The following is a 57,671-nucleotide window of genomic DNA, read 5'->3' as shown; positions in this document are numbered from 1 at the left end:
AGAGTAAAAGGTTGTTCAATGAATCTACACGAATATCAAGCTAAAGCGTTATTAAAAAAATATGGTATGCCAGTCCAAGAAGGCGTATTTGTAACAACCGCAGAAGAAGCAGTCAAAGCTTTTGAGCAACTGGGTGGTAAGTTTGCAGTTTTAAAAGCCCAAGTCCATGCAGGTGGTCGTGGTAAAGCGGGCGGCGTTAAAGTTGTAAAATCTGCGCAAGAAGCCACTGATTATGTGAACCAAATGGTCGGTTCACGCTTAGTCACATATCAAACAGATGCATTAGGTCAGCCCGTCAGCGGTATTTTGGTATCTGAAGATGTTTATCCAGTAAAGCGTGAATTGTACCTAGGTGCTGTGGTTGACCGTTCTAGCCGTCGTGTGACCTTTATGGCATCGACTGAAGGTGGTGTGGAAATTGAGAAAGTTGCAGAAGAAACCCCTGAAAAAATTATTAAAGTTGAGGTTGATCCTTTAGTTGGGTTATTACCATTCCAAGCGCGTGAAGTGGCATTTGCTTTAAACCTAAAAGATGGTCAAGTGAATCAATTTGTCAAAATCATGTCTGCGGCTTATCAAGCATTCATTGAAAATGACTTTGCCTTATTTGAAATTAACCCGTTATCCGTACGTGAAAATGGCGAGATTTTATGTGTGGATGCAAAAATTGGCATCGATTCGAATGCCTTATACCGTTTACCTGAAATCGCAGCGCTACGTGATAAATCGCAAGAAAATGAGCGTGAGCTGAAGGCCTCTGAGTTTGATTTGAACTACGTTGCCTTAGAAGGAAATATTGGCTGTATGGTTAATGGTGCTGGTCTAGCGATGGCAACCATGGATATCATTAAACTCTATGGCGGTCAACCTGCAAACTTCCTAGATGTCGGCGGCGGCGCGACCAAAGAACGCGTGATTGAAGCGTTCAAAATCATTTTGGCAGATAGTTCCGTACAAGGGGTATTAATCAACATTTTTGGCGGGATTGTACGTTGTGACATGATTGCTGAAGCCATTATTGCAGCGGTTCAAGAAGTCAATGTGACTGTGCCTGTAGTTGTCCGTTTAGAGGGGAACAATGCGGAGTTGGGCGCAAAATTACTTGATGAATCAGGTTTGAAATTGATTTCTGCCAGCGGACTAGCTGATGCTGCAGAAAAAATCGTTGCTGCGGTAAAAGGCTAAGGGAGTAGAGATCATGAGCGTATTAGTAAATAAAGACACTAAAGTATTGGTACAAGGTTTTACCGGCAAAAACGGCACATTCCATTCAGAACAGTCGATTGCTTACGGCACAAAAGTCGTTGGCGGCGTGACGCCGGGCAAAGGCGGTCAAAAGCATCTTAATTTGCCGGTATTCAATACCATGAAAGAAGCGGTGCGTGAAACGGGCGCAACAGCAACCTCGATTTATGTGCCTGCGCCGTTTGTTTTAGATTCAATTGTTGAATCGATTGATTCGGGTGTTGAGCTGATTGTGGTGATCACTGAAGGTGTGCCGACACTCGATATGCTAAAAGCTAAACGTTACCTAGAAACCTATGGTAATAATGCACGTTTAATTGGTCCAAACTGTCCAGGGATTATTACTCCAGGTGAATGTAAGATCGGTATTATGCCGGGGCATATTCATCAACCAGGTAAAATCGGCATTATCTCGCGCTCAGGGACTTTGACCTATGAAGCTGTAGCGCAAACCACGAAGCTGGGTCTGGGTCAGTCGACTTGTATCGGTATTGGGGGAGACCCAATTCCGGGCATGAACCAAATTGATTGCTTAAAACTGTTCCAAGACGACCCGCAAACAGAAGCGATCATTATGATTGGTGAGATTGGTGGTACAGCAGAAGAAGAAGCAGCTGAATATATCCAGTCGAATGTTACAAAGCCTGTTGTCGGTTATATCGCGGGTGTGACTGCACCTAAAGGTAAACGTATGGGACATGCAGGAGCAATCATTTCGGGTGGTAAAGGTACGGCAGAAGAGAAATTCGCTGCCTTTGAAAAAGCGGGTATGGCTTATACCCGAAGTCCTGCTGAATTAGGCTCGACGATGTTTGAAGTCTTAAAGTCAAAAGGTCTTGCTTAATTACGGTAAGTTTCTGTTAATAAAAACCCCTCAAATGAGGGGTTTTTTTATTTTTATTTAATAATAGTGGGTGAATAGTAAAGAAAATTTATAAAATCGGCATATTCTCATTCATTATTAACACTTTAGTATGAATAATTAACCAAATTTAATCGGTCAAAATATGATATAATGTGAAACACATCACATTAATTTAATTTGATGAATAATTACTCTTCTAACGTGAATAATCATGATTTATAAATCTTATTTATCTCGTCTATGTTTCTTGTCGATTTTTTCGAGCTTTCCTGCGGTTGTATTTGCAGTTGATAATATTGATCAGCAAAGAGAACAAAGTGTTGCGGATATCCGTGTCGGTAAAGTGGATCAGGGATTTAACCAATTACAAGTTTTATTAGCGCAACATCCTGAAAATCAGAAGCTCATTGCGGATTACACGCTCCTGCGTTATGCAAATGCAACCTTTAGCTCTACAGATGTGGCCTACTTGGCGCAGATTAGTCCAGCGACGTTTCCAGATTATGGCAAAGTCAGTGTCATCAAAGCTTTACGCGATCTTAAACAATATGATCAAGCCTTACAGTGGGCACAAAAATTTTATCAGCAGGATCAATCGGAACAGTGGTTGATTTGGCAGGGTGTGTTGCTGGCAGAATCAGGTCAAAAAGATCAAGCAAAACAAAAACTGGCAAATCTCAACTTACAGTCGCTTGGTGCAGATTATCTTTCGCAATTGGCCTATGCCTATCGACTATTGGATATGCCTGCTGAATCGCTCAATGCAGCGAAATATGCGCTAGAAAAACAGCCAAATGCAGATACCCAAGAACAGTATGTCTTGGCTCTGTTGCAAAATAGCGATTTTGCCACTGCGCAAAACTACATTCAGGCCAATGGACTCAATAGTTCTAAGCCTGTGTTGCAACATTTGCTCAAGATGAATGAGTTCTCACAGCATATCCAACAAGGTATTCAAGCTTCAAAAAATGCGTTTGATATGAAGCGTGGGGCAACGGCATTTGAACCACTAGATCGTGTTCTGGCTGAAATGAGAGCTTATGAAGACTCACTTCCTGCAGATGAAGCGAGTAAGCGTAAATTTTATTATGAATATATCTATGCCTTAAATGCACGTAATGCCTCAAAGCAGGCACTGGTACAAGTAGAAAAAACCGGCCAAACAGCTAAAGAAATGCCGGCTTATGTACGACATGCTTTGGCAGACAGTTATTTAAAATTACGTCAACCTGAAAAAGCTGAGCCTTTATATCAGAGTTTATTTGCTGAAAAAAATTATGCGGACTATAACGTCTATGCTGGTTTGTACTATAGCTTGATCGAACAAGAAAAATTTAAACAAGCCAATCAGTTAATCGACACTATGGACAAACAGTTGCCGACCTTTGTTTATAGTAATGCGAAAGGGGTGGATAAGGCGCCTCACGATGATCGTACTGAATTTATTGCGTTGAAGGGATTGAACTTTGCTTATCGCAATGAGCATGAAAAAGCTGAACGTTACTTTAATGACTTAGCCGCAAAGGCTCCTGGCAATATCGGTTATCAAAATAATTTGGCATTAATTCAACGTTGGCGTGAAAAACCAGAGCAGTCCCAGCACACTTTGGCGCAGCAGAACAGCTTAGAGCCAATTTCACAGGGAACGCAAATTAACCGCATGCAGAATTTTCAAGCTTTAAGTCAAATTCAAGCTTGGCGTGAACTCAATCAATATATGGTCAGCCATGTCGGTGATGATACGGGCGTAAAACAAAGTAAAAAAGAATTAGATGATCGGAATCGTGCGTCAATTCAACATCAAAGTACCTTTGCAAAAAGTGAGTCTGATGATCCTCGTGTACAAAATCGCCTGAAAGGTTCACGTGAACAGGAAAACTGGACGCGTATCAATAGCCCATGGTTTTACGATAATTATCGACTCTTTGCAGACCATAGCAACCGTTGGTCGAAGTATGAGTCTGGCAAATTAAAAGACCAAAGGATTGGCATGGGTTTAGAGTGGGCTTCGGATCGTAAAGCTGCATCTGCATTATTCTCTCAAAGCACCGATGGCGACCGTTTTGGTGTGCAATTGGATTGGTCACATTGGTTAAATGATCATTGGAACTATGCACTGGGTTATGACAGCCAAGCGGATATTCCATTGCAATCTTTGGCACAGGATCATGAAGGGCAGGCTTATCGTTTTGCACTGAACTGGCAACAAAATGAATCACGTAAGGCAGGCGCAAGTTATCAATTGACCGATATTGATGATGGCAATCTACGCCAAGAACTCTCTGGATACTTTAAACAACAATTCCAACAATCCCCGCATCATATTTCTGCGGCAACACTGCGTGGTTATTACGGAAAAAATGATTCGGTTGATGTGCCTTATTTTAACCCTGAACATAGCTATAGCGCTGAAGTGACATTGGAACATGATTGGATGACATGGCGAGATTATGAACGTCATTTTAACCAGCACTTTGCAGCAACTATCGGTACCTTCGGACAAAAAGGCTACTCAAGTCGTCCGATTTATAATTTGTATTATCAACATGATTGGCAGCTCTCGCGCACGTGGAAATTGAACTACGGCATAGGTTGGGGTTCACATCCGTATGACGGAAAAGATGAAGATCGTAGTTATGCAGTTGTTGGATTTGAGGGGCGCTTCTAATGAAAAATACATTAATACACCGCATGTTGAAGCAAAGCTTAGTTCTAGCTGTGACTTTGCCCATCAGTACGACATATCTGTTTGCTGACAATAATGTGCCAAAAACTGCAAATTTGGCGATGCCTGAACTTGATGAAAGTACCGCACATAACCAATTTGTAACGCTGACCTTTCATGATGTTCGGGATGATGTTGCCAAACGTGGTGATCGAGATGTCTATGCGATAAGTACGCAAAATCTTGGGCAATATTTTGCGTGGATTAAACGAGAAGGTTGGCAACCCATTCGTTTAGAAGATGTCATGCAGGCTCGCTTACAAAAGAAAAAGTTACCTGAAAAGGCACTGTTATTAACCTTTGATGATGGTGCGCTAAGTAGTTATAGCAAAGTTTTTCCATTGTTAAAGCAATATCAATTTCCTGCAGTTTTTGCTATTCCAACCAGTTGGATTAATGGTAATACCAAAGATGCTTATGAAGCTTATGGTGTAGGTAATTTGATGAATTGGGATCAAATGCGGGAAATGCAAAAGTCGGGATATGCCGAATTTGTATCGCATTCGGATGATCTGCATCATGGTATTTTGGCAAACCCACAAAAAAATATGGAACCTGCTGCGATTACGCGTCAGTATTTTCCAGCTCAAAACCGCTATGAAACCGATGCTGAGTTCGAGCAGCGTATTGTGCAAGATTTGAAGAAATCTAAACAAGAACTTGATCGTCAATTGGGCATTCATAGTATGGCAATCTTCTGGCCATACGGTGCAGTTACACCAGAAATTGAGGGATATGCACGTAAAGCGGGACTGCCCATGTCGTTTAGCTTAGGTAATGTGGTCAGTCAGGCAGATTCGGTGCATACCTATCAGCGTGCCCTGATTATGGATAACCCAACGCCAGAGTTTATCCATCAAAATATGGAAGACTTTATTGTTGAAGCTCGTGCGCCCTATAAACAGCGTAAAACATTCCTGAATTTTAATTTGGCTGAATTACAAGCGCCAACGGCTGAGCAATCAGATCAGAAATTGGGGAAATTATTAGATCAGGTCAATGCGTTAAAAACCAATACTTTGCTTTTAAATGCCGCTGTTGATCATGATGGTGACGGCAAAATTGATGCCTTATTTTTCCCAAATTCAAAACTGCCGATGCAACAAGATTTACTGAATCGCACCGTATGGCAAGCCCGTACACGAATTGGAAATCGAGTGTATGCACAGCTCCCAATCAGTTTGGAGTTACAGCAGGGGATTAATTTAGCAGACCTAACGGCAGATCTATTGAAAAACAATAGTTCGCTTGAAGGTTTAATTATTAACACCGGTAACAGCTTGGATTGTGCAATTCATTCAGCGCAGTGGTCAACCGCATGTACCGAGCAAGTGCAAAAAATTATTGCGATTAAAGAGCGTAGTAAGGCGCAAGCACATTTTTATTCCAATATTAGTAATGACAACCAAACCGCGCTCAAGGTGAATTTAACTGGACATGAATTTTCTGGATTAAAACCTTTGGTGACTCGTGCCTTAACAGCGTCGGACTTTCTATATTTAAGTATTAACCCAGGTCAGCATCCGCAAAGTTTTAAAGCCTTTATGTCCGCATTGAAGACTTTGAATACAGAGCAAAAGCAACGCTTGATTGTCAGTTTGGATATCAGTCCAAATATGAGCGAGAAAGATTGGACACAGTATCAGCAAAATTATCAGGCTTTACGTGCAGCATCGGTTCAAAAAATCGGACTGAATAATTATCAGCTTCAGGATGGCGAACGCGTTCAACATCATCTATATCAAAGCATCAGCTTGAATGGCAGTCCACTGACTTACCGTGATCCGTATATACAAGGAGGTCAGTAATGCAAGAATGGGAACTGAGTTTTAACGATCTGTTTTTTGCCTTTGCTTTCCTATATCCCTTGTTTATGGCGTGGATTTGGATTGCTGGAGGCGTGTGGTTCTACTTAAAGCGTGAATGGAAACAACCTGAACTTCCCGTGCCAACTGAGCAAGGCTGTAGCATCATTGTGCCTTGCTTTAATGAAGAAGCACAGGTACGAGACACAATTCGATATGCGATGCAGAGCCAATATCCAAATTTTGAAGTGATAGCGGTGAATGATGGAAGTAAAGATCGAACCGCTGAAATTTTAGACCAATTGGCACTCGAATATCCGAGATTGCGTGTGGTGCATTTGGCAGAGAATCAGGGCAAAGCGTATGCATTACGTGCAGGTGCTATGGTCAGCCAATTTGAATACTTGATCTGTATTGATGGTGACGCATTGTTGCACCCTCATTCGGCACTTTGGATGATGCATCATCTGACCCGTTTTCCACGTGTGGGCGCTGTAACGGGTAATCCACGTATTGTGAACCGTTCAAGCATCTTGGGTAAAATTCAGGTCGGTGAATTTTCTTCGATTATTGGCTTAATCAAGCGCTCTCAAAGAACCTATGGTCGTATTTTTACAGTGTCAGGTGCAATTGCAGGATTTCGAAAAACGGCACTCGACCGCATCGGTTACTGGCGTGATGACATGATCACAGAAGATATTGATGTGTCATGGCGTTTGCAGTTCGATCATTGGGATTTGCACTATGTCCCGCAAGCCCTTTGCTATATCTATATGCCAGAAACCTTTAATGGACTTTGGAAACAACGTTTACGTTGGGCTCAAGGCGGCATCGAAGTGTTATTTGCTTATTTACCTAAAATATTTAAATGGCATTTACGTCGGATGTGGCCGATTGCCTTCGAATCTATCATTAGCGTGATCTGGGCATATGTGATGTTCAGTATTTTTGTCTTGTATTTTTATGGTCTATTTTTCTCATTACCGGGTGAGTGGGCGATCCAATCACTATTACCTCAATGGTATGGGGTGATTTTAGGTGTGACCTGTTTATTCCAGTTCCTCGTGAGTTTATGGATCGATCGCGCTTACGACAAAAAACGCTTACTGCGAAATTATTTTTGGGTGATTTGGTATCCCTTATTTTTCTGGATATTAGCCATGCTGACCACGGTCGTTGCTTTGCCAAAGACTATTTTTAAAACCCAAAAGCGTGCGCGTTGGGTCAGTCCAGACCGTGGATTTAGAGGGGAGGAAAACAATGAACCAAGTTAATTTACAAAATCAGAAGCCGGTTGCAGATTCGGATTTTAAAATTATTCAAGATGAATCATTGCTTGAATTACCTGAATATATTGATAAACCTGAATACGTCAAACGCAAGTCAGCAGGCTATGGGCTGATGGCAGTCGGTTGGATGCTTTGGATGTGGTTGTTTTTACCGCTATTAACCCTAGTGTTTTGGTGGTTTGAAGGCACAGTGGTGTATTCACAGGTTATGGACCAGTCCCAACCGATGACCAGTCTATCGATCATGAAATTGATTTTCTCAATTGGAATCTTTATATGCTGTCTATTTGTATGGGCAAGTTATAACTGGATGCGTTTTCATGGTGAAGATCGTAGAAAGGCGCCAGAGAATGCTCAAGATGAAGATTTGGCGAAAAGCTTTCACGTAAAAGCCAGTGATATAGCCACGATGCGAGCATCGAAAAATATCACGTTGCACTATACGGACGAAGGACAATTAGAACACTATAAAATCAACAGCTAATCAGCGTTCTTCATCAGATCTAGGATTCTAGATCTGATGCTGTAGGCATTGGTATCAGTCCTTAGCTAGGGCAGGTGCAAATGCCTTTTTTATTTGCTGTACATCTGGATGATTTTGCACGAAATCATCTGGATAATACCCGATATGTTGTACACCATGCTGTTCTAGTAAACGGATGGTGTCAGTCAGTTCCTGATTGGAAATGGGTTTTTGATGATTCCAATCGGTCACTTGAAGTTCAAAAATGGTACGGTTCAAATTTGGGTCATATTTTTTGGCACGTTCGATCAAGTTTAAATAAAACTGACGATGGTCATCTGCCTTTTCCATATAGGGCATGGCCATGATGGCGTTGTAATCATAATGCTGATACGTGCTGGCATTGGACTGGCTAAACCATTTTTCACTGTTCGGGTTCAGCACGGCTTCAGCATACATATTACGAGCAAAATGTAAGTCGGGTTGCTGCTGTTTTAAAATCTGACTAATGCCTTCAGCAAATTGGTCTAGATAAGCAGTTTTGTAGCGAGAAAATTCAAGCTGCTGCGCATGCTTTGGTTTTCCAATCAATTGTTGATCGAAGCCCCAAGTTTTGTAGGTTTGAAGCGCTGCGGCACTGCTATCTTCAAAATCATTGAGAGTGATATCGTCATGATAAAGAATGCCATCTACTTTATTTTGCTGAATAAAGTCTAGAAAAATTTCTGCTGTGTATTGTTGGTTTCTCGGGTCAAAGGGCGATATCCGAATATAACCTTTCTTTTCACTTTGGCTTTTTACATATTGCAACGGGTACTGTTTCGGGAACTTCCACGCAATTAAAGGCAGCCATGCATATACAGTTTTTACTTGAGTCTGCTGTCGTATCTCATGCAAAACACGTTGAAATAAATCTGAGCGCATTGGGATATAGCGATTTTTAAAATACACCGCATCAGCCGAACCATTGGCATCAGGGTCTGCAAAAGCCTGTAGAAAAATCGTATTGGCTTCAATGCGACGGATACGTTCAATCAATGCGCGGATATTTTGTTCTTGTTGAGCCTGATTGGCATCATATACATAATCTAAGTCGATATGCATGATGCGCATACGTTCAGTAGTACTTGGCTTTTGTGTATTGTTGGTCAAAGTTTGATGTACAGAATTGGCTGATGCATATTGCTTGACCAAATCTTGTATTGGGTGGTGGGTAATACGTACAGTTTCAGCACTGCTACAACCTGAAAAGATCAAACCGAGGCAGGTCATTAGACCTATTAATTTTTTAAAGGGGCGTTTGGAAGTAACGGCAATTAAGGAAGAAGTCATATTTATATTTGCACTGAGCGTATTATCATTCATGAATGTGTTCATCGTATATTTTGCTGCACGTTTTCGCAGGTATAGCTAAGCAGAATATGATGAATCTGAGGATTGTAGCAAGAATGCAGGGGGAGGGTTATTCTTAAAAGTGTGATTTGGTTTGCACTTTGTTGTGATCCAGTATTTCGTCATTTTAAAGTCATGATTTGGTACTGAACGAATTTTTTAAGCTCTCGTAAGTCTTCCTTGTCGATGATCTCAATAAAAAAAACCGCAGGACTAAGCTGCGGTTTTTCTTAGCGTGTAAAACGAATTAACCAGCTTTTTTATTTAAGCTCTGAGTTAAACCGTTAATATCGCCACCTTGGATACCCAGCTCACTCATCAAGCTATCAATCAGTGGGGCCTGGCTGCGGTAGCGTAGGGCACTATTCACCACTTGGTCTGACAAGGCAACATTACCGCTGCCTTCGTGGTGAGCATCACCTTGGCAAGAACCTGCATGACCACCATTTAGACCATTCACTTGCAAAATCTTAATGTCATCAATGTTTTCCATTGGTTTAACACTTTCGCGAATGATTTCAGGTAAGTATTTCAGCATCGCTAAACGAATTTGCATTTCAACCTGTTCAGATGACAATACGTTGTTTGCTTCGTTCACTGCACGTGTACCTTCAGCATCAACTTGGTATTGTTTTTCCATCGCTTGAGCCAAGAGAACTTTTGCGTCAGCTTCACCTTTTGCTTTTAAGCGAACTTTTTCAGCTTCGGCTTCAGCTGCAATACGGATAGCTTCTGCATCATCTGCAGCTGCTTGTTTACCTGCTTCAGCCGCGACAGTAATGGCAATCGCATCTTTCTCCGCTTTTTCTTTCGCAGACACCAATTCAACAGCTTTTTGACGTTCAGCTTGTTGGATTTGACGAACGGTAATCACTTCTTCTTCGGCTTTTACCGCTTGAGCACGGGCTTGATCGGCATGCGCTTTAGCTTCAGATTCAGCACGAGATTTTTCAGCAATGGCAATGGCACGGTCTTGCTCAGCGAGTTCAATGGTTTTCTTTTGTTCCACTTGGGCTTGCTGAATAATTTGTGACTTTTGAATATTTTGATTTTCAACGTCACGTGCAGCAGTAATACGTTTTAAGTCAACTTCACGTTCAGCAGCAATACGCGCTTCTTCGGCTTCACGTTTTTTCGAAGCTTCTTGTGATGCAATTTCTGCAAGCTGTTCTGCACGACGAACTGAAATTTCACGTTCTTGTTGCAGTTTTGCATATTCTTCTTCACGCAAAATTTGTAGACGTGCTTGTTCTGCTTCTAAGTTTTTGGTCTTAATTGCAAGATCTGCATCTTGCTCAATCGCATTACGTTTACGACGACGGTCTTCAATGGTTTCTGTCAGTTTAGTTAAACCTTCAGCATCGAACGCATTTTGTGGGTTGAAGTATTTAAAGCCTGTTTGGTCTAAGCCAGTTAATGAAACGGTTTCAAGTTCCAAACCGTTTTTATGTAAATCTTCAGACACCACTTGCTGCACTTTTTGTACGAAGTCGACACGTTTTTCATGCAACTCTTCCATCGCCATTTCTGCGGCAACTGCACGTAGTGAGTCAACGAATTTACCTTCGACCAAATTTTTAAGCTCATTTGGTGACATGGTCTTTTGACCCAAAGTCTGTGCTGCGGTAGCAATCGAATCTGCGGTTGGTTTCACACGGACATAGAACTCCGCCATCACGTCGACACGCATACGGTCACGTGTAATCAGCGCTTGGTCATCTGCACGGCGTACTTCAAGACGTAGGGTGTTCATATTGACTGGGATAATTTCATGCAGCACCGGAAGCACAATAGCACCGCCACCTAAAATCACTTTTTCACCGCCGAAGCCTGTACGCACAAATGAAATTTCTTTACTTGAGCGACGATAAAGTCGAGCAATAATAAAACCAATAAAAATAAGTGCGGCAAAAATTATCCCGACTGAAACAAGGATACCGCTTGGAATAATGTCTAACATGGATGTTTATCTCTTTTGTTGTAGTTCAAGTTAACCCTCTAAAGTGCTAACAAGTTTGGTTTAAAAATCAGTATTTTGTTGACTCATCATCACTTCAAGATATGCAGAAGGAATGACGCGTTAAATGTATTTATATGGTGTTAGAAGAACTGACCGAGCATCAATTCATTCAAAATTTAGAGCATGGTGGCTTGAAAGCCTACATTTGTTTTTTGGGTTAAAACCACCGATTGACCTTGGCTGAAAATTTCATCTTGTTCAGGTTCAACCAAAATATAATGGGTCAATCCGTGTTGATCTTTGACTTTGGCTTGAGCAGGGGACTGTGGTCGTGCATCACCCAAAATGATCGTGGCCGTTCTACCGATCAATTCATCACTATAAATGGCGGTTGTTTCATCTTGGGGTAAAATACGGGCAATGAGCATTGCGCTGAAACGTACGAAGGGCATGCACAGAAAAATACAGGCTGGTGCAATAATCCATGCACTGAACATCATACTGGTCATTTGGTTAACGACGGCTTGAATAGCAAAGCCCAACAAACTATAGACACATAAGAAAATGATGAGCCATACAAACAGTGGAATACGACCCAAATACAACCAATCGAGCACACGTGTCACGATACCTGCATCGGCATCTACACCTAGCTCTGCATTATGACCAACATCCTCTGGTAGGAATTGATCTAAGAAGCCTTGAGAACCCCCCCCTAAAATTGTTAACACAATCTCAAAAAGTCCAAACAAGAACATTAAGCAGAGACTAATGCTAAACACGATATTAGACGGGTGAGTAAACAATTCCCACATTATATTTATCTCTATATTTATGCTTATAAAAAATCAAAAAAAATAATTCTGGCTGAATTTTTTTTCAGTAAATAAAATAACATTATCTGTCTAAATTGTGTAAAAAAATTACACATCCGGTTAACAAACCATCGGTTTTTATGTGAACTATTACTTAGTTTTTCTTCAAAAATAGTCGATCAATTAAGTCAGGATTATCTAAATCGAATGTGAATAGCGCTTCTACTTTACACAATTAAGATTTAAGTCCTTGTGATCAATAAAATTTTAAATCTAATTGCAGATATATAAGCGGTCGCGCTCAAGGGAAAGAAATGGCCTATTAAAGGGCACCAAAAACAATGTTAGGAAATGTAAATTTAAAACTGTCACGGCAGTGCTGAGGGCTTTGCCGTGACTATAGCTGCCAACTCGATATATGAACTGGTGTTCAATAGAGCTATTTTTAGTTGGCTTTAATCGTTTTTATAACAATGAAGTTTGAATGCGTACTTTCATATCTAATGCCGCTTGAACAATAAAGGTTTTCATCCACTTCACTTGTTCGCCCATCGGATTGGTTTTAATCGCGGTGTCTAAAAAGCCCATGCTTTTAAGTTGAAACAGTTGCTTTTCGATCTCCTCCTCTAACTGGGTGCTATTGGCTGCGAGCGGGAAGTGGATTAAGTGAAATGCTTTGGGGAAATTATAAAACGCATAGAGCAGATTAAATGCACGTTGATCGGCTTTTAAATTGCCAGCGCCAATTTCGTAGCCACGATCTTGGTTACTATGAGTCACCCCAATCAAAAATTCGAGTTTATTGTCCAAAAGTCGTAGGCCGAACTGAAGGCCAATTTGGTCTGCACTCAGCTCATGTTGGATAAAGTTATTCAGCGGGCTGCCGTCATCATTTAAGGCTTCTTGGAGCACGAGCATGTGTGAAGAATGCTGATAAATATAGCCAGCAAGACCTGCTGCTTCTATCAGCGACTTTAAGGTTTCAAGCGTATAGTGACTATATGGCATATCAATAACTATTGGAGAGTGATTTGGCTACTTTAGGTACTTTGAGCGAGTTTGAATACCGATTGTTTAGAGGATTTAGCGATTAGTTAATTGATAAAAAATTGCGTAAAATTACGGATCTCGGACTAGAATAATAATGAAATTGATAAGTCTATCATATTAAATTAATTAAAATTGATAAGCAGTATCAGACAATTTGTATATGACGAATAAGAATATCAATATCACAAAACAAGCAATCGTTATGAAAGCTTAATCACTATAATGTATATATATCTTTAAAAGTGTAATAAGTACACATATTCTAAGCTGGTGTTGTCCATGTCATTAAATGAGGAAAGACTTACTCATCTTAAACAGCTTGAAGCTGAGAGTATTCATATCATCCGTGAAGTTGCTGCTGAGTTCGAAAACCCAGTCATGCTGTATTCAATCGGTAAAGATTCAGCGGTCATGCTGCATCTTGCTTTAAAAGCATTCTATCCTGCCAAACTTCCATTCCCACTACTGCATGTAGACACGGGTTGGAAATTTAAAGACATGATTACTTTCCGTGACAACATGGCAAAAGAGCATGGCTTTGATTTGATCGTGCATCAAAACAAAGAAGGTAAAGACGCAGGCGTGAATCCGTTCGATTACGGCAGCTCAAAATATACTGACATTATGAAAACTCAAGGCTTAAAACAAGCACTTGATAAATATCAGTTTGATGCTGCTTTCGGTGGTGCACGTCGTGACGAAGAAAAATCTCGTGCCAAAGAGCGTGTTTACTCGTTCCGTGATACCAAACACCGTTGGGACCCTAAAAACCAACGTCCTGAACTTTGGAATCTTTACAACGGTAAAGTGAATAAAGGCGAAAGTATTCGTGTGTTCCCATTGTCTAACTGGACTGAGTTGGATATTTGGCAATACATCTACCTCGAAAATATTAAATTGGTTCCTTTGTACTTGGCTGCTGAACGTCCAGTGGTTGAGCGTAACGGTACTCTGATCATGGTTGATGATGAGCGTATGCGTTTGAACGAAGGTGAAGTGCCACAAATGAAATCGGTGCGTTTCCGTACTTTAGGTTGTTACCCACTTACAGGTGCGGTTGAATCAACTGCAACAACTTTACCGGAAATTATCCAAGAGATGCTTTTAGCCACCACATCTGAACGTCAAGGCCGTATGATCGACCATGACGAAGCAGGTTCGATGGAAAAGAAAAAGCAGGAAGGTTACTTCTAAGAATCTCTCCCCTTGCGCAGCAATGCTGCTCATCTTTGAAAAAGAGAGGAGAAAGTCCCCCTTTTATAAAGGGGGAAATAGGGGGATTAAAAGAAACCGATTTCAAAAGAATATGTGGAGCTTTGAGCAATGTCTCATCAATCAGATTTAATTAGCCAAGACATCTTGGCGTATTTAAAACAACACGAAAATAAAGACCTTCTACGTTTCCTCACTTGCGGTAACGTTGATGATGGTAAATCGACTTTAATTGGCCGTTTGCTTTACGATTCAAAATTGATTTATGAAGATCAATTGCAAGCCGTGACTCGTGACTCTAAAAAAGTCGGTACTACGGGTGATGCACCTGACTTGGCTTTACTTGTCGATGGTCTACAAGCGGAACGTGAGCAGGGTATTACCATTGACGTGGCTTACCGTTATTTCTCTACAGAAAAACGTAAGTTCATTATTGCTGACACTCCAGGGCATGAGCAGTACACACGTAACATGGCTACTGGTGCGTCGACTGCCGATTTAGCGATCATCTTGATTGATGCGCGTTATGGCGTTCAAACGCAAACTCGTCGTCACTCATTTATTGCGAGCCTTTTGGGTATTCGTAATATCGTGGTTGCAGTGAACAAAATGGACTTGGTTGAATTCTCTGAAGCGCGCTTCAATGAAATTCAAGCAGAGTACAACGAGTTCGTAAACCAATTGGGCGATCGTAAACCTGCGAACATTATCTTCACGCCAATTTCTGCGTTGAATGGTGATAACGTTGTAAACAAATCTCCATCTACACCTTGGTACCAAGGTCAAACTTTAATGGAGACTTTGGAAACTGTTGAAATTTCGCATGATACGAGCAAGCACGAATTCCGTTTTCCAGTTCAATATGTCAACCGTCCGAACCTCGACTTCCGTGGTTTCTGCGGTACGATTGCACTCGGTGAAGTAAAAGTTGGTGATACCATTACTGCATTACCATCTGGTAAGTCTTCGACTGTTAAAGAAATCGTGACTTTTGACGGTAACTTAGACCATGCTGTTGCAGGTCAAGCGGTAACACTTACGCTAAATGATGAAATTGATATTTCACGTGGTAACGTTTTAGTTAAAGCAGGCGAACAGCCATTAATTTCACGTTCTGCACGTGCCTCTGTGGTATGGATGACAGATGCGCCTTTAGTGGTTGGCAAACTGTATAACGTGAAATTTGGTACACAAACTATTCCTGCGAAAGTTGCGAAAATCAACTACCGTACCAATGTAAACACATTGGAAAAAATGGAAGTGTCTGAGCTTGAGTTAAACTCAATTGCTGATGTGACCATCGAGTTTGATGCGCCAGTGGTATTTGACCGCTATCAAGACAGCCGTTACACAGGTTCATTCATCTTTATTGACCGTTTAAACAACGTAACTGTTGGTGCGGGTATGGTTGAGTCTGCAGTGGAATGGACTGCGCACAATGAGCCTGTTACTGCTGAAGCACGTGCTGCACGTTTAGGTCAAAAACCTGCTGCGGTAACTGTGACTGCGAAAGCTCTTGAAAATGCGCAAGCGATTGAAAGCTTGTTGATTCAGCAAGGTGTGGTTGCGATTGCGAAAGCTGGTTTAACTGTAGAGCAAATTGCACTTGTACGTGAGACTGGTGTGGTTGTGATTACAGATACTGCTGAAGGTACTGATGTGACTTATACAGTTGAGTCTGCTGAAGAAGTTGCTGAGAAAATTGTTGAGTTGGTTCGTCTGTAATAGATTGAATTAATTTAAAAAAGACCCGCTTAATGCGGGTCTTTTTGTTGAAAAATAAAGTTGTAGTTTAGTTTTTCTGTCAATAGTTTTTTCGCTCTGTTGTAATTATTTGAAATAAAATCAATTTCTGAATTGATATTCATATCTTTGTATATATTTTCCATTATGAAATTGATATATTCGGAGTGAAAAGATGAAGTTTCATTAGCTTCTATTAATGATCTAAATAGAATCAAGTCATTTATACTTAATTTTAAAAGAGCATCTTTACTAAATTCGCCATTACAATATCGTTTTAAAATATCGGGATTTGTTTTGAATAAATAATTCTCTGGGATAATGTTTAAGCTAAATTCATGGTGACTAATTATTATGTTAATAGCTTCAGATAACTCTTTATAAGATATTTTATATTGTTCCTTTATGGAGTTTCTAACGTCATTAAATGATTCATCTTTCCATTTTGACATAGTTGGAAGTGTTGAAGATATTTTTTTTAGATCATTTCTGCTTAAGTTTTTAGTATAACTTCCAGTAGAATATTCTAACTTTAGGTAATCTACTACGCTACAGAAATTCTGCATTTCATCAGCTATGAGTATATAGTTTTCGTATATATTCTTAAAATTAATAGTTGAATGTTCTTCTAAGTATTTTTTTCCTTCATTACTATAAGGATATCTAAATGTTTCTCCTAGAGGATCTATTTTATTGTATTCATGAATTGATTTCTCAAATGAAATTAAAATATTTAGAAGTCTATCGTCATTTAATTGATTGATTTCTTCTACTAATAAATTCCATAGTGTCTCAATGTTATGAGTTTTAGTTAATTCTTTTTTTAATGGGTTGTTATATTTTTTTAATTTATTAATTGAATCAATTTGATATTTTAAAAATAATTCTAATGAATGCCGAGCAGAAAAGAGAATTGGATAGATAGCAGTATCGTATGTCCAAAAAATGCAATTACTACCTACAATATCTTCTTTTTTAAGTATTGACTCTAGCATCGCTATAGTTGCGCCTTGATATCCTTCTAAATAGGTAGATATCCCAGTCCATCCATTATTACCTACACACGCATTTAAGTGCCAATAAGTATGATTACCTATAAATATATCGGAGTTCATTTTTTTCCTAATTTAAAATTATAACGTAATTAAGTTTATGTAATTATATTATTATTTTTCAAAAACTTAAAAGAAGTAGAAATATAAATACTGGTATATGATGTTAAAGTATTTGGTATTGGTGTAAGATATATCTTAATAAATCTTAAGGTGTATCTTTGCGATGTCAAATTCTGACCTTCTTGCTGTTAACGATAGTCCTGCTAAAACACGCAAACGCCTGTTTGAAGCAGGGCACATGAAACTATTGGTGCTGCATCTAATCTCCCAATCGCCTAAGTTCAGCTACGACATTATCAAAGATGTCGGCGCAATCGTCGGCGGCGGTTACAGTCCAAGCACAGGTACAATTTACCCAACGCTGAATTACCTTGAAGAACAGCAATACATACACGCGGAACTGAATGCCGAAGACCGTAAACAATACAGCGTTACGCAGTCAGGCTTAGCGCATCTGGATGCCGAAAAAGCCACAGTAGAGAAGATCCTGTGCCGTTTTGATACCCGCAAACAAATTCATAACAACGAGCAATACGTCGACATCAAACGTGCGATGGAAAACCTAAAAGCATCACTGCGCATCAAAATTCAGCACTGTGAACTGACACCTGAACAGGTGTATGCCATTGCAGAAAAAATCGATCAGGCAGCCGTCGAAATCAGCCGTATGGAGGTAACACAATGAAACAGCATCAATATGAAATAACGCTCAAACACATTGCCGATGCACAGGGCAATCCATCGACCTATACAGAAGCTTTGCAGTTTAATGCCTACAACCATGATGACCTGTTTAAGGTGCTGGAGCATTTGACCAAAGCGCAATTATTAGATGATGAAAAGACCAAAGCCTTTGCCGTGGGTCTGAAACTGTTTGGTGAAACCTTGCTGGAAAATAAAGACCATCCTTTATTTAAAGATTTCATGCCGCATTTCGGCCAGTTTATGAAAACACTGAAACAAACCGTAAAAGCCCAGAACGCAGCCCAAGACGAATAATAGGTATTTACAGATGAATCAAATCCCAAAATTTCATCCCAAACACATGACTTGGCTGATGCCCCTAATCTTGTCCGGCATTATGAGCGGTTCAATTTCCTGCTTTAACATGCTGATGAATAAAGGCTTAGTTGAAGGTTTTCTTGGCATTTGGCTGCGCGCATGGAGCATGTCGTGGATGATGGCCTTTCCGCTCATTTTGATTGTGCTGCCATTGGTGCGTAATACGTTAATGAAGTTTGTACGCCTGCCGAATGAGCCTGCATCCAAATAAAAGGTACATCCGTTTAGTCATGAGTTGAGTGTGACTGCATAGCATCTTGAATGATGGCGGTTAATTCAGACAGTGATTTGACACCTGCAATACGTTGAATCACCTGCCCGCGATAAAACAGCAAGGTTGAAGGCAGTCCATAAACGTTATATCGCAAGGTCAGTATCGGTGAGGAATCGACATTCACCTTGCCAAATTTGAGCCGTGTATGCTGCGTGGACATTTGGCTTGCACACTGCTCAAATACAGGGAAGTTCTGCACACAGGGCGCGCACCAGTCAGCATAGAAGCGAATCACGGCAAAACCATCAAACCATTCATAGTCACTGGCGTTATCTTCATTGTATTCAACGATCTGAGACATGCTTGGCCTATTATTCATTTACGAAATACAGTACAGATTATACATAAGTCCATGTTTATTCATTCTGCGGCATTTCTATGTTCAAATAGTGCAGAGATAGATGAATAGTCAATAATTGAAAAGGAAAAACAATGTCACAGCAAAGCATGCAGCAGGTCATTATTACTGAGCCAGGCGGTGTAGATAAACTGGCCTATGAAAGTGTTGCCATCCCAGAAGCGAAAGCAGATGAAGTGTTGGTTAAAGTGCATGCCTTTGGCATCAACCGTCCAGACATTTTACAGCGTCAAGGTTTATACCCAATGCCGAAAGGGGTAACGCCAGTACCGGGTCTGGAAGTGGCGGGTGAAGTGGTTGCTGTCGGTGCAGATGTCACTTTGTTTAAAGTGGGTGATAAAGTCTGCGGTCTGACCAATGGTGGCGGTTATGCAGAATATTGCGTGGTGCCTGAAAGCCAAACCATTCGTATTCCTGAAGGTGTAAGCTTTACTCAAGCAGCAGCGATTCCTGAAACATTCTTTACCGTATGGGCGAATGTATTCCAAATGGGCAAAGCCAAAGCAGGTGAAACGGTGCTGATTCATGGTGGAACCAGTGGTATTGGAACCACGGCAATCATGCTGTGTAATGCCTTAGGCATGAAAACCTTTGCAACAGTCGGTTCAGATGAAAAAGTGGCAGCGATCTCTGATATCACACATGCGATTAACTACAAGACTCAAGACTTTGAGCAAGTGATTAATGAAGCGACCAATGAGCAAGGTGTAGATGTTATTTTAGATATCGTTGGCGCACCGTATTTGGCTCAGAACCTCAATCTATTACGTCGTGATGGTCGTTTGGTCTATATCGCCTTCTTAGGTGGTGCAAAAGCCAAAGAAGTAAAACTGGGTCAAATCATGATGAAGCGTTTGACCATTACAGGCTCAACCATGCGTGCGCGTAATACTGCAGAAAAAGCAGAGATTGCCAAAGGCATTCAGGAAAATGTTGTTCCGTTATGGTCTAAAGGTGAATGCCTGCCAATGATCTACAAAACATTTAAGTTCGATCAAATTCAACAAGCACATGCAGCTATGGATACAGGCGACCATGTGGGTAAGATTGTGGTGGAAGTGATCTAAAGTTTTCTTTTTAAAACACGCTGTATTTGTAGGGTGTTTTAAAATAATTAAGGAGGGCAATGTCCCTCTTTTTTATTGTCTTACTAAATTTTAGGCATAAAAAAACCAGCTTATCGCTGGGTTCTTTATTACACCATCTTCAGTAGTAGAAGAATGGTGCCCGAGGCCAGACTCGAACTGGCACGCTTTGTGGGCGGGGGATTTTAAATCCCCTGTGTCTACCGATTTCACCACTCGGGCTTAACAAGATTGGAGGCGGAGGTCGGAATCGAACCGGCGTACACGGAGTTGCAGTCCGCTGCATGACCACTCTGCCACCCCGCCATGTCTTGTTGATGCGTATATTAGCAAGCTCTGAAAAAAAAACAATAGCAGATTCATCTGTATGAGCATAAAAGCAGCATACAAGGTAAAAAATTTAAAATAATCATGTATTATGTGCAAAATTGATTCATATCATCACTTGGAGAAGTGCCGTGGCATTAGTTTTAGATGGTCGTGCATTGGCGAAGAAAATTGAAGCTGACTTGTTGACTCGCGTAGAAGCGCTAAAAGAGAAAACTGGTCGTACCCCAATTCTTGCGACTATTTTGGTAGGTGACGATGGTGCATCTGCAACTTATGTACGTATGAAAGGGAATGCTTGCCGCCGTGTTGGTATGGATTCATTAAAAGTTGAGCTTCCTAAAGAAACCACAACTGAGCAATTACTTGCTGAAATTGAAAAATTAAATGCAAACCCAGATGTTCACGGTATTTTGTTACAACACCCAGTACCTGCTCAAATTGATGAGCGTGCTTGTTTCGATGCAATCTCGCTTGAAAAAGACGTAGACGGCGTGACCTGCTTAGGTTTCGGCCGTATGGCAATGGGTGAAGCTGCGTATGGTTCTGCGACTCCTGCAGGTATCATGACCATTCTAAAAGAAAACAACATTGAAATCGCAGGTAAACATGCGGTTGTTGTGGGTCGTTCTGCAATTTTAGGTAAACCAATGTCTGCAATGCTGCTTGAAGCGAATGCAACAGTGACTACTTGCCACTCACGTACTCAAAACTTAGCTGACTTTGTTAAGCAAGCTGACATTATTGTGGGTGCGGTAGGTAAAGCTGAATTGATTCAAAAAGATTGGATCAAACCGGGTGCAGTGGTTGTTGATGCTGGCTTCCATCCACGTGATGGCGGCGGTGTGGGTGATATTCAATTGGTAGGTATTGAAGAGATTGCTTCTGCGTATACACCTGTTCCGGGTGGTGTAGGTCCAATGACCATTACAACGTTGATTCGTCAAACTGTTGAAGCTGCTGAAAAAGCGTTGGGTTAATCTTTTAATAAAAAGATCTTAAAGTCACAACGGAGTCTTATCGTTGTGACTAATAAATGTAAGAAGCTCGTATGTTACTTTTGTTTCGGCAAAAGTAACCAAAACCATTTGTCATCTGCTGAACTCGACATAATCAGTCTTTTGATTAATGGTGTCGCAGAAACAGTGTTCATTCGATTAAGGTCTGTCTCGCACAGCAGCAGATGACGATGTCGCGTATCTGATACGTTTATAAATTCAAATAAAATCATCCCCAAGGCTTAATATGAGCTGTACTTTCCAATTTCCCAAAGCCCCTGAACATTTACTTAAAGCACTGCATGAGGTCATTCCGCATTGTGAATTACATGCTCAACAGTTGCCTGAAACGCCTATTTCTTTATGGTTGATCCCACCGGTATTTCCAACCGATAAATTGGATGATGAAGTCATTCGCCGTATATGGAATGACACGCCGTATTGGATCTTTTGTTGGGCTTCAGGGCTTGCTATGGCGCAGTGGTTATTGGCTGAGCCGCATCATGTCAAAGATAAAGTGGTGTTGGACTTTGGCGCAGGTTCAGGTGTGGTGGCGATTGCAGCGAAAATGGCAGGGGCAAAACGCGTGATCTGCTGTGACATCGACCAAGTGAGCCTAGATGCCTGCCGTGCCAATGCAGAGCTGAATAATGTCGAACTCGAATATTTGGACGATCTGTATAAAGCCGAACAAGTCGATATTTTATTGGCTGCCGATGTGCTATATGACCAATGCAACCGTTTCTTTTTGGATGAGTTTTTAAAGTTTGCTCCTGAAGTGTGGGTGGCAGACAGTCGTGTGAAAAACTTTAGTCATCCTAAATATGAAAAACTCGATGAACGAAGCGCGACAACATGGCCTGATTTGGATGAATCACCTGAGTTTCGTAATGTGAGTTTTTATAAAACCCTATAATTATTGAAGCCATAAAAAATAAGACGCTTTAAGCGTCTTATTTTTTGTCTTTTGAACAGCACATTTGATTAAGAACAAGTATAGCGAACCACACGTAAGGTTGCTGGGCGAGCATCGAGTGCATCACGTGCGCCTAAGTTTTCAGAGTTACGTAGGTCTGGGGTATTTGACAGTCCGAAGTTCGCACGTGTATTACCAATTTGACGGCCGTACTGGGTATTTTCCAAAGCAGGATTTGCAATTTCGTTCACGCTTAAGATTTGTAATTTATAGGTCTTTTGCGTATTTAATACTTTTTGGCAAGCACGTTGTAATTTATTGGCATCCAGTTGTTGGTTTTGGCGACCCGCTAGAGTATATGCAAGTGTTGCGCTATCTGCAGATTTGGACTCTATTTGAAAGCCCGTTTGACCATTAAAAGCACGTGGAGTGCTTTGGCAAGCAGCCATCGACATTGTAACAATACCCAAACTTAAAACTTTGTAAATATTTTTCATCATTCATTCGCCGTGTGTATTTGTATGCTCAGTATGCCATAGTCCGTCTTTCGACTCGATGGCGAAAATCAAGAAAGCCAAAGAAGTTTGATTAACTCTTTGATGCAGCCGAAACGGTGAATAGATGGAAATGGAGATAAAAAAAGCTCATCAAAATAGGCTTTGATGAGCTTAAGTGGAATAGCAGGGCTGAGCGAATTAATCGTCAGTGATCATGCTATGTTTTTTGGTATCTTTCATGAAGACATAGGTAATTAAAGATAAACCAATCATGAATGTAATGTAGTAGAAGAAGTAGTTTTCATGGCCTGCATTTTTGAAGCTCAAAGCTACAAGTTCTGCTGTACCACCAAAGAGTGTATTTGCAATGGCATAAGGCAGTGCAACACCTAGGGCACGAATGTGCGCAGGGAACAACTCTGCTTTTACTACGGCATTAATCGCTGTATAACCAGTTACAATTACCATACCACTCATGCAAAGCATAAATGCAGTGGTTGGGCTAGTCGTAGAACCGATACCATTGAAAATAGGAATGGTAAACAGCACACCAAGCACACCAAAGGCGATCATAATTGGCTTACGACCAATTTTGTCTGAAAGCGCACCGACAGCAGGTTGTAAAAGCATGAAGATGAAAATTGCAGCAGTGGTAATTTCAGTTGCTGTGGTTTTTTCAAAGCCAGACGTGTTGACCAAATACTTTTGCAAATAAGTGGTAAAGGTGTTGAACGCTAAAGTACCACCGGCAGTCAACATGATCACAGTGAAGGCTTGTTTAGGGTATTTGGTAAATAACGCTAAAGCACCTGATTTTGGACCACCATTTTTAGCCTGTTCTTGAGCTTCTTTAGAGGATTGAGTTTCAACTAAACCGCGACGAATCCAGAACACCACAATAGCAAGTAACGCACCGATGAAGAACGGAACACGCCAGCCCCATTCAGTTAAAGCTTGTTCTGAGAAATTGCGTTGTAAGATAATTAAAACGCAAAGTGCCAATAGCTGACCTGAAATCAGTGTGACATATTGGAAACTTGAGAAGAAACCACGGTGGTTTTTACCTGCCATTTCAGTCAAATAGGTCGCACTTGAGCCATATTCACCACCAACACTTAAGCCTTGAAGTAAACGCGCTAAAAGTAGAATTGCGGGTGCGAGCATGCCTACAGAATCATAGGTTGGCGCACATGCGATCATCAGTGAGCCGACACACATCAACGATACAGACAGCGTTAAACCTGCTTTACGACCTTTACGGTCCGCATAAATACCCATGACCCATGCGCCGATTGGACGCATTAAGAAACCGAGTGCAAAGACTGCAGCCGCTTGTAAGAGTTTTACAGTATTGTCACCGTCAGGGAAAAATTGCGGTGCAAAGTAAAGGGTAAAGGCAGCGTAGACATACCAGTCGTACCATTCAACGAGGTTGCCGGCAGATCCGCCGAGGATAGATTTGACACGAGTTTTTCTATCCAATTGTTCAGGAACAACTGGCTCAGATGAGTTTGACACATCATTCTCCAAGGAATGAATGCAAAACATATCCATTTAAACTCTTTGGGAAAAGTTTAAATCAATATATTTTGTCGAAATGGGAGATGGAACTATATTTATTTAATTTATACTCCTGTTGTCGCAGAAAATCATGCGACTTTAGTCTATAAAATGCGATTTTTTTGAGCAGATACATTTTTCACGACTAAATGAAAACAACAAAGCCTCATCGATTGAGGCTTTGATGGGAAAAATATGCAGTTTTTGATCAGCTTGATCAATAAGTCATCTTCAAATGACCCTGATCAATGCTCCTGAATTTTGGAATGGTGTTTGGTGTCTTTCATAAAGACGTATACCAATAGTGAAATAAAAATCATGATGGTTACATAGATGAAGAACCATGACTCGTGACCAGCTTCTTTAAAACTCAGCGCGAAGAATTCTGCCGTACCACCAAAGATGGTATTTGCAAGTGCATAAGGCAGCGCAACACCCAATGCGCGAATATGCGCAGGGAACATTTCTGCTTTTACAACCGCATTGATCGAGGTGTATCCCGTGACAATCACTAGACCTGCTAGACAGAGCCAAAATGCGGTCCAATAATCTTGAGTTTGTCCTAAGGCACTAAATAGAACATAGGTGAACAGCACCCCTAAGATCCCAAAGGCGATCATTAGAGGTTTACGACCAATTTTGTCGGATAGACCGCCTGCAAGTGGCTGTAAGCACATAAAAATAAACAGCGCTAAGGTGGTGATTTGTGTGGCCTCAGGTTTACTAAAGCCAGAGGTATTGACCAGATATTTTTGCAAATAAGTGGTGTAAGTATAAAAAGCCAATGTACCTCCAGCTGTTAAAAATAACACCGTGAAGGCCTCTTTCGGATAATGCTTAAAGAGAGAAAATAAGCCTGATTCAGGCTGGTCCTTTTGCTCTTGTGTATTTTTAAAGGATTGGGTTTCTAGCAGGCCACGTCGAATACGGAAAACCACCACCGCTAAACACGCACCGATAAAGAATGGAATACGCCAACCCCAATCATGCAATTGTTCTTCGGTCAGCAACCATTGCAAAATTAGTAACACGCACAGTGCTGTTAACTGACCTGCAATTAGTGTCACATACTGAAAACTTGAAAAAAAACCACGACGGTCGCGGTCAGCCATTTCACTGAGATAGGTTGCACTGGCGCCATATTCACCGCCGACACTTAAGCCTTGAATCAGTCGAGCTACCACGAGAATAATTGGTGCCATAATGCCAATTTGGTCATGTGTTGGAGAAATGGCAATCATCAATGAGCCGATACACATCAGTGTGACGGAGAGGGTTAACCCTGACTTTCGACCTTTTTTGTCTGAATAGATCCCCATAATCCATGCACCAATCGGCCGCATGAGGAATCCCACTGCAAAGATGGCCGCGGCTTGGAGAAGCTGTGCAGTCTGGCTGCCCTGAGGGAAAAAAGCATGGGCGAAATAGAGGGTGAATGCCGCATAGACATACCAATCGTACCATTCAACAAGATTACCTGCTGAACCTCCGAGAATGGATTTTACTCGGGTCTTTGTATCTAAATTTGATTGAGTAACAATTTCTTCCGTCATTTGAAAATCCATCTTTTTTTATTGTGTGAAAATATCTTATGCGTATCGAAAAGCATGAAATGTAAACTAAAAAAGAGGTTTTGTTGAAAAAGTGTACAAATCAACGGCTTGTCATGAATTTTGCTTTGAATAAGGGTTTGGACTTCAAAATGTTTGATTTCATGCTTGAGCCAGCAGGTTTTTAAACGTACATTTAAAATATAACTTCTCATTTAATGAAGGATACAAAAACTCAGCGTACAGATATCTTGATCAAAAAATCTTGATCAATGAGAAAAATAATAAAGCAAAGAAAACGAAGCATTGTTGAATAAAAAGACATAGCGGGAGGGAGCGATGAATACACAACAACAATCAATATATGACATGGTGGTCATTGGTGGTGGAATTAATGGTGTTGGTATTGCCTGTGATGCAGCGGGGCGGGGTTTAAGTGTTTTGCTCTGTGAAAAAGACGATCTCGCGAGCCATACTTCATCTGCAAGTAGCAAGTTAATTCATGGTGGTCTTCGCTATTTAGAACATAAAGAATTTCGTTTGGTACGTGAAGCACTGGCAGAACGCGAAGTTCTGCTTAAAAAAGCCCCTCATATTATTCGACCAATGCGTTTTATCATGCCACATGAACCGCACTTACGTCCGGCTTGGCTGATTCGTACTGGATTATTCTTTTATGATTATTTGGGTAAGCGAGAACAGCTTGCAGGTTCGAATGGAATTGAATTTGACTTAGAAAATAGTCCTTTAGCACCCAGATTTACCCGAGGGTTCGAGTATTCGGATTGTGCAGTGGATGACGCACGTTTGGTTGTACTCAATGCAATACAAGCACGAGAACATGGTGCACAGATTCTGACTCGAACAGAATGTTTAAATGCATATAGTAAGGGGGGTATTTGGCAGGTATGTTTAAAAAATGCCAAGGGTTTGCAAAATGTGCAGGCTAAAGTATTGGTGAATGCGGCAGGTCCTTGGGTTGCTGACTTTATAAAACAGGGTTTAAAGCAAGAGTCACCTTATGGTATACGGCTGATACAAGGTAGCCATATCATTGTTCCAAAGCTCTTTGACGGTGATAAAGCTTTTATTATGCAAAATGATGATCACCGCATTGTCTTTGCGATCCCTTATTTAGAACAATATACCTTGATCGGCACGACAGATCGTGAATATAACGCAGACCCAAATCGAGTAAAGATAAGCCAAGAAGAAATCGATTACTTGCTTGATGTGTCAAATGATCACTTTAAAACTCAATTGACGCAAACGGACATCATTACAACTTATTCAGGTGTGCGTCCGCTGTGTGATGATGAGTCAGATAATCCAGCTGCAGTCACGCGAGATTACACATTAGCACTGACCGATGTAGAAGGGGCTGCATTACTTTCAATCTTTGGTGGCAAACTTACCACTTACCGAAAACTAGCAGAAGCGGCATTAGATCAGCTTAAAACGGTTTTTCATCATCGATCCAAACCGTGGAATGCTGATGCAACATTGCCCGGTGCGGAAAATTTAGAATCGGTAGAGCAGTTAATGATGGAAATCCAACAAAAAGTGCGAGGTGTTTCGAGCAGCCTAGCCAGTCGTTGGGCACATGCTTATGGAACACGTGTCTGGATTTTGCTGAATCATTTAACTTCGATTGATGAATTGGGTCAAAACTTTGGACATGGCTTGTATGCTCAAGAAGTGGATTATTTGGTTGAGCAGGAGTGGGCGAGGAGTTCTGAAGATATTTTGCAAAGACGGACAAAGTTATATTTGCAATTCAGTGCAGCTGAAGTTGATGTTTTGGATGAATACTTAATGGCAATACGAATAAAGCAAAAAGCTCAAGATGTGGCTTGATTTTAATGCTCTGTTGATATGGTATGAGTAGCATGAAAAGCTAGATTTGAAGCTAATCTCGTTAGCTTTATTAACTCAGCAATTGCTTCATCAGAATAATGTGGTTCTACAGATTCTGAATAGATCCAGTTTTGAAGTTGTATATGTCCTGAATGTGTATAAGAGTTTATGACTTCCCATAATAGCGGGTTAATTTCAGCTTTTGATGATTGATACTTGGCTGAAATCAGCTTAACCATTTGATCAGTGTTTTTTATAAATTTACCCTTAAGGATTTTATCTATTTGGATATCTGTAGCAGCTAGTTTAACCCATAAGCCTTTAATAACAGCTTCACAAAGCGGCCGTAAGAGTGTGAATGCAGAGGCATGGAGTGCTGGTGAGTTTTGTAAAAGTAAAAAAATCGAATATTGGTGCTGCTGTGCAATCGTAAAAAGTGTACCTGCTACCCGAGATCGAAGGTCTGTGTGGATTGTTCTTAATGCTAAATGGGAAGCTTCTATATTTGCTTCTTTAAATGCTTGTTCTAATTGCATTACTTTTGTCATTGTTTATGGGATGGAAGCAATATAGTTGATTTTATTGGCATAAAAAAGACCGCGCAAGGCGGTCTTTTAAATCTTCCTTAATCCCTCTTTTAAAAGAGGGAAATTAAAGGCGGATTAAGCAGATTTTTTTACAGCTTCTAAAAGCTCGTCTTGACGTGCTTTAAGTGCTTTAGGTAAACGATCACCAAGTTTGTTGAACAATTCAGTGTGGCTTTCAAGTTCTTTGATCCACTGTTCTTTGTCTTGTGAAGTTACAAGATCAAATTGTTCTTTAGTGAAGTCTGAACCAGTCCAGTTCAATTGTTCGTAAGTCGGTACGCGGCCAATTGGAGTTTCAACAGCAGTTGCACGACCTTCACAACGGTCAATGATCCACTCAAGAACACGCATGTTTTGACCGAAACCAGGCCATACGAAGTTGCCTTCAGCATCACGACGGAACCAGTTCACGTTGTAGATACCAGGAAGTTTGTTGCCAGCAGCTTCAGCTTTAGCAGCAACTTGTTCACCAAGCTCTAACCAGTGAGAGAAGTAGTCAGCCATGTTGTAACCCGCAAATGGAAGCATTGCGAATGGGTCACGACGAACGATACCTTGTTGACCAACAGCAGCAGCAGTTGTTTCAGAGCCCATAGTTGCAGCTTTGTAAACACCGTCAACCCAGTCAAATGCTTCTGAAATTAGAGGCACTGTGTCTGCACGACGACCACCGAAGATGAACGCAGAAATTGGAACACCTGCTGGATTTTCCCAGTCAGCATCAATAGAAGGACATTGACCAGCTGAAACAGTGAAACGAGCATTTGGATGCGCAGCTTTTTCACCAGCAACGTGTGGCTGACCTTTCCAGTTAGTTAGGTTAGCAGGTGCTTCTTTAGAAAGACCTTCCCACCATACTTCACCGTTGTCAGTTACAGCAACGTTTGTATAGATCACGTCTTTGTGAAGAGTTGCCATACAGTTCGGGTTAGTCTTGGTATTTGTACCAGGTGCTACACCGAAGAAACCAGCTTCAGGGTTGATTGCGTATAGACGGCCGTCTTCACCTGGTTTGATCCAAGCAATATCGTCACCTACAGTTTCAATTTTCCAACCTTCGTAACCCGCTGGTGGAATCAACATCGCGAAGTTTGTTTTACCACAAGCAGAAGGGAATGCAGCTGCGATGTAGTGTTTTTCGCCTTGTGGGTTAGTCACGCCAAGGATGAGCATGTGTTCAGCTAACCAACCTTGTTGACGACCCATAGAAGATGCAATACGTAAAGCTAGGCATTTTTTACCCAACAATGCGTTACCGCCGTAACCAGAACCGTAAGACCAGATTTCACGAGTTTCTGGGTAATGAACGATGTATTTTTCAGGGTTGCAAGGCCAAGCAACGTCTTTTTGACCTTCTTCAAGCGGAGCACCAACAGTGTGTACGCAAGGAATGAAGTCACCGTCAGTACCAAGTACGTCATAAACAGCTTTACCCATACGAGCCATTTTAGACATGCTTACAGCAACGTAAGGAGAATCAGTAAGTTCGATACCAATGTGAGCAATATGAGAACCTAAAGGACCCATAGAGAAAGGAACAACGTACAAAGTACGACCTTTCATTGAACCGTCAAATAAACCATTCAGACGAGCACGCATTTCAGCTGGAGCTTCCCAGTTGTTTGTTGCGCCTGCATCTTCTTGTTTTTCAGAACAGATGTAAGTACGACCTTCAACACGAGCAACGTCAGAAGGATCAGAATTAGCAAGGTAAGAACCAGGGTGTTTTTCTTGGTTAAGTTCTTGCATAGTGCCGTTAGCGATCATCAAGTCGATATAACGTTGATATTCTTCTGCGCTACCGTCACACCATTCGATTTTTGCTGGTTTGGTTAATTTGGCAATTTCTTCCACCCAAGCAATTAGCTTAGGGTGACGAACGAATTCTGGTGCGTTCACTTGGGTCATGGTGAGGCCTATCTCAAAAATGTACTAACCGTACAAAGTATAATCTGCATCATGGGATACATCATGCAGATAAAAGATGAAAAAAAGTGGCTGTATTAAAGCATAAAATCATAAAAAAAATAAGACTAAAGAAGTGGTAGATTTTTTTTGGTAGTTAATGCTATTTAAGTTAAATATAAATAAAATACAATAACTTACTATATTTTATGGCGAATTTTAACTTTATTTATTAATGTGATGGACAATATTTTATATATTTATTTTTAATAAAAACAAAAAGTTGCATGTATTTGATATTTGAGAATTATTATTGATTAAATAAATGGTGGTAATTCGATTTTTACATAAAGGCGCTATTATTTGCTGTTAAATTCGACAAAATACAAAACTAAGCGGCCAAGATGTATAAAAAGTGATTAAACAAGCCAAGCCTTTATCTATTATTTATAATAAAAAATCAGGATTTCATGCTGCAAACAAAGATGAAGTCTATGAGGAACTTGTGCGGATATTATCCGATCATGATTTCGAAATACAGTCTTTTGAGCTTGGGCAGGAAGCCAGTTTCGATACTTTAATGAGCAAGGTGTTTGCACGCCACCAAGACCCAGATAATTTGGGCGTTGTCGTTGCTGCAGGTGGTGATGGAACCTTAAATGCAGTTGCTCATCGGTTGATGCATACCGATATTCCAATGGGGATCTTACCTTTAGGCACATTTAATTATGTGGCGCGCGTACTCAATATTCCTCTCGATTTAATTCAAGCAGCACAGGTCATTGCGACAGGCAATAATCGACAGGTACATGTGGCGCAAATCAATCAACATATCTATTTAAACAATGCCAGTTTGGGCTTGTATCCTTTATTTATACAAAAAAGAGAGTTTTATAATCAAAAGTTTGGTCGTTTTCCATTACACGCTTATACCTCAGGTTTGGATGTGCTGATTCGAGATCGCAAAGAGTTAAAATTGGAAATCGAAGTTGATCATCATATTTATCCAGTCAAAACGCCTTTGATCTTTTTTGGCAATAACCAATTGCAATTGGCCGATTTAAACTTGCAAATCGCTAAAGACGCAGAGGCAGGTAAAGTTGCAGGTGTGGTGGTCGCAAAAAGTGATAAGAAAACTTTATTTAAAATTTTATGGCAGTTAATCCGTGGCAATATCGACAATGCACCAGATGTATATAGTTTTGCTGCTGATGAAGTCACGATACATACCCAACGAAAGAAAATGACCGTTGCTGTGGATGGTGAGATTGTAGAAATGAAACCACCGCTTAAAATTCGAGTGCAAAAACAAGCCTTAAAGATACGGGTGCCACATGATACTGCATCTATCTGATCTGCATTTTGGCACTGAAAAGCCAGAATGTATGCGCGCTATTCAGCAATTTTGTCGTGAACAGCGTATCGAGGCCGTGGTTGCCAGTGGAGACTTGACCCAACGTGCGCGCTATCGTCAGTTTTATGCATGTAAGCAATTTTTAGAAAGCTTAAAGCTGCCTTATATTGTTGTACCGGGGAATCATGATATTCCGCTGTATCATTTATGGAACCGTGTTTTTAGCCCTTTTGCACGTTATCAACTATTTTTTGGTGCCATGGAAAATGTACTGGAAACCGAACATTTTTACTTAATTGGGATCAATAGTATTCGTCGTCGTTACCATACGCGAGGGCATGTATCGCTCGAGCAAATACATCATGTCGACGAGTTACTTAAACATGCGCCGCCCAATAAAGTGAAATTAATCATAGCGCATCAACCTTTTTATACACCGCCCAATGACCCGCATGGTGTGAAAGATTGTCCTGTTCAAGGGCGTTTGGCACTCGAGCAATGGAGTCAACACGGTTTGAATGGTTTATTGCATGGACATTTACATGTTCCAGCCAGCTATGACCTCAATCAAATTTATGCTTTAGGTGTTGATCATCCTGTTTGGGATATTCATGCAGGCACAGCGACGTCATATCGCCTACACGAGAACCTTGCCAACAGTTTTAATGTCATCGATGAGCAGATGAATGTGCGACATTATTTTTATCATTCAAAGTTAAAAATTTTTGAGGAAAATCTCAGCACTCATGTTTTAGATGAGCTTTAACCATTTAAATTTAAATTTTGAAGAAAAAAAATACAAAAAGATGAAAAAATTTAGAATTTGCCCTTGAAGCGTTTTATTCCATCCCCACAAAAGTGTCATATCAAAATTTTGTCGATGACCTAGGAAATAAGAAGTCATCTTCACATCGTTATCAATGACATTTTAAATGTCTATGGAGTTAGAAATGAGCAAGATTCGTCCTTTACATGACAACGTCGTTATCCGCCGTGTTGAGAAAGAAACTAAAACTGCTGGCGGTTTAATCTTGAGTACTTCTGCTGCTGAACAACCAGCTCAAGGTGAAATCATTGCTGTAGGTAATGGCAAAGTAACTGACAACGGTGTTCGTGCGTTAGACGTTAAAGTGGGTGACAATGTACTTTTCGGTGCTTATGCAGGTACTAAAGTAAAAGTTGACGGCGAAGAGCTTCTTGTAATGAAAGAGTCTGACATTTTAGCTGTACTTGAAGGCTAATCTCAGAACTTTCGAACCGAATTCGATTTGAAAAATATATTAAAAATTTTGGAGTAAACCATGTCAGCTAAAGACGTAAAATTTGGTGATTCAGCGCGTTCAAAAATGATCGCGGGTGTAAACGTACTTGCAGATGCTGTAAAAGTAACTTTAGGTCCTAAAGGCCGTAACGTTGTTATCGACCGTTCTTTCGGTGCGCCGCACATCACTAAAGATGGTGTTTCTGTAGCGAAAGAAATTACATTAAAAGACAAATTTGAAAACATGGGCGCTCAGCTGGTTCGTGAAGTGTCTTCAAAAACCAATGACATCGCGGGTGACGGTACAACAACTGCAACTGTACTTGCTCAAGCAATCCTAAATGAAGGGATCAAATCAGTTACTGCTGGTATGAACCCAATGGATCTTAAACGCGGTATCGACATCGCGGTTAAAGCTGTTGTTGCTGAAATTAAAGCGACTGCTAAACCAGCTTCTGACTCTAAAGCCATTGAACAAGTAGGTTCGATCTCTGCAAACTCTGATACCACTGTTGGTGCTTTAATTGCGCAAGCAATGGAAAAAGTAGGCAAAGAAGGCGTAATTACAGTTGAAGAAGGTTCAGGCTTCGAAGATTCGCTTGATGTAGTTGAAGGTATGCAGTTTGACCGTGGTTACATCAGCCCGTACTTTGCAAACAAACAAGAAACGTTGACTGCAGAACTTGAAAACCCATTCATCCTTCTTGTAGACAAAAAAATCAGCAACATCCGTGAATTGATTGCTGTACTTGAGGCTGTTGCTAAAACAGGTAAACCGCTTCTTATCATCGCTGAAGATGTTGAAGGCGAAGCGTTGGCTACACTTGTAGTAAACAACATGCGCGGCATTATCAAAGTATGTGCGGTTAAAGCGCCTGGCTTCGGTGACCGTCGTAAAGCAATGCTTCAAGATATCGCGATCTTAACTGGCGCGACTGTGATTTCTGAAGAAGTTGGCATGTCACTTGAACAAGCTTCTCTTCAAGATTTAGGTACTGCGCATAAAGTAACTGTTTCTAAAGAAAACACAGTAATTGTGGACGGTGCGGGTAATGCAGCTCAAATCGCTGAGCGTGTAACTCAAATCCGTGCGCAAATTGAAGAATCAACTTCAGAATATGATAAAGAAAAACTTCAAGAACGTGTAGCTAAATTGGCTGGCGGTGTAGCTGTGATCAAAATTGGTGCAGCAACTGAAGTTGAAATGAAAGAGAAGAAAGACCGTGTTGACGATGCACTTCACGCAACTCGCGCTGCAGTTGAAGAAGGTGTTGTAGCGGGCGGTGGTGTTGCACTTGTACGTGCTGCGAAATCACTTGAAGGTGTTACAGGTGCAAACGATGACCAAAATGTGGGTATCAACATTTTACGTCGTGCAATTGAAGCGCCGCTTCGTCAAATCGTGGCAAACTCTGGCGATGAGCCATCAGTTGTAATCAATGCTGTGAAAAACGGTGAAGGTAACTTCGGTTATAACGCTGCAACTTCAGAGTATGGTGATATGCTTGAAATGGGTATTCTTGACCCAGCGAAAGTAACACGTTCTGCGCTTGAGCATGCTGCATCTGTTGCGGGCTTAATGCTTACAACTGAATGTATGATCACTGAAATCCCAGAAGACAAGCCTGCTATGCCTGATATGGGCGGTATGGGTGGCATGGGCGGTATGATGTAATTCATACTGATCATCCGATCTGAAAAATCCCCGCTTTTGCGGGGATTTTTTTATGACTAACATATGACTACAAATGTTAAATAAAACGCTAATCAAGCTTTTTGGTAAGCTGGAAATTTAATTCAGGCATTTCCAATTTTTCACCTTTATCACCACGAAGCTCAATAAAGTTTTCACCTACAAAATAAATTCGATTGTCGCCTTGGGCATCAAGTTGAATCATTCCAGGTTGATCTGGCAAAAACTTAAAACTGCCTTTTACTTTATTTTCAGTGTTTGCAGGTTTGCCTAAAAACTCTTGGCTAAGCTCATAGCTTTTATCGAGTTTGAGTTCAAGCTCAGTTTCAATCCCTTTGCAATCATGGCAAGGCAGAATCCCTTTATATTCACCTGCCCAATCAAGTGCATTTTCGGTGTTATCACCTGTGGCAATCGGGCTTTCTGAGGCAGCGTCCGTATTGGCAATGACATTATTATCTGGTGGTGTCGCAGTTTCAGATTCATTACTGGTCTTTGAACATGCCGTTAGGGTTGCACTGACCATACAGAGAGCGAGCATTAGTTTTTTCATGAGATTTATACACCGTACGTACCCAATATAATGCTAAGCGTGACTTTTATTGCTCAAGAAAAATAGCCTATTCCTGTTAACAATTGTGTTTTTGCTTAATACATCAAAACAGACATTTGATTTTTAAAAATTCGTAAATAATGAAATATTGGTGACTTACCTAAAAGTGAACGCTAAAGGACATTTATATATTAATTGGTTGGTTACTGAACAATATAGGCTTTTATAATTATTTTGCGTTGTTAAACTCTGCGGCATAGAAAAAACTGTCGGTGCAAATTGTGTTTGAAAAAACAGCGGAAAAAAGTCTGAACTTAATGGGGTGGCAAATTGATAACCATTGGGATTTAAATATCGACCAATGTGTCATGATTGCAGCACCACATACCAGTAATTGGGATGCACTTTATGCACGCCTTGCCCTGAAAGCGTTAGGGGTAAATGTTCGTATCACGATTAAAGACAGTTATATGAAATTCCCGTTTGGGCCTTTTGTACGTGCCATGGGCGGAATTGGTATTAATCGACGTCCAAAACAAGATGGTGAAGCTCGTCAAAGTATGGTTGAGCTGATGGCAGACTTGTTCAAGCATCATCCTAAATTGGTCATGTTAGTGACGCCTGAAGGGACACGCGCCAAACAAGAGAAATGGAAAACTGGTTTTTATCATGTTGCTATGCAAGCGGGTGTGCCGATTGCTTTAGCCTATATGGACTATGCGCAGAAAAAGACTGGGGTGGGTAAAATTGTTTATCCTACAGGCGATTATGAAAAAGATATGGCGGAAATCATGGATTTTTATGCGCAAATTCATGCCAAATTTCCTGAAAAATTCAGTGTCGATACACGCTATCACTAATCTAACAAACCAATAAAAAAGGACAGCATTGGCTGTCCCTTTTTTTTATGTTTAGATTCTTCTATTTTGATTCTTCTATTTAGATTTTTATGTTGATTTTAATCATTAAAGTCGGGATGAATACCGCCCAGATTTTGACATGCCGCCTTATAAATAATGTATTGCTGGTCAACTACATCGATGAGCGGAATACGAAATAATTTTTCGCCTTCTTTATAGCTGTCGATATACGACACAACCTTTTGTTTACTTGATGCCAGTTTTTCTTCATGAAAACTTGTAATCGAGCTATGAGTCATATGTGAACTTTCAATATTATTGCATTGAAAATGTGAGAGTAGTTTTTCAGCTTTTTTAATTTCACTGGACGTGCCAAACATACAGCCGCTAAGCAGAGTCACACCTGCAAGCAGGATGAACTTTTTCATGGTTTTATTTTAAGCAAAATTATGAGGTGCAATATTCTATTAATTTTCTTCAAAAAAATTAATCACTTTTTTACCATTTGGCTAATTTTTATATAAATGTGAACTGTGTCATTGTTACAAGATGTGAATGTCTAACTGAAAAGGCGTTTTGTTAGAACAATTTGGACAAATATCTTTAGATTTTGAGTCATCAGGTTAAGACACTCATAGTCACCAAGAAGCAGCCTGAAGAAAATAATAGCCCTAACACGATATGCTTAAATTGGCGTTCTGAAATGCGATAAAAAAGTTTGGCACCAAAAATCACTGGAAAAGCCATAATCACCAAAAGCACGGCTAAATAGGGCAGATGTTCACGATGGATGATCCCTTGTAGCAGATAGCTGACGAGTGTGACGAGCTGAATGGCTAAATTGAAATGCCGCAAAATATAGCGTTGTTCTGCTTTGGGTGTATTTTTCAGCATGAGCCATGCAGAGGGTAATGCGCCACAAAAGCCACCGAGACCACCCAAGATCCCAGCAATATATCCAATACTAGAATCCGCCCATTTCCCCGATTTTTGGATGAATGAAAATTTCGGATTAAAAAATAAAATTGGGCACCAAAACATTAAAAAAGCACCCAAAACCAATTTAAATGTATCTGGATTAATGCTGTCTAATAAATAGGTTCCGAGCGGTACACCTAAAATTCCTGCAATTAAATAGGGATAAATGATTTTTTTATTGATCGGAATGCTTTTACGTTCTGATGATAATGAGATGAAGTGGCTATAAACTGAAGCGCAGACCACCAAGGGTGCGGCTATTTGCGGGGGAAGTATCCAAACCCAAAATGACATTGCGATAAGGGCGAATGCAAACCCTGTTAATCCTTGTACGAATCCTGCAAAGATGGCACCAAGAATAAAAATCAGCCAAGTCATTAAATTACAGCTTTGAAATACGTGGCGCTATTGTAGTGAATTTTTCTATATAAATGTGGCTGACTGAGCAAATGTAGCAAAATTGGATGTCAAACCATGAATAAAACATGAATGTTTAAATACAGCATATGTACACAGACTTCCGATTGAATTCATTTCGATAAGTGAAAATGCCCTTCATCAAAGAGGAGTGCTACACATGCTTAAACAAGTTGCTTTGCTATCTGTGGTTGCAGTTACATTTACAGGGTGTGTCGTGGCGCCATTTGATGATGGCCGATACCAATCGAATCGATATGGCTATGCAAATCAATATGGTTATTCAGGTCAATATGGTGGTTCATACGGACAGCACTATGACTCAAGTCAGCGTTATGACCGTTCATATGGTCGAGTGAATAGCCCGCAACATCGACCAAACTCACCACGACCGAATTCGAATAGCCGTCCAGACGATATATATAAACCAAATGCGCATAAACCGAATGTACAGAAACCTTCATCTCAGCATCCGACAAATGTGCAGCGTCCAAGCGCAAAGCCTCAGACGCCAGCTAAACCCAATACAAGCAAGCCCCAGCAGCAAAAACCACAGCAACAACGTCCAAAAGTGACGCCCGTGGATAAAGCTAAAACCCCGGGTGGATTTAATAGCCAGCGTCCACTTCGACCACAGGTTTAATGATTTTCAAGTAATAAAAAAGGACGCATTGGCGTCCTTTTTTGTGTGTATTTGCATTAAGCCTTTTTATATAAGCCTGCACGCACCGTTCCAGCTTTGGTTTGTTTGATTTGCTGCCAAGTGCTCGGGAGTTTTAACTGAGCAAGATCACGGTCAGCTTCGATATATATTAAACCATTGTCTGCAATGCACGGATCGACCAATTCAGCAAGTTCTTGCCATAAATCAAGACTATAAGGGGGATCTAAGAAAATCAGATCAAATTGGTCTTTCAAGTTAGGAATGGCTTGTTGTGCCGTCATGTTTTTGAGTTGCACACGTTGTTTGCTGACTCTTAGGAGTTCTAAATTGTCCATGAGAAATTTCGCTTGGGTGCGATCAGGTTCAATTAAAACGGCTTCTGCAGCACCACGTGAGAGTGCTTCAAACGACAAAGCACCTGAACCTGTACACAGGTCGAGAACTTTGGCATTTTGAACATCCCACATGAGCCAGTTAAATAATGTCTCGCGGACACGGTCAGGTGTAGGGCGTAAACCGTCAATACTGGCAAAAGGTAATTGACGACGCTTCCATTCACCCCCAATGATTCTTAATTGATTTTTCATGAATTATTCCTCATCGGTTGCATGTGCGGCACTGGCAGCACGAGGTGTTGTATTTGCAGTATTCGGTTGTTGAGTGGCACTGTTGTTCTGCTGAGCTGTTGGGCTCGCATTTGGATCGGCTGATAAAATATTTGAGCCGCTTGGTAACTCACTCGGTTTTAGACCCGCAGTCATGAGACCACCGCTGATTTGATGGCTAGCAGGACGAATTGGATTCTTTTTACGTGTTAATAACCAGTAGTCAAACATTGGTTTCGCAATTTGAGCAGCAGAACCACCGTGACGGCCATTTTCCCAAACGACTGCAATGGCAATTTCAGGTTTTTCCGCAGGGGCAAAACCAACAAATAAACCATGGTCAAGTTGACGCTCTGTCAATAAGGACTCGTTATAACGTTTACCTTGGGCAATACTTTTAACCTGTGCAGTTCCTGTTTTACCTGCAATTTGATACATTGGGGTACGAATACCACGACCTGTCCCTGTTTGAACCACATCAATCATGGCATCACGCATTTTGATCCAATCATCTGGCTTACCATTAAATTGAATGCGACCATTCGGGGCGTTATGGACTTTGTGGACTTTAGCACCTTTACTTTCACGCAAAACGTGAGGTGTAACATGAGAGCCTTGATTGGCGGTAATGGCTGTCGCCATCGCCAGTTGTAATGGTGTTGCAGTAAATGCACCCTGACCAATACTGACGGAAATGGTTTCACCCTTAAGCCAATTGGACTTCCGTGTGCGAAGTTTCCATTCAGGATTTGGATATAGCCCCGTGCTTTCACTTGGTAAATCTACACCGGTTTTTTCACCGAAACCAAACTGACGCATCCACGTATTCATTTTTTCAATGCCCATACGATAGGACAAGACATAGAAATAGGTATCGCAGGAAACGACTTGAGCTTTGTGTAAATTGACTGAGCCATGACCAGTTTTTTTGTGGTCACGGAAACGATGGCTATCACCCGGAAGCGTGAAATAGCCCGGATCGGAAATGGCTGTACTCCAGTCCACTAGACCATAATGAATACCACCTAGACCAAACATTGGCTTGATCGTTGAACCCGGTGGATAAGCCCCTTGCACAGCACGGTTATATAAAGGTTGATCGAGGCTATCACGCAGTTCAGAATAATCTTTACTGCTAATCCCTGTAACAAATAAGTTTGGGTTAAAACTTGGACTAGAAACGAGAGCAAGAATTTCCCCAGTACGTGGGTCAATCGCAACAATCGCACCACGTCGATCTGCAAGCTGCTCTGAAGCGACCATTTGCAGTCCATAATCTAGGGATAAATATAAGTCATTACCACGAATCGGATCTTTACGACCTAGATGACGTAACACATTACCAAAGGCATCGGCTTCAACCGACTCATTTCCCGGCATACCGTGTAAAAGTTCTTCGTATGATTTTTCAACGCCAATTTTACCGATCAGGTTTGAGCCAGCGTATAAATCTTTATCAATCGTTTTTAGTTCTTTGTCATTAATACGACCCACGTAGCCAATCACATGGGCAAATAGTTCGCCATGTGGATAGTAGCGAGTCATCTGGGTCTCTATATTGACACCCGGAAATTGATATTTCACCTCACTAAAACGGGCGATATCATTTTCATTTAAATTCAGTTTAATCGAAACGCGTTCAGTCTTTTTAGAAGTTTTAATCCGACTTTTGAAACGTTCGATGTCTTCATCAGTCAGTTCTAACAGAGGCGTTAGGCGCTCTACCGTATCATCAATGTCTTCAACATCCGCACGACTCATCGTCGCTGAGAAAACTGGATAATTATCGGCTAATAACACGCCATTACGGTCATAGATATAACCACGTGAGGGTGCAAGCGGTTGCAGTCGAATTCGGTTTTGATCTGCAGCAGTCGAAAAGGTCTCATAACTCTTGATTTGCAAATATGCATAACGTGCCACGAGCAACAGCATAAAGAAGGAGACAATCCCTATCGAAATCACCACGCGATTACGATAAATCCGCTTTTCTTGCTGGACATTTTTTAAAGGATAATGCTGCTTCATACGCGATCGACTTAAAGACTGAGAGCTAAAATAACGGAAGAGGCATATTCTAGCGCAACTGACATTTTTTTGATAAATAAAAACGACTCTGCTGTGATTGCAGTCTATATTTTGACTTTGCAGACATGAAAAATATGGGGCTTTGTGTATAACAGTTCATATTATTCTGCTAAAGTCGAAACGTATAAAAAAGGAATATTCCAAAAAATAATACTAAGGAAGTTTGTGAAAACAATGAATAAATTATATCCATTGCTTGCATTTATGATGCTTGGAAGCATCGCACATGCCAATGACAATTCATTTTTACCTGAGGCAAAATTAACAAGTGAGGGTTATCAACCATGGAATGTTGGAGCAGGTTTTACTCAAAAAATTATTCACGTGAATGGTGAGTGGGTAAACCCATATGGCATTGCCTATGCAAAAGCTGGTGTTTTCTTGAACGATGATAAAACACCTGGTGGGCAAGTCGGCTTTCGTTACCCAGTTCATTTCACTGGCAAAGATAAAAATGGTTATTATATCGGTGCTTATGCGGGCCACATCGACTCCAAGAAAGTAGATGGTGAAGATGAAGCGCGTTTAGGTGGTGGTATCGATCTTGCTTATGTGATGTTGAGTGCCGAGCGTATTAGTACGTTTAGTGTAGGTTTGGGTGCGGGTGAAAAATTAGAAGACAAATCAGGTAATGTGATTGTGGAAACCGAACCGAGACTACAAATCTCATATACTTTAAGTTTTGGTTTGTAGTGAAAATAATCAACTTTATTTTATAACCGCACTCACTGAATAAAATTAAATATGGAAGTTATGCATGCTTGAGTACGTTAACGAATTGTGGCAAACCTTTTTGCAACGTCCCGATTTTTGGGCTGTGCTGAGTATTATCCCCGTTACCGCATTCGTTACCTGGGCACACGTTTGGATGGCACTGAAAATGGTGTTTTACCCGATTACTTTCTGGGGATTCCATTTAGGTCCATTACCCGTGGGATGGCAGGGGATTGTGCCAAGAAAAGCTGGACGTATTTCTGGCATTATTACGGATAACACATTGTCTAAATTGGGTTCCTTGCGCGAGTTTTTGGATGCAATGGATCCTGAGGACATGGCGCGCATCATTGGTGAACAAGTTGGCTTTGAACTTGAACATTTGATTGATGAAGTCATGCTAGACCGAAATGCGGTGCTTTGGGAAAACCTACCGTATTCGATTAAACGCCGTATTTATGCCCAAGCACATAAACAGCTACCAAATACCTTAAAAGAACTCGTGACCGAACTGACCATGAACGTAGAGTCACTTGTTGACATGCGTGAAATGGTGGTGAGTCAAATGGAAGCGGATCGTCTCTTGATGGTGCGGATGTTCCTTAAAGTTGGCCAAAAAGAAATCAACTTTATTTGGCATATCAGCGCCTTGATTGGGATGTTCTTTGGTATCTTCCAAATGGTTGTTTGGTTTGTGGTGCCATGGCATTGGACGGTTCCATTTTGGGCAGCAATCTGGGGCTTTTTGACCAACTGGATTGCCATCTGGATGGTATTTAATCCAATAGAGCCACACCCTGTTAAGTATTTGCAATTATTTGAATTAACTAAAGATCGTAAATTCCCTTGGATTAAACCTGTGATTCCACGTATTGGAACGTACAATGTTCAAGGTGCGTTTATGAAACGCCAAGAAGAAGTTTCAGATGTATTCGCAAGTGTAGTCACAGAAGACCTAATTACGTTAAAATCTATCATGACTGAAATGATGTATGGCGGGAAGAAAGATAAGACCCGCCGCATTGTGAAACGTCATATTAATGAAATTATGGAATCTCCACTGGTTCGTACCTCATTACAGTTGTCTTTAGGTCCAAAAGAGTACGCAAAACTCAAGACAGACTTGATTGATCGCTCAATTGAAATTACGATGGTGCCTGTATGCGACCCTGCGTTTAATGCGAGCCGTGCACAGAAAATCTTTCAAATGTTTAGAGACCGTATTCGTGAGCTAACACCGAAAGAATTTCAAAATCTATTACGTCCTGCATTTCAGGAAGACGAATGGATTTTAATTGTCTTGGGTGGTGTAACCGGTTTTATCGCGGGTACAATACATTTGTTTGTGGCTTTCTTATAATTAGATGCTGGAAGACGATCTGAATCTTGGGTTCAGATCACTACATAGCGTCATATACAATGTTTAAAATGAGGATGTTTTTTTATGCGCATTATATTACTCGGACCACCTGGAGCAGGTAAAGGTACACAAGCTCAGTTGATCTGTAAGCGCTACGATATCCCACAAATTTCAACCGGTGATATGCTCCGTGCTGCGATTCGTGAAGGTACTGAATTAGGTCTACAAGCTAAAAGCGTCATGGACAATGGCGGCCTTGTATCTGATGAGCTTATTATTGGTCTTGTAAAAGAACGCATTGCTCAACCTGACTGTGTCAATGGCTGCATTTTCGACGGTTTCCCGCGTACGATTCCACAAGCTGAAGCGCTTGAAAATGAAGGTATCAGCATCGATCACGTAATTGAAATTGATGTACCTGACGAAGAAATCGTTCAACGTTTATCTGGTCGTCGTCAACACCCAGCATCTGGTCGTGTATATCACACCGTTTACAACCCACCAAAAGTGGAAGGTAAAGATGACGAAACTGGTGAAGACCTTGTTCAACGTCCTGATGACCAAGAAGCAACAATTCGTAAGCGTTTAGGTTCTTACCATGCCGAAACTGAGCAATTGGTTGGTTTCTACCAAGGTCGCGCAGCTTCTGGCGAAAACGCACCAACTTATGACAAATTAAATGGTCTTCGTCCAATCGATCAAGTTCAAACTGATTTGTTCGCGATTTTAGATCAGTCTAAATAATTCAGTTTTTTTGAATTTTTGACAATCAAAGAGTCCTACTGCATAGTGGGGCTCTTTTTTTATGTGGCTTTTAGGGCGAATCTGTTATGAAATTTGCTTTGGTTATAATGGTCATCATCGCTGTAGCGGTGTTATTGGGCTTATTATTTGTCAGCTTTAAAATGTTGCGTAAGGTGCAAGTGGAAGAAGCAGAGCAAGCTAAACTGAACCCTAAGCAATATCGCTTACATCCAAAGCTGCAGCAAGAGTTTGATAAAAAACAGAAAGAACAAGATAAAAATTAATCATCAATTTGATCAATTGATTCTTACAAATTCCATCTACCCTGAAATTGAAGAGATTAATCTTCAATTTGGGTGATTTTAATCGGTCTTAATGCGCCAAAGTCAAAACGGTCGGGCCAATTACACACATCAGATACGATGCATTCATCACATTTGGGTTTGCGGGCAATGCAGCAATAGCGTCCATGTAAAATTAGCCAATGATGTGAATCGACGATAAATTCTTTAGGAATCACTTTGACGAGTCGGTGTTCGACTTCCAGAACATTTTTGCCGACAGCCAATCCTGTACGATTTCCTAAACGAAAAATATGTGTATCAACGGCCATGGTTGGTTGACCAAAAGCAGTATTTAGCACCACATTTGCAGTCTTACGACCGACACCAGGTAAGGCTTCCAAATCTGCACGATTATTCGGAACGATGCTGTTGTGTTTCTCAATGAGCATTTTGCAGGCTTTGATGACATTTTCTGCCTTAGAATTATAGAGGCCAATGGTCTTGATATATTCCTTCAGACCGTCAACACCCAGCGCATAGATAGCTTCAGGAGTGTTTGCCACTGGAAAGAGTTTGTCTGTGGCTTTGTTGACACTGACATCTGTGGCCTGGGCAGAAAGGGTAACAGCCACCAAAAGTTCAAATGGACTACTATAATTGAGTTCAGTTTTCGGGTTGGGGCGTTGCTCACGTAAACGTTCAAAAAAAGTTTGAATTTGCTTCTTAGTCATGTTTTTAACAGCCATGATTAAGCCCCTTGCAGTTGTGTTAATTGTTGCGTGAGTGTATGGAGTAACTCGCGTTTTTTTGCATCGTCTCGAACACTGAGCTGTTTTTCTAACTTTTTGATTTGTGTTCGAATTTTAGCAAGTTCAATGGTGGTTTTTGCATCGAGTTGAACGACCGGCGTAGTTGGTTTTTCTACGACTTCAATGACCGGTACTGAGTCTGTCTGGGTCGAAAATTGGGCAAACAGTTCCGTGTCAATTTCTGCGCGTACGACAGGGCCTTTACGATGAATTCGGCGCTTTTCCTCACGTTGAATATGTGCATAGTAGCGGCGACGTAAATCATTCTGTTCTGCGATTCGAACAGGTTCAGATGGCACTTGATCAAACTCTTCGACAAGGTCGATACAATCCACTGGACAAGGTGGGATGCAGAGTTCGCAGCCCGTACATAAATCCGTCAAGACCGTATGCATCAATTTGCCTGAGCCAATAATGGCATCGACAGGGCAGGCACTGATACATTTGGTACAACCAATGCATTCATCCTCACGAATCACGGCTTTGACCCGTTGCGGACGGCCATCACTTTGGATGGGCCAAACACTGGCTTCTGCAATTAAGTGTGATCGATTTAATAACGCTGCCAGTGTATCTGCCACAGGTTGACCACCGGGTACACATTTATTGGCTTCTTCTCCTTCACTGATGGCTTTGGCATAGGGTAAGCAGCCGTCACGGTGTCCACAGAGTCCACATTGAGTTTGTGGCAATAGGGCATCAATTTGTTGGATGAGGGAAATTTCAGAAGTCATGGGTAGTCGCGGGTACAAATGAAGGCAGAGAAAAACCGAAGAGGACGTTGAATTCTAGCATGTTTCAGTATGAATTGCTGTGCGCAAAAATGGGTCTAAAGATGCATCATAAATGAGCAAAATAATTCATTAAAACATTCCTAAAAGTAATAATATTTATAACCAAAATATCTGAATAATCAATTTAAATCGCTGTTCTTTAAAGAATTTAAAGATTTTTTAAAAAAACTATTGCTGATTAGTTACAAAAGATATTTAATATTTTGCGCCAAAATATATCTTTGATCAAAATTGTGATCGATTTTGATCCATACATCTGCTGAGGATTAAGCGTTGAAATATAACAGCCTTAACGACTTCCTAGACTACGTTAAAACACGTGATGAACATCAACCTGAATTTCTTCAAGCTGTTGAAGAAGTGATGACGAGCCTTTGGCCATTCATCGAAAAGAACCCAGAATATGCTGACTACGGTTTGCTAGAACGTCTTGTTGAGCCTGAGCGTGCAATTCAGTTCCGTGTTTCATGGGTAGATGACAAAGGTCAAACTCAAGTTAACCGTGCTTTCCGTGTTCAATACAACTCAGCAATTGGTCCATTCAAAGGTGGTATGCGTTTCCACCCATCAGTGAACCTTTCAATTCTTAAATTCTTAGGTTTTGAACAAACTTTCAAAAATGCTTTAACTACACTTCCTATGGGTGGTGGTAAAGGCGGTTCAGATTTTGACCCTAAAGGTAAATCTGAAGGCGAAATTATGCGTTTCTGCCAAGCATTAATGATCGAATTATACCGTCATCTTGGTTCTAACACTGACATCCCTGCGGGTGACATCGGTGTAGGTGGCCGTGAAGTTGGCTACATGGCTGGTATGATGAAAAAATTAAGCAACGACACAGCATGTGTGTTCACTGGTAAAGGTTTAACTTTCGGTGGTTCACTTGCACGTCCTGAAGCAACTGGTTACGGTACTGTGTATTTCGCTGAGGAAATGCTAAAAACTCGTGCCGATAGCTTTAAAGATAAAGTTGTAACGATTTCGGGTTCTGGTAACGTTGCACAATACGCTGCTGAAAAAGCAATGTACTTAGGTGCGAAAGTGGTTTCACTTTCTGACTCAGCAGGTACTGTATACGTGAAAGATGGTTTCACAACTGAACTTCTTGCTGAAGTAATGGAATTGAAAAACGTTAAGCGTGGCCGTATTTCTGAATTTGCATCTAAGCACGGTTTTGAATATTTAGAAGGTCAACGTCCTTGGTCTATCAAATGTGATATCGCGCTTCCATGTGCAACTCAAAATGAATTAGATGAAGCTGATGCTGAAGCTCTTCTTGCAAATGGCGCAATCTGTGTAGCCGAAGGCGCAAACATGCCTTCAACTTTGGCTGCTGTTGAAAAATTCGTTGAAGCGAAAATTCTTTATGCACCAGGTAAAGCTTCAAATGCAGGTGGTGTTGCGACTTCTGGTCTTGAAATGTCTCAAAACGCAATTCGTTTGGGTTGGACTTTCGAAGAAGTTGATGAGCGTCTACACGCGATCATGAAAGAAATTCACCGCAACTGCGTGAAATACGGTACTGAAGAAGATGGTACTGTGAACTACGTAAACGGTGCGAACATTGCAGGCTTCGTAAAAGTTGCTGACGCAATGCTTGCTCAAGGCGTTTACTAAGTTCGCCGTAAGTCGAACTGAAAACCGAGGCTTCTGCCTCGGTTTTTTTATGGCTGAATGGTTTAGAAAATATAGATATATTGCTAGGTGTTCATGAGCCTAAGTTGGATCTTGCTATCGATAATGTTGAAGTGAAAATTTAAGGGTTGGCTGAGCAAACATTTAATATGAAGCTCTTGCAGATGTAATTGTGGGCAGAACTTCAGGGTACTCCCTATATCTCCTGTAAAACGCAAAGTATGCTTTTCAACATCATAATTGTGGCCAATGCGATTACAGCCACTAAAAAATGTCATACGGCCATTGTTGAATGTGTGAGTTTTTTGGGCGGAAGAGCGGTATTCTCTACGAGAATCCACGTCTTTTGAGTTAATTGTTTTGCTTCAAAATCACTTAAATCAGCAATTCACTGTATGCCTTTAAAAATATACGTCTGTTGATTGCGATTCGTCAGGATGAATTCAGACAGGGTATTTTGCTTTTATAGTAGCCTTAGATTGACATCGCTTAAGCGTTGGCTGAACAGTACATCGTGATTTGAAAACTTTGCACAGCCGATCAGCGTTTGCAGTTGTGTAGATATAAAAAAACCGAGGCGATGACCTCGGTTTTTTTATAGGCTGTAACTTACAAGGTACCTTTTACGGCTTCACGTTCGACTGACATATCAAAAATATAGGCATATTTTGATTGGTCAGCAGCAGGGTTTTTACGTTCAAAACGTTTTACGCGAATAATTTGGCGTTCTGCAGGTGTGTGCTTAAAGCCTTCAATTTGATCGTAAAATAAAGTCCAGTCTTTATCGACTTGTGTTTTTAAGCCTTTTTCATCGTACTTCACTTCACGCACTTGCAAGCAAGTTTGTGGGGCAACGCCTGTACATTGTTTAGTTTCTGGGCTGATTTCAAGGTAAATCGTTTCGCCTTGTGAGTTGTACTGAGTTTCAGGTGTTAATTTTCCAGTGAACACCAGTTTCTCACCTGTTGCAGAGATAATGGTTAACGTTGGATTTTGTGGATCTGTAGTATTTAAAACAAAAGGTGCTTTACGGTCACTAAAGAGTGAAGAAGCAAGTCCTTCTTGTTTCATCGCATTATCAGGACACGCCATCATGGTAGATGCAATATTACCTGTCACGAGGGTATTGTGTTCCACTTTCCATTGGGTTGACATGCTGTTACAGCTGGTTGAAATACCCAAAGTGCCATTTTCTAGAAAATTTAAAACCAAAGGTTTTGGTGCATTTTCAGTGGTGGTGCTCCATTGATATGAAGCTAAAGTTTTATCAGCATTTTGTTGTTGTAATACGCTCACGGCTAAATCTCCAGCTTTTTGGATATCGCTTGATTGACATGCTGCAAGGGCTAAAGGGAAGAGGGCGATCGCTAAATATTTTAATTTCATTACGCTAACTGTTCTAAGTGAATTTCAGCCTGTAGCATAACCCATTCATTTTAAAAAAATATGAATACATTCAGCTCAAATAAGTAGCAAAATGTATCCATAAATAATAATTTGTTAACTTATTAATATAAATTATGAATAAGTCGATCTACCTCGTTTTATTCACGTTTAATCAAAACGATAAATATCCATACCCAGTGAACCCATACTAAAGCTACTGTGAACTATAGAGAAGCGGGGGCCTGCACCCATCGCAAAGAAGATGGGTGCAAAATGTTCAATGGTCGGATGGTTGCGTTGTACAAACGGGATATTTTGCCAATCGAGAACTGCATCAAAATCTTGATGAGTGAGCTTATTGACCACAAAATTACGGAATGTAGACGCCCATTCAGGCACGGCTGCTGCACGTCCATCCCAAGCCAATTCACGTAAGTTATGAGTAATACTGCCTGACCCAATCAACAGGATTTGCTTGTCACGTAAAGGTGCGAGCGTTTGTCCAATTTTATAAATCTCTTGAGCAGACATGGTCATCGGCAGTGATATTTCAATCACAGGAATGTCGGCATCAGGATACATATGCAACAACGGCATCCACACGCCATGATCGCGTGGACGAGTGCTGTTAGCATGTGCAGATAATCCTGCATTGGCAAGCAAATGAAGGATTTCTTCAGCGAGCTCTGGGTTACCCGGTGCTGGATAGCGAATATCATAAAGTTCCGCAGGGAAGCCACGGAAGTCATGCCAAGTTTCAGGACGGGCACTGGTACTTACTTCTAGTGCGTTACTTTCCCAATGCGCGGACATGATAATTATAGCTTCTGGTTTTGGAAGATTCAGGCTTAAACGTTCCAACGCAGGACCGACTTGCTCAGGATTGATGGCAAGCATAGGTGAGCCATGGGAAATAAATAAACCTGGAAGTGTTTGTAAATTCATCGCGGTCGCCGTTGGTTGTTTAAAGGAATATGATGATCATGCACTAAATTATTCAGCGTAACAATTCGGATAATTTCAACGGTTTGTTTCATTGTTGCAACGCTGTAACTGCTGTAACTGCTGTATACGCTGGATGTCAGTTCGGGTTAACCCGCACGATGGTAAGGGTGATTATGGTTAATACTCATTGCACGGTATAGCTGTTCGATGAGCATGACACGAACCATAGGATGCGGCAAAGTCAGTTTAGACAAAGACCAATGCCATGCTGCTGCTTTACGTACTGCTTCAGAATGTCCATCTGGCCCACCAATGGCTAAAACCACATCATTGCCTTCAAGCATCCAGCCTTTCATGGTTTCAGCTAGTTTTTCGGTACTGAACTCACGACCACCGACTTCTAAGGCGATCAGCACTTCATTTGATTTCATGGCATTTAAAATGCTGTCACCTTCAATTTGACGGTATTTTAAAATGTCGGCTTCTGAGTCGTTCTTGCCACGTTTAGCCATAGGCAGTTCAATAATTTGCGTTTGAACAAATGGCTGAATACGTTTGAAATAATCTTCAAAACCCGTCAGAACCCATGCTGGCATTTTTTGACCGATTGTCAGAATACGAATTTTCATACAGCGCCTGAAAGTATACAAAAGAGCATTATAACGGTTCGCTTGCGCTTTGTATGTTCAGACACAATTTGCAATTGAAATCGTGTTCTGCTTGCTGTTTAAATACGCAGCATAAGCAGATTAGATCAAAGATGAAAATTGGAATAATAACAATGAAAAAAACATGGCAGGACGGTAAATTATTTTTGCTCAAGCAAGCAGCAATGCTTTCAATTTTTGTATGGTGTTCATTTGCGGCGAATGCCAACAATATTAGAACCGCTGAACCAGATAATTTAAAAGTCTATTTAGAGCAAATTATTGGTAATGAAGCTGAATATCGTAACTATAAGAACATTCAAGAGTTAAATCGCGTGTCTGCTTGGATTCGTGAGCAGATGCGTTTATTTGGTGTGAATTGTCGTTTTCAAACCTATACCGTAAACAGCCAACCATACCGTAATGTGGTCTGTCCCTTAAATGCAGGGCATAGCAACCGAGTGATCATTGGTGCGCACTATGATGTATTTGAGGAGCAGCACGGTGCTGATGATAATGCCTCCGGTGTTGCTGGTGTACTCGAAGCTGCACGGATTCTTTCGGCTGAAAAAGCGCGTTTAAAACAAAATATTGAATTTGTATTTTATACCCTTGAAGAACCGCCGTATTTTAGAACAGAGTCGATGGGCAGTTTTATCCATGCAAAATCGATAGCAAAGGAAAAGGATAAAATTTCAGGTGTGTATATTCTGGAAATGATTGGTTATTTTGATCCGAAAGTTACCCAAGAATATCCTGTTGGACTGAAATGGATTTATCCATCGCATACGAATTTTATTGCATCGGTGGGGAATATTCAGTCTCGTGACTTAACCTCATCGTATTGTGCAGCGATGGAGTCTTTGAAGCAGTTGCAATGTGAACGCTTGATTTCACCGTCATTTATTCAGGGGGTGGATTTTTCAGACCATATGAATTATTGGCAATTTGATATGCCGGCGATGATGATTACTGATACGGCATTTTATCGTAATAAGCACTATCACACTGAGCAAGATACCCTGGATAAATTGAACTTGGATAAAATGGCTCAAGTGATCGATGGTTTGGTGAAAACCATCTTAAATTTGAAATAACATGTCTTTAAAAACATGACATAAAAAACGCAGCCCCGAAAGCCTGTGGACTGCGATAAAAGGTCATCTACCTGGAGATGTAGATGACCATCTTGTTCCAATGATCATCACGTTTTTACACGTGATTGGAACCAATAAAGAAACATACAGCGCGTATATCTCTCTACTATATATGTGGGATAGAGGGCGATATTTCAAGTAATAGCATTCAAATTTTGTAAGACTTTCTTATTGGCTATTCTTGATCTTGATGTCGAATTTGAAATAGTAATCCAATCCATAGTTGTAGCTGTTGTCTTGAATCTAGTGGTTATGAAGAATTTGAATGAAAAGTTCCGAATATTGAGCATGAAAAAAATGGATATAAAAAAGCCCTGTCGAAACAGGGCTTTTTTTCTTTTATTGCTAGTTACTAGTCGCTAGCACTTAGTGACGAGCAGCTTTGCCACCTTCAGTTGCTTTGACAATCGGTGTCTTTGCAAGAGGTTTAGGTATATCAACCAAGGCTAGAGGTAAAATCTCATCAATCGATTTCACTGGTTTAATTTCTAGACCTTCTTTGACATTGTCTGGAATCTCAGCCAAGTCACGAACGTTGTCTTGTGGGATAAAGACAAGCTTGATGCCACCACGGTGAGCAGCGAGAAGTTTCTCTTTTAAACCACCAATGCGCATTGCACGGCCACCCAGACTGGTTTCACCTGTCATCGCAATATCTGGACGAATCGCAATGCCTGTAAACGCTGAAACAAGAGCAGTGGTCAGGGCTAAACCAGCAGATGGACCATCTTTCGGTGTTGCACCTTCTGGTAAATGCACGTGTACATCAGTTTCTTCAAAGCGAATCGCTTCAATACCTAGTTCATCTGCACGGGTACGTACAACAGTCATCGCTGCTGTGATCGATTCTTTCATGACATCGCCAAGAGAACCGGTGGTAATGAACTTGCCTTTACCTTTCACTGCTGCAACTTCAATCGTCAGTAGTTCACCACCAACAGATGTCCAAGCCAAGCCGTTTACACGACCCACTTCAGCTTCTTCTTCGGCCATACCGAAGTCGAATTTGTGTGGACCTAAGTAGTCAGGAAGATTTTTCGAATTCACTTCAATTTGAAGATTTTTCGCTTTCTTGCTCACCGCTTCTTTGACCACTTTACGCGCAATTTTTGACACTTCGCGTTCTAAGCTACGGACACCGGCTTCACGTGTATAACGTTGTACGATATCGCGAATGGCTTCTTCGTGAACGGTTAATTCTTTCGCACGTAGACCATTGTTTTTTATGGCTTTTGGAACGAGGTAACGTTCAGCAATATTCACTTTTTCATCTTCGGTATAACCTGGTAGACGAATCACTTCCATACGGTCAAGCAAAGCTTCTGGAATATTCATGCTGTTTGCAGTACAGATGAACATCACTTCAGAAAGGTCTAGATCAAGATCTAAGTAGTGATCATTGAACTTACTGTTTTGTGATGGATCGAGTACTTCAAGCAATGCTGAAGCAGGGTCACCACGGTAGTCTTGCGCCATCTTGTCAATTTCATCGAGTAAGAACAGTGGGTTCTTTACGCCAACTTTTGTCAAAGACTGCACAATTTTACCTGGCATCGCACCAATATAAGTACGACGGTGACCACGAATTTCAGCTTCATCACGCACGCCGCCAAGCGCCATACGGACAAATTCACGGCCAGTCGCTTTGGCAACAGATTCACCGAGTGAAGTTTTACCTACACCTGGAGGACCAACTAAGCACAGGATTGGACCACGAAGTTTTTTCACACGCGATTGAACAGCAAGGTATTCCACTATGCGGTCTTTCACGTCGTCTAAACCATAGTGATCGGCATCAAGAATATCTTGAGCTTTCGCAAGGTTAATGCTGACTTTGCTGGCTTTGTTCCACGGCGTATCTAAAATAACTTCTAGATAGTTACGCACTACAGCAGCTTCGCTCGAAGCAGGTTGCATTGCTTTTAGCTTACGGAACTCATTTTCAGCTTTTTTACGTACATGTTCAGGTAAATCGGCTTCAGCTAGACGTTTTTCAATTTCTGCAACGTCATCTTCAGCACCGCCATTCATGTCAGAAAGTTCACGTTGAATGACCTTCATTTTTTCATTTAAGAAGTATTCACGCTGATTCTTTTCCATTTGGCGTTTTACAGAATCATGTAAGGTTTGCTCAATTTGCTGTTCTTCTGACTGTTGTAATAAATAGGTCATGAGTTCAGCTAAATGTGCTTCAAATTCATCATGCTCTAAGAATTTTTGTTTGACATCAATATTCAAAGGCACGCGTGTTGCTACGAAGAATAATAATTGCAGTAAATCATCAATTTTATTGGCTGCTGCAATCAATTCACGTGCATTACGCAGTTTTGCTTCTGCATATTGAGCAAATAAGGTACGTAATTCTTCGACACGGTTATTCTGAGTTTCTGGGTCTACAGAAACCGTCATTGGGCTTAATGAATGCTCGGCAGTCAGGTAATCATCGGCATCGATAATTTTTTCTAACTTGGCACGATATAAGCCTTCAATCAGTACTTTTATACAGTTTTCATCATTCTCATGATTCACAACTTGCACAATCTTCGCGACAGTACCGTATTGATATAAATTGTCGTGATCAATTTCTTCTGTAAGCGAATCTTTTTGTGCAACTACGAATACAAGATTGTCACTGTCACGTGCGACATTGACTGCATTGATCGACTTTTCGCGACCCACAAACAGTGCAATTTGCATGTGAGGATATACAACCACATCTCGTAGCGCTAAAAGCGGTAATACGCTCGGAATTGTAGTTTCCAAGCTTTCTTCATTCATAATAATCTCAGACATGGGCACTCCTAATGAGTGACAACGGTGTTGCCATGTTTTTTATAGTGATGTGTATTTTTTAAATTACAAGGGTCATGCCAATTAAAATGTATAAAAAATGACTAAATATGTGATTTTTAAGTGTAACTCAGTGTCAAAAATATCAAATTAACGTTTGAAACTTAAAGTTTGAGATGGGCTAATAAAGCCATCTAGCGGTTGATCCCAATCTTCTCGGACTAAGGGATCTTGGATGAGTTGAAAATCGTGACCAAGCCCTAAACGGTAGGGTGTAGAGTGGGCTGTCGCTAATGTTTTATCGTAGAAGCCTCCCCCCATACCAATGCGTGTGCCGTACTTATCGCAAGCCAGCAAAGGCATGATTAAAAGGTCAAGATGAGAAACATGCTTCCCACGACTTGCCATTGGTTCTTTCATGCCGAGTGTGTGATGAGAAAAACGTTTATTGATGTACTGATGTAGTGAGATTTCAACCCAAACCAGTTGCTGATTCATGTTGCAAATCATGGGTAAATACACCTGTTTTTGGTGCGCAAAACAGTAGTGGATGAGCTTTTGAGTGTGAATTTCACCGAATGCATGTAAATACACGCCTATATGCTGACTGCGCTGAAAATGACTGAGTCTGATTAAACGCTGTAGGACTTGTTGTTCAGCTTGTCGTTGGGCCCATAGGTTTAGGCTACGACGCTGCTTGCGGAGTTGCTTACGAAGGCTGGTGGTGCTCAAAGTCATGATTCATTTCAAAGTAGCACAAAATTCTCAAGGCATTTTAACGCGTTCAAGCTTAAAAGTCCGAAAAAATAGGTTTTATCTTTTTTATATAAAGCGTTCCTTAAACACTAATTAGCTTAAGGAACGCATACTTATTTAAGGTTTTTTAATACCAAGAATTTGCACATCAACACGACGGTCTGCTTGTAAACAAGCTTTTAAGGCATTTCGATCTTGCACATCAAAACAACCATTGGTTACAGGCTGCGTTTCACCTGCTGAAGCGAAACTTAATTTGTCAGCAGCAATCCCTTGGTTCATTAAGTAATTTTTGACAGTCTGTGCACGTTGCAATGCAAGTTGCTGATTATATTGTTCACTGCCTAAACGGTCGGTATGGCCGGTGAGCTTAATCATATCAATACGTGCATATTGATTATTTAGTTTAGTCGCTAGTTCATTCAAGCTTGATTTACCAGCAGGAAGTAAATCGGTTAATTCCCCACCATTAAATTTAAATAAAGAATCGGCAGCTAAATTTATATTATCTAAACTCGGTTCAATCGGGTTTGTCACATTTTTTAGAGCATTATCTCTAATCGGACAGTTATTAATAATAGTGCCATCATTATTTAATATGATGGGCTTGCCGTTATTATCAATTGTAAGTAGTAAGTTATTCAAAATCGACTTTTCGTTTACACAATAGCTAACTGAATAATTTTCACAATTAGTTGTACAATTTTTCACTTTAAATTGGTATTCGCCTTCTTTTAAATAAAAATCAGCTGAATTATTAATATAAAAATCACCAGCTTTAAAGTCATCTATATAGAGTTTAGTTGCACATTTTTGGTCTTTAGTTTGATCATCTGCGCATAATTTTTCATCACGTTGAACATGTATTTTATATGTATCAATCGTATTGTTTTGAAACAACAAATTTTCCGGTTTTGCATACTTGTTTACGCCAGGAAAAGTTGAACATGCGGCAAGTGATGCGCTTAACGCAATGGCAGTGAAAGTCTTGTACATAATGAATTCCGAGTAATGCAATAAGGATAAATAATCGTCTAAATAATATTAAAAACATTATTTAAAGGAATATATTGAAAGAACTTTATTGAGGAAAAAATAACACTTTGTTAGACTCGTTACTAGATGTTACTAAATTAATAATGGCGAATTAATATGAAAGAATTGGTTATAGTTGACAAAATTACTCTGAATAAGGTCAGCTCACCCGCTAACCGTATTGTTTTGGAAGATGCATCAATAATTCAAACCAAATTACATAGAGAAGATGTTCAAGAATTTTTACAAGACGGTAATACATTAATAATTAAATTGAAAAATGGTGAAGTAATTACCATTGAGAATTTTTTTGCACAATATGAAGACGGTTTAGTTTCTGATTTAGTATTTGAAGATGATGAATGTGCATTCTTATGGTTCGATTTTACGAATGGTGTTGCGAGCTTTAAAGAAATTGCAGGTTTAGAAGTTTTATTACCACCAGTATCTTCTAGTTTTGGTGGGCTAGTACCGTGGTTAGTGGGTGGTGGTTTAGTTGCTGGCGGGATTGGTTTGGCTGGTGGTTCTGGTGGTAGCAGTTCATCAAAACCACCGGTAGAACGTCCACAAGTTGAAGTCAGCATTACGCCTGATGGCACGATTGTTTTGACTTATCCGAAGAATACCGATCCAACGTCTATTACGACCGATAAGATTATTGTCAAAGATCCAAATGGCAATGACATTGTGGTTGACTTTGGTACACCTGTGACTCAACCAGATGGTTCAATCACTGTAACCGGTAAAGTTCCTGAAGGTGTTGATGGTTCAATTACTGTCACTGTACCTGAAGGTTCATACGAAGATACCGCAGGTAACCCAGGTTTACCGGGTCAAGCCAATGGCGGTGAAGGTACACCAGTCGATACTGACCGTCCACAAGTTGAAGTGACTGTGACACCAAATGGTGACATCGTACTGACTTACCCAGATGACACCGATCCATCTTCAATCACCACTGATAAAATCATCGTCAAAGATCCAAATGGCAAAGACATCGTGGTTGAATTTGGTACACCTGTGACTCAACCAGACGGTTCAATCACTGTAACCGGTAAAGTTCCAGAAGGTGTTGATGGTTCAATTACTGTGACTGTACCAGAAGGTTCATACGAAGATACCGCGGGTAACCCTGGTTTACCGGGTCAAGCCAATGGTGGCGAAGGCACACCAGTCGATACTGACCGTCCACAAGTTGAAGTAAGCGTGACGCCAAATGGTGACATCGTACTGACTTATCCAGACGACACCGATCCATCTTCAATCACCACAGATAAAATCACGGTTAAAGATCCAACGGGTAAAGACATTATCGTTGACTTTGGTACACCTGTGACTCAACCAGATGGTTCAATCACTGTAACGGGTAAAGTACCTGTTGGTGTAGACGGCACGATTACTGTGACTGTACCTGAAAGTTCATATGAAGATACCACGGGTAATCCAGGTTTACCGGGTCAAGCCAATGGTGGTGAAGGTACACCAGT

53 protein-coding genes and 2 tRNA genes are annotated in these 57,671 nt (G+C 40.8%); 28 read left to right on the top strand and 27 right to left on the bottom strand.

Features of this window, described 5'->3' with window-relative positions; genetic code table 11:
- Window positions 1-18: 18 nt before the first annotated feature.
- From sucC to pgaD, 6 genes are all read left to right on the top strand, one after another.
- Window positions 19-1,185: an ADP-forming succinate--CoA ligase subunit beta gene (gene sucC / locus B1202_RS07245; RefSeq protein WP_078189902.1), complete on the top strand. Its 1,167-nt coding sequence runs from the start codon at window positions 19-21 to the stop codon at window positions 1,183-1,185.
- 13 nt (window positions 1,186-1,198) lie between these two features.
- Window positions 1,199-2,089, top strand: a complete 891-nt coding sequence (sucD, locus tag B1202_RS07240; RefSeq protein WP_078189901.1) for a succinate--CoA ligase subunit alpha — start codon at window positions 1,199-1,201, stop codon at window positions 2,087-2,089.
- A gap of 232 nt (window positions 2,090-2,321) precedes the next feature.
- Entirely contained in the window at window positions 2,322-4,778 is a 2,457-nt protein-coding gene (pgaA, locus tag B1202_RS07235; protein ID WP_078189900.1) for a poly-beta-1,6 N-acetyl-D-glucosamine export porin PgaA, read from the top strand.
- Entirely contained in the window at window positions 4,778-6,643 is a 1,866-nt protein-coding gene (pgaB, locus tag B1202_RS07230) for a poly-beta-1,6-N-acetyl-D-glucosamine N-deacetylase PgaB (RefSeq protein WP_078189899.1), read from the top strand. The genes pgaA and pgaB (B1202_RS07230) overlap by 1 nt, the downstream gene beginning before the upstream one ends.
- Window positions 6,643-7,914 carry a poly-beta-1,6-N-acetyl-D-glucosamine synthase gene (gene pgaC / locus B1202_RS07225; protein WP_078189898.1) on the top strand — a complete coding sequence of 424 codons (1,272 nt, stop codon included), beginning with the start codon at window positions 6,643-6,645 and terminating at the stop codon, window positions 7,912-7,914. Before pgaB (B1202_RS07230) ends, pgaC begins: the two co-directional genes overlap by 1 nt.
- The gene (gene pgaD, locus B1202_RS07220) at window positions 7,901-8,413 is read left to right on the top strand and encodes a poly-beta-1,6-N-acetyl-D-glucosamine biosynthesis protein PgaD (RefSeq protein ID WP_078189897.1); all 513 of its coding nucleotides are present in this window, start codon (window positions 7,901-7,903) and stop codon (window positions 8,411-8,413) included. Before pgaC ends, pgaD begins: the two co-directional genes overlap by 14 nt.
- 54 nt (window positions 8,414-8,467) lie before the next feature.
- On the opposite strand, the gene pgaB (B1202_RS07215) is transcribed toward pgaD, so the two are convergent.
- The 4 genes from pgaB (B1202_RS07215) to B1202_RS07200 form a co-directional block, all read right to left on the bottom strand.
- The gene (gene pgaB, locus B1202_RS07215) at window positions 8,468-9,757 is read right to left on the bottom strand and encodes a poly-beta-1,6-N-acetyl-D-glucosamine N-deacetylase PgaB (RefSeq protein ID WP_228145141.1); all 1,290 of its coding nucleotides are present in this window, start codon (window positions 9,755-9,757) and stop codon (window positions 8,468-8,470) included.
- Window positions 9,758-10,031: 274 nt separating this feature from the next.
- Window positions 10,032-11,744, bottom strand: a complete 1,713-nt coding sequence (locus B1202_RS07210) for a flotillin family protein (protein ID WP_078189896.1) — start codon at window positions 11,742-11,744, stop codon at window positions 10,032-10,034.
- 176 nt (window positions 11,745-11,920) lie between these two features.
- Window positions 11,921-12,559 carry a YqiJ family protein gene (locus B1202_RS07205; RefSeq protein ID WP_078189895.1) on the bottom strand — a complete coding sequence of 213 codons (639 nt, stop codon included), beginning with the start codon at window positions 12,557-12,559 and terminating at the stop codon, window positions 11,921-11,923.
- 465 nt (window positions 12,560-13,024) lie between these two features.
- Window positions 13,025-13,567 (bottom strand): hypothetical protein, encoded by a 543-nt coding sequence (locus B1202_RS07200; RefSeq protein ID WP_078189894.1) that lies wholly within the window; start codon window positions 13,565-13,567, stop codon window positions 13,025-13,027.
- Between the two features lie 321 nt (window positions 13,568-13,888).
- On the opposite strand from B1202_RS07200, the gene cysD reads away from it, so the two are divergent.
- A complete protein-coding gene (cysD, locus tag B1202_RS07195; RefSeq protein WP_078189893.1) occupies window positions 13,889-14,803 on the top strand; it encodes a sulfate adenylyltransferase subunit CysD in 915 nt (304 codons plus the stop codon).
- 129 nt (window positions 14,804-14,932) lie between these two features.
- Window positions 14,933-16,546, top strand: a complete 1,614-nt coding sequence (gene cysN / locus B1202_RS07190; RefSeq protein WP_078189892.1) for a sulfate adenylyltransferase subunit CysN — start codon at window positions 14,933-14,935, stop codon at window positions 16,544-16,546.
- 29 nt (window positions 16,547-16,575) lie between these two features.
- Here the strand turns inward: cysN and B1202_RS07185 are convergent, their stop codons facing one another.
- Entirely contained in the window at window positions 16,576-17,679 is a 1,104-nt protein-coding gene (locus tag B1202_RS07185) for a hypothetical protein (RefSeq protein WP_078189891.1), read from the bottom strand.
- A 163-nt stretch (window positions 17,680-17,842) separates the two neighbouring features.
- Here B1202_RS07185 and B1202_RS07180 point away from each other — a divergent pair, with 163 nt between their 5' ends.
- Genes B1202_RS07180 through B1202_RS07170 form a run of 3 tightly spaced genes read left to right on the top strand, consistent with a single transcriptional unit; the run spans window position 17,843 to window position 18,952 of the window.
- Window positions 17,843-18,364 (top strand): PadR family transcriptional regulator, encoded by a 522-nt coding sequence (locus tag B1202_RS07180; protein WP_078189890.1) that lies wholly within the window; start codon window positions 17,843-17,845, stop codon window positions 18,362-18,364.
- Window positions 18,361-18,678, top strand: a complete 318-nt coding sequence (locus tag B1202_RS07175; protein ID WP_078189889.1) for a DUF3861 domain-containing protein — start codon at window positions 18,361-18,363, stop codon at window positions 18,676-18,678. The genes B1202_RS07180 and B1202_RS07175 overlap by 4 nt, the downstream gene beginning before the upstream one ends.
- A 13-nt stretch (window positions 18,679-18,691) precedes the next feature.
- Window positions 18,692-18,952: a DUF2798 domain-containing protein gene (locus B1202_RS07170; protein WP_078189888.1), complete on the top strand. Its 261-nt coding sequence runs from the start codon at window positions 18,692-18,694 to the stop codon at window positions 18,950-18,952.
- A 13-nt stretch (window positions 18,953-18,965) separates the two neighbouring features.
- On the opposite strand, the gene B1202_RS07165 is transcribed toward B1202_RS07170, so the two are convergent.
- Window positions 18,966-19,316, bottom strand: coding sequence for a thioredoxin family protein (locus B1202_RS07165; protein WP_078189887.1), 351 nt, complete (start codon window positions 19,314-19,316; stop codon window positions 18,966-18,968).
- Between the two features lie 131 nt (window positions 19,317-19,447).
- On the opposite strand from B1202_RS07165, the gene B1202_RS07160 reads away from it, so the two are divergent.
- Window positions 19,448-20,440 (top strand): NAD(P)H-quinone oxidoreductase, encoded by a 993-nt coding sequence (locus tag B1202_RS07160; RefSeq protein WP_078189886.1) that lies wholly within the window; start codon window positions 19,448-19,450, stop codon window positions 20,438-20,440.
- 154 nt (window positions 20,441-20,594) lie between these two features.
- On the opposite strand, the gene B1202_RS07155 is transcribed toward B1202_RS07160, so the two are convergent.
- Both B1202_RS07155 and B1202_RS07150 read right to left on the bottom strand, forming a co-directional pair.
- Window positions 20,595-20,680 (bottom strand) — tRNA-Leu (locus B1202_RS07155).
- Window positions 20,681-20,690: 10 nt separating this feature from the next.
- A tRNA-Cys gene (locus B1202_RS07150) sits at window positions 20,691-20,764 on the bottom strand.
- A gap of 152 nt (window positions 20,765-20,916) precedes the next feature.
- Here B1202_RS07150 and folD point away from each other — a divergent pair.
- Both folD and B1202_RS07140 read left to right on the top strand, forming a co-directional pair.
- Window positions 20,917-21,765, top strand: a complete 849-nt coding sequence (gene folD, locus B1202_RS07145; RefSeq protein WP_078189885.1) for a bifunctional methylenetetrahydrofolate dehydrogenase/methenyltetrahydrofolate cyclohydrolase FolD — start codon at window positions 20,917-20,919, stop codon at window positions 21,763-21,765.
- A 265-nt stretch (window positions 21,766-22,030) separates the two neighbouring features.
- Window positions 22,031-22,699, top strand: coding sequence for a class I SAM-dependent methyltransferase (locus B1202_RS07140; protein ID WP_078189884.1), 669 nt, complete (start codon window positions 22,031-22,033; stop codon window positions 22,697-22,699).
- Between the two features lie 68 nt (window positions 22,700-22,767).
- On the opposite strand, the gene B1202_RS07135 is transcribed toward B1202_RS07140, so the two are convergent.
- The 3 genes from B1202_RS07135 to B1202_RS07125 form a co-directional block, all read right to left on the bottom strand.
- Window positions 22,768-23,196 (bottom strand): hypothetical protein, encoded by a 429-nt coding sequence (locus B1202_RS07135; protein WP_078190126.1) that lies wholly within the window; start codon window positions 23,194-23,196, stop codon window positions 22,768-22,770.
- Between the two features lie 198 nt (window positions 23,197-23,394).
- Window positions 23,395-24,714 (bottom strand): MFS transporter, encoded by a 1,320-nt coding sequence (locus B1202_RS07130; protein ID WP_078190125.1) that lies wholly within the window; start codon window positions 24,712-24,714, stop codon window positions 23,395-23,397.
- Between the two features lie 287 nt (window positions 24,715-25,001).
- Window positions 25,002-26,321, bottom strand: coding sequence for an MFS transporter (locus B1202_RS07125; protein ID WP_078189883.1), 1,320 nt, complete (start codon window positions 26,319-26,321; stop codon window positions 25,002-25,004).
- A gap of 324 nt (window positions 26,322-26,645) precedes the next feature.
- Between B1202_RS07125 and glpD the strand changes: the two genes are divergently transcribed.
- Window positions 26,646-28,163, top strand: coding sequence for a glycerol-3-phosphate dehydrogenase (gene glpD / locus B1202_RS07115; protein WP_078189881.1), 1,518 nt, complete (start codon window positions 26,646-26,648; stop codon window positions 28,161-28,163).
- A 2-nt stretch (window positions 28,164-28,165) separates the two neighbouring features.
- Here glpD and B1202_RS07110 read toward each other — a convergent pair whose 3' ends face one another.
- Window positions 28,166-28,699: a DUF6988 family protein gene (locus B1202_RS07110; RefSeq protein ID WP_078189880.1), complete on the bottom strand. Its 534-nt coding sequence runs from the start codon at window positions 28,697-28,699 to the stop codon at window positions 28,166-28,168.
- Between the two features lie 126 nt (window positions 28,700-28,825).
- Window positions 28,826-30,658: a phosphoenolpyruvate carboxykinase (GTP) gene (locus B1202_RS07105; protein WP_078189879.1), complete on the bottom strand. Its 1,833-nt coding sequence runs from the start codon at window positions 30,656-30,658 to the stop codon at window positions 28,826-28,828.
- 412 nt (window positions 30,659-31,070) lie between these two features.
- Between B1202_RS07105 and B1202_RS07100 the strand changes: the two genes are divergently transcribed.
- The 4 genes from B1202_RS07100 (at window position 31,071) to groL (ending at window position 34,945) form a co-directional block, all read left to right on the top strand.
- Window positions 31,071-32,009, top strand: a complete 939-nt coding sequence (locus tag B1202_RS07100; RefSeq protein ID WP_078189878.1) for a diacylglycerol/lipid kinase family protein — start codon at window positions 31,071-31,073, stop codon at window positions 32,007-32,009.
- The gene (locus B1202_RS07095; protein WP_078189877.1) at window positions 31,990-32,775 is read left to right on the top strand and encodes a metallophosphoesterase family protein; all 786 of its coding nucleotides are present in this window, start codon (window positions 31,990-31,992) and stop codon (window positions 32,773-32,775) included. Before B1202_RS07100 ends, B1202_RS07095 begins: the two co-directional genes overlap by 20 nt.
- A gap of 184 nt (window positions 32,776-32,959) precedes the next feature.
- Window positions 32,960-33,250 carry a co-chaperone GroES gene (locus B1202_RS07090; protein WP_078189876.1) on the top strand — a complete coding sequence of 97 codons (291 nt, stop codon included), beginning with the start codon at window positions 32,960-32,962 and terminating at the stop codon, window positions 33,248-33,250.
- A 60-nt stretch (window positions 33,251-33,310) separates the two neighbouring features.
- Entirely contained in the window at window positions 33,311-34,945 is a 1,635-nt protein-coding gene (gene groL, locus B1202_RS07085) for a chaperonin GroEL (protein WP_078189875.1), read from the top strand.
- Between the two features lie 88 nt (window positions 34,946-35,033).
- Here groL and B1202_RS07080 read toward each other — a convergent pair whose 3' ends face one another.
- A complete protein-coding gene (locus tag B1202_RS07080) occupies window positions 35,034-35,516 on the bottom strand; it encodes a copper resistance protein NlpE (RefSeq protein ID WP_078189874.1) in 483 nt (160 codons plus the stop codon).
- Window positions 35,517-35,797: 281 nt separating this feature from the next.
- Between B1202_RS07080 and B1202_RS07075 the strand changes: the two genes are divergently transcribed.
- Window positions 35,798-36,376: a 1-acyl-sn-glycerol-3-phosphate acyltransferase gene (locus B1202_RS07075; protein WP_171262613.1), complete on the top strand. Its 579-nt coding sequence runs from the start codon at window positions 35,798-35,800 to the stop codon at window positions 36,374-36,376.
- A 98-nt stretch (window positions 36,377-36,474) separates the two neighbouring features.
- Here B1202_RS07075 and B1202_RS07070 read toward each other — a convergent pair whose 3' ends face one another.
- Entirely contained in the window at window positions 36,475-36,804 is a 330-nt protein-coding gene (locus B1202_RS07070; protein ID WP_078189873.1) for a hypothetical protein, read from the bottom strand.
- Between the two features lie 190 nt (window positions 36,805-36,994).
- Complete coding sequence (locus B1202_RS07065; protein ID WP_078189872.1) at window positions 36,995-37,732, bottom strand: sulfite exporter TauE/SafE family protein; 738 nt, start codon at window positions 37,730-37,732, stop codon at window positions 36,995-36,997.
- Between the two features lie 199 nt (window positions 37,733-37,931).
- Between B1202_RS07065 and B1202_RS16530 the strand changes: the two genes are divergently transcribed.
- Window positions 37,932-38,414 (top strand): hypothetical protein, encoded by a 483-nt coding sequence (locus tag B1202_RS16530; protein ID WP_078189871.1) that lies wholly within the window; start codon window positions 37,932-37,934, stop codon window positions 38,412-38,414.
- A 56-nt stretch (window positions 38,415-38,470) separates the two neighbouring features.
- Here the strand turns inward: B1202_RS16530 and rsmD are convergent, their stop codons facing one another.
- Both rsmD and mrdA read right to left on the bottom strand, forming a co-directional pair.
- Window positions 38,471-39,022, bottom strand: coding sequence for a 16S rRNA (guanine(966)-N(2))-methyltransferase RsmD (rsmD, locus tag B1202_RS07055; protein WP_078189870.1), 552 nt, complete (start codon window positions 39,020-39,022; stop codon window positions 38,471-38,473).
- A 3-nt stretch (window positions 39,023-39,025) separates the two neighbouring features.
- Window positions 39,026-41,068 carry a penicillin-binding protein 2 gene (gene mrdA, locus B1202_RS07050; RefSeq protein WP_078189869.1) on the bottom strand — a complete coding sequence of 681 codons (2,043 nt, stop codon included), beginning with the start codon at window positions 41,066-41,068 and terminating at the stop codon, window positions 39,026-39,028.
- A gap of 234 nt (window positions 41,069-41,302) precedes the next feature.
- Here mrdA and B1202_RS07045 point away from each other — a divergent pair, with 234 nt between their 5' ends.
- The 4 genes from B1202_RS07045 (at window position 41,303) to B1202_RS07030 (ending at window position 44,230) form a co-directional block, all read left to right on the top strand.
- A complete protein-coding gene (locus tag B1202_RS07045; protein WP_078189868.1) occupies window positions 41,303-41,821 on the top strand; it encodes a hypothetical protein in 519 nt (172 codons plus the stop codon).
- Window positions 41,822-41,885: 64 nt separating this feature from the next.
- Complete coding sequence (locus B1202_RS07040) at window positions 41,886-43,202, top strand: hypothetical protein (RefSeq protein WP_078189867.1); 1,317 nt, start codon at window positions 41,886-41,888, stop codon at window positions 43,200-43,202.
- Between the two features lie 84 nt (window positions 43,203-43,286).
- Window positions 43,287-43,946 (top strand): adenylate kinase, encoded by a 660-nt coding sequence (gene adk, locus B1202_RS07035; protein ID WP_078189866.1) that lies wholly within the window; start codon window positions 43,287-43,289, stop codon window positions 43,944-43,946.
- A gap of 86 nt (window positions 43,947-44,032) precedes the next feature.
- Window positions 44,033-44,230, top strand: coding sequence for a hypothetical protein (locus B1202_RS07030; protein WP_078189865.1), 198 nt, complete (start codon window positions 44,033-44,035; stop codon window positions 44,228-44,230).
- Between the two features lie 56 nt (window positions 44,231-44,286).
- Here the strand turns inward: B1202_RS07030 and nth are convergent, their stop codons facing one another.
- Together nth and B1202_RS07020 are read right to left on the bottom strand one after the other, a co-directional pair.
- The gene (gene nth / locus B1202_RS07025; protein WP_078189864.1) at window positions 44,287-44,976 is read right to left on the bottom strand and encodes an endonuclease III; all 690 of its coding nucleotides are present in this window, start codon (window positions 44,974-44,976) and stop codon (window positions 44,287-44,289) included.
- A 2-nt stretch (window positions 44,977-44,978) separates the two neighbouring features.
- On the bottom strand, window positions 44,979-45,773 hold the full coding sequence (locus B1202_RS07020; RefSeq protein WP_078189863.1) for an RnfABCDGE type electron transport complex subunit B: 795 nt from the start codon (window positions 45,771-45,773) through the stop codon (window positions 44,979-44,981).
- Between the two features lie 333 nt (window positions 45,774-46,106).
- Between B1202_RS07020 and gdhA the strand changes: the two genes are divergently transcribed.
- The gene (gene gdhA / locus B1202_RS07015) at window positions 46,107-47,450 is read left to right on the top strand and encodes an NADP-specific glutamate dehydrogenase (protein ID WP_078189862.1); all 1,344 of its coding nucleotides are present in this window, start codon (window positions 46,107-46,109) and stop codon (window positions 47,448-47,450) included.
- An 83-nt stretch (window positions 47,451-47,533) separates the two neighbouring features.
- Here gdhA and B1202_RS16765 read toward each other — a convergent pair whose 3' ends face one another.
- The 4 genes from B1202_RS16765 to rlmH form a co-directional block, all read right to left on the bottom strand.
- Window positions 47,534-47,809 (bottom strand): META domain-containing protein, encoded by a 276-nt coding sequence (locus B1202_RS16765; protein ID WP_171262612.1) that lies wholly within the window; start codon window positions 47,807-47,809, stop codon window positions 47,534-47,536.
- A gap of 268 nt (window positions 47,810-48,077) precedes the next feature.
- Window positions 48,078-48,854: an META and DUF4377 domain-containing protein gene (locus B1202_RS07005; protein WP_078189860.1), complete on the bottom strand. Its 777-nt coding sequence runs from the start codon at window positions 48,852-48,854 to the stop codon at window positions 48,078-48,080.
- Window positions 48,855-49,022: 168 nt separating this feature from the next.
- Window positions 49,023-49,799, bottom strand: a complete 777-nt coding sequence (locus B1202_RS07000; protein ID WP_078189859.1) for a dioxygenase — start codon at window positions 49,797-49,799, stop codon at window positions 49,023-49,025.
- A gap of 146 nt (window positions 49,800-49,945) precedes the next feature.
- Window positions 49,946-50,428 carry a 23S rRNA (pseudouridine(1915)-N(3))-methyltransferase RlmH gene (gene rlmH / locus B1202_RS06995; protein WP_078189858.1) on the bottom strand — a complete coding sequence of 161 codons (483 nt, stop codon included), beginning with the start codon at window positions 50,426-50,428 and terminating at the stop codon, window positions 49,946-49,948.
- 152 nt (window positions 50,429-50,580) lie between these two features.
- Between rlmH and B1202_RS06990 the strand changes: the two genes are divergently transcribed.
- The gene (locus tag B1202_RS06990) at window positions 50,581-51,543 is read left to right on the top strand and encodes a M20/M25/M40 family metallo-hydrolase (protein ID WP_078189857.1); all 963 of its coding nucleotides are present in this window, start codon (window positions 50,581-50,583) and stop codon (window positions 51,541-51,543) included.
- A 426-nt stretch (window positions 51,544-51,969) separates the two neighbouring features.
- Here the strand turns inward: B1202_RS06990 and lon are convergent, their stop codons facing one another.
- The 3 genes from lon to B1202_RS06975 all read right to left on the bottom strand — a co-directional run bounded on the left by lon (window position 51,970) and on the right by B1202_RS06975 (window position 56,145).
- The gene (gene lon / locus B1202_RS06985) at window positions 51,970-54,396 is read right to left on the bottom strand and encodes an endopeptidase La (RefSeq protein WP_078189856.1); all 2,427 of its coding nucleotides are present in this window, start codon (window positions 54,394-54,396) and stop codon (window positions 51,970-51,972) included.
- 147 nt (window positions 54,397-54,543) lie between these two features.
- Window positions 54,544-55,131 (bottom strand): 5-formyltetrahydrofolate cyclo-ligase, encoded by a 588-nt coding sequence (locus tag B1202_RS06980; RefSeq protein ID WP_078189855.1) that lies wholly within the window; start codon window positions 55,129-55,131, stop codon window positions 54,544-54,546.
- A gap of 135 nt (window positions 55,132-55,266) precedes the next feature.
- Entirely contained in the window at window positions 55,267-56,145 is an 879-nt protein-coding gene (locus tag B1202_RS06975; RefSeq protein WP_078189854.1) for an OmpA family protein, read from the bottom strand.
- Between the two features lie 156 nt (window positions 56,146-56,301).
- Between B1202_RS06975 and B1202_RS06970 the strand changes: the two genes are divergently transcribed.
- Window positions 56,302-57,671, top strand: a 1,370-nt coding sequence (locus B1202_RS06970) for a BapA/Bap/LapF family prefix-like domain-containing protein (RefSeq protein ID WP_078189853.1), incomplete at its 3' end; no start/stop codon positions are given.

Origin of the sequence: Acinetobacter amyesii, assembly GCF_002018365.1 — a bacterium.
Taxonomy (GTDB): domain Bacteria; phylum Pseudomonadota; class Gammaproteobacteria; order Pseudomonadales; family Moraxellaceae; genus Acinetobacter; species Acinetobacter amyesii.
The sequence above is the reverse complement of the archived record's forward strand: the minus strand, read 5'-3'. Positions and strand labels throughout refer to the sequence as shown.

What these genes read in the sequence shown, in the direction of transcription:
- sucC (WP_078189902.1), top strand. Translation starts at nt 19, where the DNA reads ATGAATCTACACGAATATCAAGCTAAAGCGTTATTAAAAAAATATGGT.
- sucD (WP_078189901.1), top strand. Translation starts at nt 1,199, where the DNA reads ATGAGCGTATTAGTAAATAAAGACACTAAAGTATTGGTACAAGGTTTT.
- pgaA (WP_078189900.1), top strand. Translation starts at nt 2,322, where the DNA reads ATGATTTATAAATCTTATTTATCTCGTCTATGTTTCTTGTCGATTTTT.
- pgaB (WP_078189899.1), top strand. Translation starts at nt 4,778, where the DNA reads ATGAAAAATACATTAATACACCGCATGTTGAAGCAAAGCTTAGTTCTA.
- pgaC (WP_078189898.1), top strand. Translation starts at nt 6,643, where the DNA reads ATGCAAGAATGGGAACTGAGTTTTAACGATCTGTTTTTTGCCTTTGCT.
- pgaD (WP_078189897.1), top strand. Translation starts at nt 7,901, where the DNA reads ATGAACCAAGTTAATTTACAAAATCAGAAGCCGGTTGCAGATTCGGAT.
- pgaB (WP_228145141.1), bottom strand. Translation starts at nt 9,757, where the DNA reads ATGAATGATAATACGCTCAGTGCAAATATAAATATGACTTCTTCCTTA.
- B1202_RS07210 (WP_078189896.1), bottom strand. Translation starts at nt 11,744, where the DNA reads ATGTTAGACATTATTCCAAGCGGTATCCTTGTTTCAGTCGGGATAATT.
- B1202_RS07205 (WP_078189895.1), bottom strand. Translation starts at nt 12,559, where the DNA reads ATGTGGGAATTGTTTACTCACCCGTCTAATATCGTGTTTAGCATTAGT.
- B1202_RS07200 (WP_078189894.1), bottom strand. Translation starts at nt 13,567, where the DNA reads ATGCCATATAGTCACTATACGCTTGAAACCTTAAAGTCGCTGATAGAA.
- cysD (WP_078189893.1), top strand. Translation starts at nt 13,889, where the DNA reads ATGTCATTAAATGAGGAAAGACTTACTCATCTTAAACAGCTTGAAGCT.
- cysN (WP_078189892.1), top strand. Translation starts at nt 14,933, where the DNA reads ATGTCTCATCAATCAGATTTAATTAGCCAAGACATCTTGGCGTATTTA.
- B1202_RS07185 (WP_078189891.1), bottom strand. Translation starts at nt 17,679, where the DNA reads ATGAACTCCGATATATTTATAGGTAATCATACTTATTGGCACTTAAAT.
- B1202_RS07180 (WP_078189890.1), top strand. Translation starts at nt 17,843, where the DNA reads ATGTCAAATTCTGACCTTCTTGCTGTTAACGATAGTCCTGCTAAAACA.
- B1202_RS07175 (WP_078189889.1), top strand. Translation starts at nt 18,361, where the DNA reads ATGAAACAGCATCAATATGAAATAACGCTCAAACACATTGCCGATGCA.
- B1202_RS07170 (WP_078189888.1), top strand. Translation starts at nt 18,692, where the DNA reads ATGAATCAAATCCCAAAATTTCATCCCAAACACATGACTTGGCTGATG.
- B1202_RS07165 (WP_078189887.1), bottom strand. Translation starts at nt 19,316, where the DNA reads ATGTCTCAGATCGTTGAATACAATGAAGATAACGCCAGTGACTATGAA.
- B1202_RS07160 (WP_078189886.1), top strand. Translation starts at nt 19,448, where the DNA reads ATGTCACAGCAAAGCATGCAGCAGGTCATTATTACTGAGCCAGGCGGT.
- B1202_RS07140 (WP_078189884.1), top strand. Translation starts at nt 22,031, where the DNA reads ATGAGCTGTACTTTCCAATTTCCCAAAGCCCCTGAACATTTACTTAAA.
- B1202_RS07135 (WP_078190126.1), bottom strand. Translation starts at nt 23,196, where the DNA reads ATGAAAAATATTTACAAAGTTTTAAGTTTGGGTATTGTTACAATGTCG.
- B1202_RS07125 (WP_078189883.1), bottom strand. Translation starts at nt 26,321, where the DNA reads ATGGATTTTCAAATGACGGAAGAAATTGTTACTCAATCAAATTTAGAT.
- glpD (WP_078189881.1), top strand. Translation starts at nt 26,646, where the DNA reads ATGAATACACAACAACAATCAATATATGACATGGTGGTCATTGGTGGT.
- B1202_RS07110 (WP_078189880.1), bottom strand. Translation starts at nt 28,699, where the DNA reads ATGCAATTAGAACAAGCATTTAAAGAAGCAAATATAGAAGCTTCCCAT.
- B1202_RS07105 (WP_078189879.1), bottom strand. Translation starts at nt 30,658, where the DNA reads ATGACCCAAGTGAACGCACCAGAATTCGTTCGTCACCCTAAGCTAATT.
- B1202_RS07095 (WP_078189877.1), top strand. Translation starts at nt 31,990, where the DNA reads ATGATACTGCATCTATCTGATCTGCATTTTGGCACTGAAAAGCCAGAA.
- B1202_RS07090 (WP_078189876.1), top strand. Translation starts at nt 32,960, where the DNA reads ATGAGCAAGATTCGTCCTTTACATGACAACGTCGTTATCCGCCGTGTT.
- groL (WP_078189875.1), top strand. Translation starts at nt 33,311, where the DNA reads ATGTCAGCTAAAGACGTAAAATTTGGTGATTCAGCGCGTTCAAAAATG.
- B1202_RS07080 (WP_078189874.1), bottom strand. Translation starts at nt 35,516, where the DNA reads ATGAAAAAACTAATGCTCGCTCTCTGTATGGTCAGTGCAACCCTAACG.
- B1202_RS07070 (WP_078189873.1), bottom strand. Translation starts at nt 36,804, where the DNA reads ATGAAAAAGTTCATCCTGCTTGCAGGTGTGACTCTGCTTAGCGGCTGT.
- B1202_RS07065 (WP_078189872.1), bottom strand. Translation starts at nt 37,732, where the DNA reads ATGACTTGGCTGATTTTTATTCTTGGTGCCATCTTTGCAGGATTCGTA.
- B1202_RS16530 (WP_078189871.1), top strand. Translation starts at nt 37,932, where the DNA reads ATGCTTAAACAAGTTGCTTTGCTATCTGTGGTTGCAGTTACATTTACA.
- rsmD (WP_078189870.1), bottom strand. Translation starts at nt 39,022, where the DNA reads ATGAAAAATCAATTAAGAATCATTGGGGGTGAATGGAAGCGTCGTCAA.
- mrdA (WP_078189869.1), bottom strand. Translation starts at nt 41,068, where the DNA reads ATGAAGCAGCATTATCCTTTAAAAAATGTCCAGCAAGAAAAGCGGATT.
- B1202_RS07045 (WP_078189868.1), top strand. Translation starts at nt 41,303, where the DNA reads ATGAATAAATTATATCCATTGCTTGCATTTATGATGCTTGGAAGCATC.
- B1202_RS07040 (WP_078189867.1), top strand. Translation starts at nt 41,886, where the DNA reads ATGCTTGAGTACGTTAACGAATTGTGGCAAACCTTTTTGCAACGTCCC.
- adk (WP_078189866.1), top strand. Translation starts at nt 43,287, where the DNA reads ATGCGCATTATATTACTCGGACCACCTGGAGCAGGTAAAGGTACACAA.
- B1202_RS07030 (WP_078189865.1), top strand. Translation starts at nt 44,033, where the DNA reads ATGAAATTTGCTTTGGTTATAATGGTCATCATCGCTGTAGCGGTGTTA.
- nth (WP_078189864.1), bottom strand. Translation starts at nt 44,976, where the DNA reads ATGGCTGTTAAAAACATGACTAAGAAGCAAATTCAAACTTTTTTTGAA.
- B1202_RS07020 (WP_078189863.1), bottom strand. Translation starts at nt 45,773, where the DNA reads ATGACTTCTGAAATTTCCCTCATCCAACAAATTGATGCCCTATTGCCA.
- B1202_RS07005 (WP_078189860.1), bottom strand. Translation starts at nt 48,854, where the DNA reads ATGAAATTAAAATATTTAGCGATCGCCCTCTTCCCTTTAGCCCTTGCA.
- B1202_RS07000 (WP_078189859.1), bottom strand. Translation starts at nt 49,799, where the DNA reads ATGAATTTACAAACACTTCCAGGTTTATTTATTTCCCATGGCTCACCT.
- rlmH (WP_078189858.1), bottom strand. Translation starts at nt 50,428, where the DNA reads ATGAAAATTCGTATTCTGACAATCGGTCAAAAAATGCCAGCATGGGTT.
- B1202_RS06990 (WP_078189857.1), top strand. Translation starts at nt 50,581, where the DNA reads ATGAAAAAAACATGGCAGGACGGTAAATTATTTTTGCTCAAGCAAGCA.
- lon (WP_078189856.1), bottom strand. Translation starts at nt 54,396, where the DNA reads ATGTCTGAGATTATTATGAATGAAGAAAGCTTGGAAACTACAATTCCG.
- B1202_RS06980 (WP_078189855.1), bottom strand. Translation starts at nt 55,131, where the DNA reads ATGACTTTGAGCACCACCAGCCTTCGTAAGCAACTCCGCAAGCAGCGT.
- B1202_RS06975 (WP_078189854.1), bottom strand. Translation starts at nt 56,145, where the DNA reads ATGTACAAGACTTTCACTGCCATTGCGTTAAGCGCATCACTTGCCGCA.